General features: G+C 67.3%; 53 protein-coding genes (2 of these 53 cut by a window edge). 17 read left to right on the top strand and 36 right to left on the bottom strand.

What is annotated here, in order from left to right:
• From clpA to ACW9TV_RS06830, 5 genes are all read right to left on the bottom strand, one after another.
• Positions 1-1,727 carry the 5' portion of an ATP-dependent Clp protease ATP-binding subunit ClpA gene (clpA, locus tag ACW9TV_RS06810; RefSeq protein WP_494302753.1) on the bottom strand. The gene continues 616 nt to the left of window position 1, outside the view, so 1,727 of the gene's 2,343 nt are visible here — the first part of the coding sequence; it begins with the start codon at positions 1,725-1,727; its stop codon lies off the left edge, out of view.
• 192 nt (positions 1,728-1,919) lie between these two features.
• Positions 1,920-2,663 carry an Npun_F0296 family exosortase-dependent surface protein gene (locus ACW9TV_RS06815; protein ID WP_494302754.1) on the bottom strand — a complete coding sequence of 248 codons (744 nt, stop codon included), beginning with the start codon at positions 2,661-2,663 and terminating at the stop codon, positions 1,920-1,922.
• Positions 2,664-2,868: 205 nt separating this feature from the next.
• Positions 2,869-3,495, bottom strand: a complete 627-nt coding sequence (locus tag ACW9TV_RS06820) for a MarC family protein (RefSeq protein WP_494302755.1) — start codon at positions 3,493-3,495, stop codon at positions 2,869-2,871.
• A complete protein-coding gene (gene folD, locus ACW9TV_RS06825) occupies positions 3,492-4,358 on the bottom strand; it encodes a bifunctional methylenetetrahydrofolate dehydrogenase/methenyltetrahydrofolate cyclohydrolase FolD (protein ID WP_494302756.1) in 867 nt (288 codons plus the stop codon). Before folD ends, ACW9TV_RS06820 begins: the two co-directional genes overlap by 4 nt.
• Positions 4,355-4,654 (bottom strand): YggT family protein, encoded by a 300-nt coding sequence (locus ACW9TV_RS06830; RefSeq protein ID WP_494302757.1) that lies wholly within the window; start codon positions 4,652-4,654, stop codon positions 4,355-4,357. Before ACW9TV_RS06830 ends, folD begins: the two co-directional genes overlap by 4 nt.
• A gap of 82 nt (positions 4,655-4,736) precedes the next feature.
• On the opposite strand from ACW9TV_RS06830, the gene recF reads away from it, so the two are divergent.
• From recF to ACW9TV_RS06845, 3 genes are read left to right on the top strand one after another with little or no spacing between them, the layout of a single operon-like run.
• The gene (gene recF / locus ACW9TV_RS06835; RefSeq protein WP_494302758.1) at positions 4,737-5,828 is read left to right on the top strand and encodes a DNA replication/repair protein RecF; all 1,092 of its coding nucleotides are present in this window, start codon (positions 4,737-4,739) and stop codon (positions 5,826-5,828) included.
• A gap of 47 nt (positions 5,829-5,875) precedes the next feature.
• Complete coding sequence (gyrB, locus tag ACW9TV_RS06840; RefSeq protein WP_494302759.1) at positions 5,876-8,299, top strand: DNA topoisomerase (ATP-hydrolyzing) subunit B; 2,424 nt, start codon at positions 5,876-5,878, stop codon at positions 8,297-8,299.
• 46 nt (positions 8,300-8,345) lie between these two features.
• Positions 8,346-8,831, top strand: coding sequence for a hypothetical protein (locus tag ACW9TV_RS06845; protein ID WP_494302760.1), 486 nt, complete (start codon positions 8,346-8,348; stop codon positions 8,829-8,831).
• 14 nt (positions 8,832-8,845) lie between these two features.
• Here ACW9TV_RS06845 and ACW9TV_RS06850 read toward each other — a convergent pair whose 3' ends face one another.
• The 11 genes from ACW9TV_RS06850 to ACW9TV_RS06900 all read right to left on the bottom strand — a co-directional run bounded on the left by ACW9TV_RS06850 (position 8,846) and on the right by ACW9TV_RS06900 (position 19,196).
• A complete protein-coding gene (locus ACW9TV_RS06850; protein ID WP_494302761.1) occupies positions 8,846-9,235 on the bottom strand; it encodes a hypothetical protein in 390 nt (129 codons plus the stop codon).
• Positions 9,232-10,557: a type II secretion system protein GspL gene (gene gspL, locus ACW9TV_RS06855; protein ID WP_494302762.1), complete on the bottom strand. Its 1,326-nt coding sequence runs from the start codon at positions 10,555-10,557 to the stop codon at positions 9,232-9,234. Before gspL ends, ACW9TV_RS06850 begins: the two co-directional genes overlap by 4 nt.
• The gene (gene gspK, locus ACW9TV_RS06860; protein ID WP_494302763.1) at positions 10,554-11,507 is read right to left on the bottom strand and encodes a type II secretion system minor pseudopilin GspK; all 954 of its coding nucleotides are present in this window, start codon (positions 11,505-11,507) and stop codon (positions 10,554-10,556) included. Before gspK ends, gspL begins: the two co-directional genes overlap by 4 nt.
• Positions 11,504-12,058, bottom strand: coding sequence for a type II secretion system protein GspJ (locus tag ACW9TV_RS06865; protein ID WP_494302764.1), 555 nt, complete (start codon positions 12,056-12,058; stop codon positions 11,504-11,506). Before ACW9TV_RS06865 ends, gspK begins: the two co-directional genes overlap by 4 nt.
• Positions 12,055-12,498, bottom strand: a complete 444-nt coding sequence (locus tag ACW9TV_RS06870) for a type II secretion system protein (protein WP_494302765.1) — start codon at positions 12,496-12,498, stop codon at positions 12,055-12,057. Before ACW9TV_RS06870 ends, ACW9TV_RS06865 begins: the two co-directional genes overlap by 4 nt.
• Positions 12,470-12,895: a type II secretion system major pseudopilin GspG gene (gene gspG, locus ACW9TV_RS06875; RefSeq protein WP_494302766.1), complete on the bottom strand. Its 426-nt coding sequence runs from the start codon at positions 12,893-12,895 to the stop codon at positions 12,470-12,472. The genes ACW9TV_RS06870 and gspG overlap by 29 nt, the downstream gene beginning before the upstream one ends.
• A 1-nt stretch (position 12,896) precedes the next feature.
• Positions 12,897-14,069 carry a type II secretion system F family protein gene (locus ACW9TV_RS06880; protein ID WP_494302767.1) on the bottom strand — a complete coding sequence of 391 codons (1,173 nt, stop codon included), beginning with the start codon at positions 14,067-14,069 and terminating at the stop codon, positions 12,897-12,899.
• Complete coding sequence (locus ACW9TV_RS06885) at positions 14,066-15,580, bottom strand: GspE/PulE family protein (RefSeq protein ID WP_494305052.1); 1,515 nt, start codon at positions 15,578-15,580, stop codon at positions 14,066-14,068. Before ACW9TV_RS06885 ends, ACW9TV_RS06880 begins: the two co-directional genes overlap by 4 nt.
• A gap of 38 nt (positions 15,581-15,618) precedes the next feature.
• Entirely contained in the window at positions 15,619-17,688 is a 2,070-nt protein-coding gene (gene gspD / locus ACW9TV_RS06890; RefSeq protein WP_494302768.1) for a type II secretion system secretin GspD, read from the bottom strand.
• Complete coding sequence (locus tag ACW9TV_RS06895; protein WP_494302769.1) at positions 17,688-18,284, bottom strand: type II secretion system protein N; 597 nt, start codon at positions 18,282-18,284, stop codon at positions 17,688-17,690. The genes gspD and ACW9TV_RS06895 overlap by 1 nt, the downstream gene beginning before the upstream one ends.
• A 168-nt stretch (positions 18,285-18,452) precedes the next feature.
• A complete protein-coding gene (locus tag ACW9TV_RS06900) occupies positions 18,453-19,196 on the bottom strand; it encodes a prepilin peptidase (RefSeq protein WP_494302770.1) in 744 nt (247 codons plus the stop codon).
• A gap of 116 nt (positions 19,197-19,312) precedes the next feature.
• On the opposite strand from ACW9TV_RS06900, the gene ACW9TV_RS06905 reads away from it, so the two are divergent.
• The 4 genes from ACW9TV_RS06905 to ACW9TV_RS06920 are packed head-to-tail and all read left to right on the top strand — an operon-like array spanning position 19,313 to position 23,824.
• Positions 19,313-19,978: a hypothetical protein gene (locus ACW9TV_RS06905; RefSeq protein ID WP_494302771.1), complete on the top strand. Its 666-nt coding sequence runs from the start codon at positions 19,313-19,315 to the stop codon at positions 19,976-19,978.
• Positions 19,978-20,988: a hypothetical protein gene (locus tag ACW9TV_RS06910; RefSeq protein WP_494302772.1), complete on the top strand. Its 1,011-nt coding sequence runs from the start codon at positions 19,978-19,980 to the stop codon at positions 20,986-20,988. Before ACW9TV_RS06905 ends, ACW9TV_RS06910 begins: the two co-directional genes overlap by 1 nt.
• Positions 20,985-22,568, top strand: a complete 1,584-nt coding sequence (locus ACW9TV_RS06915; RefSeq protein ID WP_494302773.1) for a Dyp-type peroxidase — start codon at positions 20,985-20,987, stop codon at positions 22,566-22,568. The genes ACW9TV_RS06910 and ACW9TV_RS06915 overlap by 4 nt, the downstream gene beginning before the upstream one ends.
• Entirely contained in the window at positions 22,565-23,824 is a 1,260-nt protein-coding gene (locus ACW9TV_RS06920; protein ID WP_494302774.1) for a cytochrome P450 family protein, read from the top strand. Before ACW9TV_RS06915 ends, ACW9TV_RS06920 begins: the two co-directional genes overlap by 4 nt.
• A 9-nt stretch (positions 23,825-23,833) precedes the next feature.
• Here the strand turns inward: ACW9TV_RS06920 and gltX are convergent, their stop codons facing one another.
• From gltX to ACW9TV_RS06945, 5 genes are read right to left on the bottom strand one after another with little or no spacing between them, the layout of a single operon-like run.
• Positions 23,834-25,153, bottom strand: a complete 1,320-nt coding sequence (gltX, locus tag ACW9TV_RS06925; protein ID WP_494302775.1) for a glutamate--tRNA ligase — start codon at positions 25,151-25,153, stop codon at positions 23,834-23,836.
• Between the two features lie 43 nt (positions 25,154-25,196).
• Complete coding sequence (locus ACW9TV_RS06930; protein ID WP_494302776.1) at positions 25,197-25,592, bottom strand: hypothetical protein; 396 nt, start codon at positions 25,590-25,592, stop codon at positions 25,197-25,199.
• Complete coding sequence (gene gloB, locus ACW9TV_RS06935; RefSeq protein ID WP_494302777.1) at positions 25,582-26,301, bottom strand: hydroxyacylglutathione hydrolase; 720 nt, start codon at positions 26,299-26,301, stop codon at positions 25,582-25,584. The genes ACW9TV_RS06930 and gloB overlap by 11 nt, the downstream gene beginning before the upstream one ends.
• 48 nt (positions 26,302-26,349) lie before the next feature.
• Positions 26,350-26,766 (bottom strand): VOC family protein, encoded by a 417-nt coding sequence (locus tag ACW9TV_RS06940; RefSeq protein WP_494302778.1) that lies wholly within the window; start codon positions 26,764-26,766, stop codon positions 26,350-26,352.
• Between the two features lie 18 nt (positions 26,767-26,784).
• Complete coding sequence (locus ACW9TV_RS06945; protein WP_494302779.1) at positions 26,785-27,237, bottom strand: acyl-CoA thioesterase; 453 nt, start codon at positions 27,235-27,237, stop codon at positions 26,785-26,787.
• 111 nt (positions 27,238-27,348) lie between these two features.
• On the opposite strand from ACW9TV_RS06945, the gene ACW9TV_RS06950 reads away from it, so the two are divergent.
• Entirely contained in the window at positions 27,349-28,056 is a 708-nt protein-coding gene (locus ACW9TV_RS06950; protein WP_494302780.1) for an SIMPL domain-containing protein, read from the top strand.
• Between the two features lie 26 nt (positions 28,057-28,082).
• Here the strand turns inward: ACW9TV_RS06950 and ACW9TV_RS06955 are convergent, their stop codons facing one another.
• Positions 28,083-28,295: a hypothetical protein gene (locus ACW9TV_RS06955; RefSeq protein ID WP_494302781.1), complete on the bottom strand. Its 213-nt coding sequence runs from the start codon at positions 28,293-28,295 to the stop codon at positions 28,083-28,085.
• A gap of 83 nt (positions 28,296-28,378) precedes the next feature.
• On the opposite strand from ACW9TV_RS06955, the gene ACW9TV_RS06960 reads away from it, so the two are divergent.
• The 6 genes from ACW9TV_RS06960 (at position 28,379) to ACW9TV_RS06985 (ending at position 36,049) form a co-directional block, all read left to right on the top strand.
• Positions 28,379-29,251, top strand: coding sequence for a class I SAM-dependent methyltransferase (locus ACW9TV_RS06960; protein ID WP_494302782.1), 873 nt, complete (start codon positions 28,379-28,381; stop codon positions 29,249-29,251).
• 82 nt (positions 29,252-29,333) lie between these two features.
• Complete coding sequence (locus tag ACW9TV_RS06965) at positions 29,334-29,744, top strand: hypothetical protein (RefSeq protein ID WP_494302783.1); 411 nt, start codon at positions 29,334-29,336, stop codon at positions 29,742-29,744.
• A gap of 305 nt (positions 29,745-30,049) precedes the next feature.
• Positions 30,050-32,944: a TonB-dependent receptor gene (locus tag ACW9TV_RS06970; protein ID WP_494302784.1), complete on the top strand. Its 2,895-nt coding sequence runs from the start codon at positions 30,050-30,052 to the stop codon at positions 32,942-32,944.
• Between the two features lie 184 nt (positions 32,945-33,128).
• Positions 33,129-34,607, top strand: a complete 1,479-nt coding sequence (locus ACW9TV_RS06975; RefSeq protein ID WP_494302785.1) for a DEAD/DEAH box helicase — start codon at positions 33,129-33,131, stop codon at positions 34,605-34,607.
• A gap of 81 nt (positions 34,608-34,688) precedes the next feature.
• Positions 34,689-35,495 (top strand): enoyl-CoA hydratase-related protein, encoded by an 807-nt coding sequence (locus ACW9TV_RS06980; RefSeq protein ID WP_494302786.1) that lies wholly within the window; start codon positions 34,689-34,691, stop codon positions 35,493-35,495.
• 89 nt (positions 35,496-35,584) lie between these two features.
• Entirely contained in the window at positions 35,585-36,049 is a 465-nt protein-coding gene (locus ACW9TV_RS06985) for a flavin reductase family protein (RefSeq protein WP_494302787.1), read from the top strand.
• A 5-nt stretch (positions 36,050-36,054) separates the two neighbouring features.
• Here ACW9TV_RS06985 and ACW9TV_RS06990 read toward each other — a convergent pair whose 3' ends face one another.
• The 11 genes from ACW9TV_RS06990 to ACW9TV_RS07040 form a co-directional block, all read right to left on the bottom strand.
• Positions 36,055-36,948, bottom strand: coding sequence for a DMT family transporter (locus tag ACW9TV_RS06990; protein WP_494302788.1), 894 nt, complete (start codon positions 36,946-36,948; stop codon positions 36,055-36,057).
• Between the two features lie 10 nt (positions 36,949-36,958).
• The gene (locus ACW9TV_RS06995) at positions 36,959-37,972 is read right to left on the bottom strand and encodes a threonine aldolase family protein (RefSeq protein WP_494302789.1); all 1,014 of its coding nucleotides are present in this window, start codon (positions 37,970-37,972) and stop codon (positions 36,959-36,961) included.
• A 48-nt stretch (positions 37,973-38,020) separates the two neighbouring features.
• The gene (locus tag ACW9TV_RS07000; protein ID WP_494302790.1) at positions 38,021-39,508 is read right to left on the bottom strand and encodes a replicative DNA helicase; all 1,488 of its coding nucleotides are present in this window, start codon (positions 39,506-39,508) and stop codon (positions 38,021-38,023) included.
• Positions 39,509-39,608: 100 nt separating this feature from the next.
• Positions 39,609-40,403 (bottom strand): 4,5-DOPA-extradiol-dioxygenase, encoded by a 795-nt coding sequence (ygiD, locus tag ACW9TV_RS07005; RefSeq protein ID WP_494302791.1) that lies wholly within the window; start codon positions 40,401-40,403, stop codon positions 39,609-39,611.
• 123 nt (positions 40,404-40,526) lie between these two features.
• Positions 40,527-41,873, bottom strand: a complete 1,347-nt coding sequence (locus ACW9TV_RS07010; protein WP_494302792.1) for a helix-hairpin-helix domain-containing protein — start codon at positions 41,871-41,873, stop codon at positions 40,527-40,529.
• A gap of 65 nt (positions 41,874-41,938) precedes the next feature.
• Complete coding sequence (locus ACW9TV_RS07015) at positions 41,939-43,021, bottom strand: PA0069 family radical SAM protein (protein ID WP_494302793.1); 1,083 nt, start codon at positions 43,019-43,021, stop codon at positions 41,939-41,941.
• A 65-nt stretch (positions 43,022-43,086) separates the two neighbouring features.
• Positions 43,087-44,127, bottom strand: a complete 1,041-nt coding sequence (locus tag ACW9TV_RS07020; RefSeq protein ID WP_494302794.1) for a magnesium transporter CorA family protein — start codon at positions 44,125-44,127, stop codon at positions 43,087-43,089.
• Between the two features lie 45 nt (positions 44,128-44,172).
• Positions 44,173-44,565, bottom strand: coding sequence for a hypothetical protein (locus ACW9TV_RS07025; protein WP_494302795.1), 393 nt, complete (start codon positions 44,563-44,565; stop codon positions 44,173-44,175).
• 32 nt (positions 44,566-44,597) lie between these two features.
• Positions 44,598-45,125, bottom strand: a complete 528-nt coding sequence (gene moaB, locus ACW9TV_RS07030) for a molybdenum cofactor biosynthesis protein B (protein WP_494302796.1) — start codon at positions 45,123-45,125, stop codon at positions 44,598-44,600.
• Positions 45,125-46,873 carry a lytic transglycosylase domain-containing protein gene (locus ACW9TV_RS07035; RefSeq protein WP_494302797.1) on the bottom strand — a complete coding sequence of 583 codons (1,749 nt, stop codon included), beginning with the start codon at positions 46,871-46,873 and terminating at the stop codon, positions 45,125-45,127. The genes moaB and ACW9TV_RS07035 overlap by 1 nt, the downstream gene beginning before the upstream one ends.
• The gene (locus tag ACW9TV_RS07040; protein ID WP_494302798.1) at positions 46,870-47,634 is read right to left on the bottom strand and encodes a uracil-DNA glycosylase; all 765 of its coding nucleotides are present in this window, start codon (positions 47,632-47,634) and stop codon (positions 46,870-46,872) included. Before ACW9TV_RS07040 ends, ACW9TV_RS07035 begins: the two co-directional genes overlap by 4 nt.
• A gap of 137 nt (positions 47,635-47,771) precedes the next feature.
• Here ACW9TV_RS07040 and ACW9TV_RS07045 point away from each other — a divergent pair, with 137 nt between their 5' ends.
• Both ACW9TV_RS07045 and ACW9TV_RS07050 read left to right on the top strand, forming a co-directional pair.
• Positions 47,772-49,424, top strand: a complete 1,653-nt coding sequence (locus ACW9TV_RS07045; RefSeq protein WP_494302799.1) for an electron transfer flavoprotein-ubiquinone oxidoreductase — start codon at positions 47,772-47,774, stop codon at positions 49,422-49,424.
• Positions 49,425-49,518: 94 nt separating this feature from the next.
• Entirely contained in the window at positions 49,519-50,859 is a 1,341-nt protein-coding gene (locus ACW9TV_RS07050; RefSeq protein ID WP_494302800.1) for a Gfo/Idh/MocA family protein, read from the top strand.
• Between the two features lie 39 nt (positions 50,860-50,898).
• Here the strand turns inward: ACW9TV_RS07050 and ACW9TV_RS07055 are convergent, their stop codons facing one another.
• Positions 50,899-53,175, bottom strand: a complete 2,277-nt coding sequence (locus tag ACW9TV_RS07055; protein ID WP_494305053.1) for an FtsK/SpoIIIE family DNA translocase — start codon at positions 53,173-53,175, stop codon at positions 50,899-50,901.
• 519 nt (positions 53,176-53,694) lie between these two features.
• On the opposite strand from ACW9TV_RS07055, the gene ACW9TV_RS07060 reads away from it, so the two are divergent.
• Positions 53,695-54,939, top strand: a complete 1,245-nt coding sequence (locus ACW9TV_RS07060; RefSeq protein ID WP_494302801.1) for a UbiH/UbiF/VisC/COQ6 family ubiquinone biosynthesis hydroxylase — start codon at positions 53,695-53,697, stop codon at positions 54,937-54,939.
• 15 nt (positions 54,940-54,954) lie between these two features.
• On the opposite strand, the gene ACW9TV_RS07065 is transcribed toward ACW9TV_RS07060, so the two are convergent.
• The gene (locus tag ACW9TV_RS07065) at positions 54,955-55,602 is read right to left on the bottom strand and encodes an LON peptidase substrate-binding domain-containing protein (protein WP_494302802.1); all 648 of its coding nucleotides are present in this window, start codon (positions 55,600-55,602) and stop codon (positions 54,955-54,957) included.
• Positions 55,602-56,438, bottom strand: the 3' portion of a protein-coding gene (locus ACW9TV_RS07070; protein ID WP_494302803.1) for a tetratricopeptide repeat protein. 54 nt of this gene lie beyond the right edge of the window; the window shows 837 of its 891 coding nt (coding positions 55-891); its start codon lies beyond the right edge, outside the window; the stop codon is at positions 55,602-55,604. Before ACW9TV_RS07070 ends, ACW9TV_RS07065 begins: the two co-directional genes overlap by 1 nt.

Genomic DNA, 56,438 nt, shown 5'->3' on the forward strand with positions numbered 1-56,438 from the left:
TCGTCGAGCAGGAGGACGCTGTGCGGGTTCTGATCGACGGCATCCGTCAGCAGTCCGCCCTGATCGAAGCCGACATAGCCCGGCGGGGCGCCGATCAGCCGGCTGACCGAGTGGCGTTCCATATATTCCGACATGTCGAATCGGGTCAGCGGGATTCCCAGAATGGCCGCCAGCTGGCGGGCCACCTCTGTCTTGCCCACGCCCGTCGGGCCGGAGAAGAGATAGTTGCCGATGGGCTTGTTCGGTTCGCGCAGGCCCGCGCGGCTGAGCTTGATGGCGGACGCCAGCAGCTCGATCGCCTTGTCCTGGCCGAACACCACGCGCTTCAGATCCGCCTCCAGATCCGCCAGCACCTTCTTGTCGTCGGTGGAGACGGATTTCGGCGGGATGCGCGCCATGGTGGCGACGACGGCCTCGATCTCCTTCACGCCGATCACCCGCTTGCGCTTCGCTTCCGGCACCAGCATCTGCGCCGAACCGCTCTCGTCGATCACGTCGATCGCCTTGTCGGGCAGCTTGCGGTCATTGATGTAGCGGGCGGACAGCTCCACCGCCGACTTGATGGCGTCTGGCGTGTAGCGCACCCGGTGGTGCTTTTCGAAGGCAGGCTTCAGGCCGGTGAGGATCTTGATCGTGTCCTCCACCGTGGGTTCGTTCACGTCGATCTTCTGGAACCGGCGCAGCAGCGCGCGATCCTTTTCGAAATGGTTGCGGAACTCCTTGTAGGTGGTGGAGCCGATGCAGCGGATACTGCCGCCGGAAAGCGCGGGCTTCAGCAGGTTGGAGGCGTCCATGGCGCCGCCGCTTGTGGCCCCGGCGCCGATCACCGTGTGGATCTCGTCGATGAAGAGCACGGCGTGCGGCAGCTTCTCGAGCTCTGCCACCACATTCTTCAGCCGTTCCTCGAAATCGCCGCGATAGCGGGTGCCGGCCAGCAGCGCGCCCATGTCCAGCGCGTAGATGGTGGCGGGCTTCAGCACGTCGGGCACTTCGCCCTGGATGATCTTCAGCGCCAGACCTTCGGCAATGGCGGTTTTACCGACACCGGGATCGCCCACATAGAGCGGGTTGTTCTTCGAGCGGCGGCACAGGATCTGGATCGTGCGGTCCACCTCCGCCTCGCGGCCGATCAGCACGTCGATCTTGCCGGCGCGCGCCTTCTCGTTGAGGTTCACGGTGAACTGCTTGAGCGCCGATTCCGGGGCCTTCTGCCGCCCCTCGCGCTTGTCGTCGCGCGCTTCGGACTGTTCGTCCGCACCCTTGGGCGTCTTTGGTTCGGACATGCCCGGCGTCTTGGCGATGCCGTGGCTGATGTAGGAGACCGCATCCAGCCGCGTCATGTCCTGCTGCTGCAGGAAATAGACGGCGTGGCTTTCCCGTTCCGAGAACAGGGCGACGAGGACGTTCGCGCCCGTCACTTCCTCCCGGCCGGAGGATTGCACGTGCAGGATGGCGCGCTGCACAACCCGCTGGAAGCCGGCCGTGGGCGAGGGATCAACCGAACTGTCGGCCTTCAGGCTGCCCAGTTCGGTGTCGAGATAGCGGGTGACCTGGGCGGAAAGCTCGTCAAGGTCGACGCCGCAGGCCTTCATCACGACGGAGGCATGGGTGTCGCCGATGAGCGCCAGCAGCAGATGTTCGAGCGTTGCATATTCGTGGCGCCGGCGGTTGGCTTCGGCAAGCGCGTTGTGGAGCGTGGATTCAAGGTCTCTGGAAAATGAGGGCATCAGACCTTCCTGACCTGCCATGGGCGAAAGACTCATGGCTTACGGCCTGAATGTCACCATGCTTCAGTGAAAGTGCAAGAGGCGGTCTGTCGCGGGGGCGAATTCCGCGACCATCCGGGCCGAAAAGACCGGGGCGCCGGAAGCGGTGCTTCCGGCGCCCCTTTTGCCTTCCCGCAAGGGAAAGTTTCGCGATCAGGCGAGGGCGTGGACCGCCAAGCCCTTGCGGCGGCGGGCTGCCATGCCCACCAGGCCGAAGCCGGAGATCAGCATCGCCCAGGTCGCCGGTTCCGGCACCCCGCCGATGGAGGTATAGAAGCCCACGGTGTGGTTGTCGGATTCATATCCGCCGCCGCCGACCTGATAGATCCGGATGCGGTCATAGGTGTCGCCGCCCGTGAAATAGACGTTCAGGAAGGCATAGGGCTCTCCGCCATTCTGCCCCAGGAAGGGCGGATTGGGATTGCCGCAATAGGCGGTCGGGCAGGCGCCGATGGCCCCCGTGACGGAGCCCGGTGTGATGGCGGCGAGCAGCGTCGCGCCGTTGTAGAACTCCAGCCGGTTGCCGCCATCCAGCGCCGAGAGCCAGTAGCCGAAATAGGTCAGGCCTTCAGGCAGCGTGGTGGTGAAGTTGATGTCGATCGGCGCCAGGTTCGAGAAGGTGACGACATGCTTGCCGCTGCCCTGCGCCGAGCCATACTGGTTGGCGTTGTCGATCCGGCCGCCGCTGTAGGTGGCGACGATCGCGCCGCCGGTGCCGAAATCGGTCACGAAGTTCGCGGCGCTGCCGACGGATTGTCCTTCGAACGTCTCGACACCGGAGGTGGTGAAACCGGCGGTCGTGTTCTGCGCGCCGGCATTTTCATAGTTCACGAACCAGCCGGCCGATGCCGGCGCGGCCAGAAGGGCGGCAACCGCGGCCCCGATCACAATGCGCATTTGTCTTCCTCCAACCCTGATACGGCGGTGTTCCCGTCGCGTGGTTGAATTTCATGCAGGAATCATGCCAACAGCGTAGTTTCGTGCGCCTTCAAGGGATTGTGCCGTCGGCCCGCCTTGCGGCGGCGGCGGGGATGTCAGATTTCCTGACAGAAATCCGCAGCTTAAGCTTTCCAGCCGTTAACCAACTTGCGGTCGCGGGCCATCAGGTGAAGGCGCTTTTCAGCCCATCGATCACGATCTGCGCGGCGAGCGCGGCGAGGATCACCCCCAGAAGGCGGGTGATCATCGCCTCCACCTTGCTGCCCACGCGGCGCATGATCGGGCCGGCCGCCAGCAGCGCCACAAGCGTCAGCGCCAGGACGATTCCCAGCGCAAGCCAGACGGCCAGGGTTTCCATCGGCCCGCTGGCCTTGGACGTCAGCAGCATGACCGCCGCGATCGAACCCGGACCGGCGATCATCGGCATCGCCATCGGGAATACCGAGACATCCTCGGATTCCTCATCGTTCACGGCCTTTGCCCGTTCTTCGCGTCGTTTCACCCGCGTTTCGAACACCATGTCCAGCGCGATCAGGAACAGCATGATGCCGCCCGCCACCCGGAACGCGTCCAGGCTGATTCCCAGCGCGCGCAGGAACGGCTCCCCGAAGGCTGCGAAGCCGACCAGGATGACCGACGCGATCGCCACCGAGCGGATCGCCATCCCCCGGCGCGCCTGCGGGGTGGATCGCGTCGTCAGGCTGGCGAAGATCGGCGCGGCGCCCGGCGGGTCGATCACCACCAGCAGCGTCACCAGCGCGGAAATGAAGAGGTCGAAGGGGAAGCTCATGTCCGGCTGGCGGCCTTCAGCGTATTTTCGAGAAGGCAGGCGATGGTCATCGGTCCCACGCCGCCGGGGACGGGGGTGATGTGCGCGGCGATGTCCGCCGCCTCGTGGAAGGCGACATCGCCCACCAGCCGCGTGCCGGTTCCGCTTTCCTTCGCCACCCGGTTGATGCCGACATCGATCACGGTGCAGCCCGGCTTCAGCCAGTTGCCGCGCACCATTTCCGGCCGCCCCACGGCTGCAACGACGATGTCCGCGCGCCGCGTGAGTTCGGGCAGGTCGCGGCTGCGGCTGTGCGCCACCGTCACCGTGGCGGAGGCCGAGATCAGCAGCGAGGCCATGGGCCGGCCGACGATGTTGGAGCGCCCGATCACGATCGCTTCGGCACCCGCGATGTCGCCCAGCGTTGCTTCCAGGAGCCTGAGGCAGCCCAGCGGGGTGCAGGGTACGAACCCGTCCAGCCCTGTCGCCAGACGTCCGGCGTTCACCGGGTGGAAGCCATCCACATCCTTTTCGGGCGAGATGGCGGAAATCACCAGCTGGGCGTCGATATGGCCGGGCAGCGGCAGCTGCACCAGGATGCCGTCAACGCCGGGATCGCGGTTCAGGCTGTCGACCAGCGCCAGCAGATCGGCCTGGGAGAGCGTGGCATCCCGTCGGTGTTCGATGGAGGTGATGCCCGCGTCCCGGCAGGCGGCGATCTTGTTTTTCACATAGACCTGGCTCGCCGGATCCTCGCCCACCAGCACCACGGCGAGCGCCGGGGCCCGTGCGCCTGCGGCCTGTCGGGCGATCACCTGCTGTCCGATATCGGCGCGCAGGCGCAGCGCATGGGCCTTGCCGTCGATGATCTGGCCCGTGATCATACCAGAAGATCCAGCGCCAGCCCCTGCAGCAGCCGCTGCGTCAGCATGATGCCCAGCACCAGCACGAGCGGCGACAGGTCGATGCCGCCCATGTCGGGCAGAAGGTTGCGGATCGGGCGGAGCAGCGGGTTCAGCAGCCGGTCCAGCCCGGTGAGCACCGAATGGACGAAGCGGTTGTTGAGGTTCACGACGTTGAACGCCACCAGCCAGCTGAGGATCGCCTGGATGATGATGATCCAGATGAAGAGCTGCAGAAGGTAGACGATGAATCCGATGAGTTCGGCTGCGGTGTTCATGCGGGCGACACATCCTATGCCGTTGGTTCGGGACTATGCCGCCTCTAGCCGCTCTGCGCCGCGACGGCTAGACGCTGCTGCCGTGCCGCTGCCAGCCTGTCTTCTTTCGATCGAGCTTCATGGCTTCCGCAACCACCGCCAGACACGTCTGCAGCCGGGTGCGGCCCCCTTCGTGCTGCTGACGGGGCCGAACGGCGCGGGCAAGACCAATGTGCTGGAAGCTGTTTCGCTGCTGGCGGTGGGGCGGGGGCTGCGCGGCAATCCCCTGTCGCAGATGGCCGCCGCCGGCGGGGCGGGCGGCTTCAGCATCACGGCGGAGCTGCTGCCGGATCCCGGCCTGCCGGCGATCACCCTTCTGACCGCGACGCGCGCCGATGCGCCGGACCGGCGGCTGCTTCGGATCAACGGCGCCGCGGCCCCGCTTTCGACCCTGTCGGACTGGTCCTCGCAGTTGTGGCTGACGCCCGCGATGGACAGGCTGTTCGCCGACACGGCCTCTGCACGGCGGCGCTTCCTGGACCGGCTGGTGCTGGCGCTGAGCCCCGGCCATGCGGGGCACGCCACCCGCTATGACGCGGCGATGCGCGCGCGCACCCGCCTGCTGACGGCCGATCAGCCAGCCGACCCGGCCTGGCTGACGGCGCTGGAATTGCAGATGGCCGAACATGGCGCGGCGCTGGCCGACGCGCGCGCGGCGGCCGTGGCGGCGCTGGACCGTCAGCTGGCCGGCGCGCCGGACGGGCCGTTTCCCAAGCCCGCGCTTGCCCTTTCCGACGCCGACCAGGGCGATCTGCCCGGGCGGCTGCGCGCGGCGCGCGGGGCGGACCGGGCGGCGGGACGCGCGACGCAGGGGCCGCATCGGCAGGATCTGCTGGTGACGCATGCGGACAAGGCCATGCCCGCCGCGCTTGCGTCAACCGGAGAGCAGAAGGCGCTGCTGATTTCCATCCTTCTGGGCCATGCGGCACTGGTGGCCGACCGCACCGGCCGGCTGCCGCTGCTGCTGCTGGACGAGGCGGCGGCGCATCTGGATCCGGACCGGCGGCGGGCGCTGTTCGCCCGACTGGCCGAGCTGGGCGGGCAGGCCTGGATGACCGGCACTGACGCGCAGCTGTTCGATGAGCTGGAAGCCGTCCGCTATGGTGTTGCGCAGGGCGCGATTCTGCCTGGCTGACGCCGCTTTTGCTGGCATCGCCCCCCCGGATTTCCTATAGACTTTGCATGAGCGAAGAGACTGAGACGAGCACCGTTCCGACGGGTGACTATGGCGCTGAATCCATTCAGGTTCTGAAGGGCCTTGAGGCGGTTCGAAAGCGGCCCGGCATGTATATCGGCGACACCGATGACGGGTCCGGCCTGCATCATATGGTGTTCGAGGTTTCCGACAACGCGATCGACGAGGCGCTGGCAGGCTATTGCGACCGCATCCTGATCCAGCTGAACGCAGACGGCAGCGTCACCGTCGAGGACAATGGCCGGGGTATTCCGACCGGCATCCACCCGGTTGAGGGCGTTTCCGCAGCCGAGCTGGTGATGACCCAGCTGCACGCGGGCGGCAAGTTCAACAATGTGGAAGGCAACAGCTACAAGGTTTCCGGCGGCCTGCACGGCGTCGGCGTTTCGGTGGTGAACGCCCTTTCCGACTGGACCGAGCTGCGCATCTGGCGCGACGGCCATGAGCATTTCATGCGCTTTCGGCACGGGGTTCCCGAAGCGCCGCTGGCGATTGTCGGCCCGCAGCCCAAGCTGGAAGATGGGCGCGACAAGCGCGGTACGGCGGTGACCTTCCTGCCTTCGATCGAGACTTTCCGCACCGGGATCGAGTTCGACTTCGACAAGCTGGAGCATCGCTATCGCGAGCTGGCCTTCCTGAATTCCGGCGTTCGGCTGATGCTGGTGGACGCGCGACATGCCGACCGGCGGGAAGTCGAGCTGTTCTATGAGGGCGGCCTGACGGAAATGGTGCGCTGGCTGGACCGCACCAAGACGCCGCTGATGCCGGAGCCCGTCGCAATCCGCGGCCAGCGCGACGACATCGGCATCGAAGTCGCGCTCCAGTGGAACGACAGCTATTACGAACAGGTGCTGGCCTTCACCAACAATATCCCGCAGCGGGATGGCGGCACCCATATGGCGGCCTTCCGGTCCGCGCTGACGCGGACGCTGAACGCCTATGCGGAAAAATCGGGCCTTCTGAAGAAGGAAAAGGTGGGCCTGAACGGCGACGACATGCGCGAGGGCCTGACGGCCGTGGTGAGCGTGAAGCTGCCCGATCCGAAGTTCAGCAGCCAGACCAAGGACAAGCTGGTTTCTTCCGAAGTGCGCCAGCCGCTGGAATCGCTGCTGGCTGACAAGCTGGCCGAATGGCTGGAGGAAAATCCGGCGTCCGCGCGCGCTATCGTGCAGAAGATCATCGAGGCCGCGATCGCCCGCGAAGCCGCCCGCAGGGCGCGCGAGGCGAGCCGCAAATCGGCGCTGACAGTGGCATCTCTGCCCGGCAAGCTGGCGGACTGCCAGGAGAAGGATCCGGCCAAGTCCGAACTGTTCTTCGTGGAAGGGGATTCGGCCGGCGGCTCCGCCAAGCAGGGCCGGGACCGCAGCTTCCAGGCCATCCTGCCGCTGCGCGGGAAGATCCTGAACGTGGAGCGCGCCCGGTTCGACCGCATGCTGGGATCCAAGGAAATCGGCACGATCATCCAGGCGCTGGGCACCGGCATCGGCCGCGACGAGTTCAACCTGGAAAAGCTGCGCTACCACAAGATCGTCATCATGACGGACGCCGACGTGGACGGCGCGCACATCCGCACCCTGCTGCTGACCTTCTTCTACCGCCAGATGCGTCCGATCATCGAGGCCGGGCATCTCTTCATCGCCCAGCCGCCGCTCTACAAGGTCACGCGTGGGCGGTCCGAAGTCTATCTGAAGGACGAGGCCGCGCTGGAGGAGCATCTGGTTTCCAACGGCGTGTCCGGCCTCGTGATGGAAATCGGCGGCGAAACAGTTTCCGGCGCGGACGTCTCTGCGCTGGTGGAGCATGCCCGGCGCATGAAGCGGCTGATGGCCTATGTGCCGCGTCGTTACCCCTCTGCGCTGGTGGAGGCGCTGGCGCTGTCTGGCGCGCTGAACCCGGATGCGACCGATCCGGCCGCAACCGCGGCGCACCTCGCCGACTGGCTGAACGAAGGTTCGGGCGGCTGGAGCGCGGAGCCGGCGGCCGAGGGCGGGTTCGTGATCCGGCACCTGGACCGGGGCGTGACCGATGCCTATGTGATCGACCGGGCCTTCATCGCCAGCGCGGAGGCGCGCAAGCTGCATGCGCTCGCCAGTGGTCAGGCCGCCCGCTGGGCGCGTCCGGCAAGGATCGGGACAGCCATGATTCGCCGCCCGTCCGACCTGCTGGACGCCGTGATGGAAGCCGGCCGCAAGGGGCTGGCCGTGCAGCGTTACAAGGGACTTGGCGAAATGAACGCCGAACAGCTGTGGGAAACCACGCTGGATCCGGCCGCGCGCACGCTGCTGAAGGTGGAGATCGGCGACGCATTCGAGGCGGACGAAACCTTCACCAAGCTGATGGGCGACATCGTGGAGCCCAGGCGCGAGTTCATCCAGCAGAATGCGCTGTCTGTCGCGAATCTCGATATCTGAGGTGGACTGTGCCGGCGCAGCCGCTGTCGGTTGGAGACGAGAGATGATGCGAATGCTGATCGGCACCGGCCTTTTGCTGGCAGCCGTGCCCGCGCTGGCCCAGGCGCAGCAGCAGCAGACCGACACGCAACGGCTTGGCGACAAGGTGGAGAATGTGGTGCGCCAGCCGGTGCGGGACGTGGGCCTGATGCGGGAAAATCCGCCCGAGGTGCTAAAGGACGCGCAGCGCGCGCCCTATTCGCTGGCGGGCATCAAGCGCTGCCACGAAATTCGCCGCGCGATCGGGGAACTGGATGTGGTGCTGGGCCCGGACGTGGATGCGGTGGACGAAAAGGGCGATGCCCTGCCCGAGCGGCTGGCCGAGGCCGGTGCGAAATCCGTCGTCAATTCGCTGATCCCGTTCCGGGGTATCGTGCGCGAGGCAACCGGCGCGGCGGAAGCGGATCGCAGGTTCCGCATGATGGTGGCGGCGGGCATGGCCCGTCGCGGCTTCCTGAAGGGAATCGCGAAGGAACGGAAATGCCCCGTCTGACGGGGTGCCCGGATTCAGCCGCAGGCCCGCATGCCGCCCACCGGCACGGACATGGATTCGCCTGCTGATCCGCCCGCCGCGTTCACCTGTTCGATCCGCATGGCCCCTGAACTGATCAGCTGGCCGTTGCGGATCTGGCCGCCGCTGGCGAATTCCAGCCGCAGCGCTACGCGATAGCCGTGGCCGCCGAACTCGCCTGGCGCGAACTGGGCGATATCGAACATCTGCTTTCCCTTGCGCAGCCGCAGCGTCTGCGCACTTTCATCGACCATGGCGATGCGGAACGGCGTTTCCGTCTTCGTCCACAGGAAGATCCGGCAGCGGCCGGGGGCAGCGGGCTGCGGCGGCAGTTCCGTGAGGCCCAGCATACCGGCCGCAGCTGTGGCGGCGGCAAGAAGGATCATGGCTTCACCTCCAGCGTGGCGGACAGGGTTTCATCCGCATTGCGCCCGATCCGCGCGGCGGAAAAGCGCGCGCCTTTCAGTTCAAGGTCCGCGATGAGCGGCAGCAGCACTGTCGAGCGGGCGGCGGGCACCAGGATCCGCCCGCCGGCCGCAGCGGCCGGATCGGCAAGCCCCGCCGTCACCAGCGCTGCCGCCACCTGATCCGCTGTCATCGGTGCGCCGCGCGCTTTCGCAGCGGCGACAAGGGCGGCATCCTGCCGGGCGGCAACCAGCCGGAGCATGGCCAGCGACAGCGGGCTGTCGTTGGCCGGGCGGCCCGCCACCCGTCCGCCGAGCGTGACCGATGTGCCTTCGGCCCGGGTTTCGAACGCGCCGCCCGCAAGGCGCGGACCGACGAGGTTGATGGCGTCGGCCGGGCCGCCCAGCCCGATCTTCAGCGCGCCATCGGGCTGCAGGGTCACGCTGTCGAAGCGGGCGCCCGGGATGGATTCGATCCTCTGTGCCGCAAAGCTGAGCCGTGCGCCCAGCGCGCCCCCTTCGGCTGAAGCGCGTGCGGCGCCGAGCGCGGCCGAGGCGGCCACGGCATCGGCCGGGCGCTGCCCCAGGGTCTGCGCCGCAAGTTCGATGACGGCCTGATCATAGCCGGCGATCGCCGCCGCGCTGCGGGCGCGGTCAATCAGGGGCGGCGCAAGCGCGAGCAGCAGCACCAGCAGCGCGAGAAGCCCGCCCCACAGGCGGAAGCGCCGCTCACGCCACCAGCGGACGCGCGGGGCGAATTCGCCCTGCAGAAGATCCAGCGGCAGCACGTCGGGCACGGCTTCGGGGGCGAATTCGCTGAGCTGCACGAATCGCCCAAGCAGGCTCGTGCCGCTCAGCGCCGAGGCGAGCGACGGTTCGACAAGGCCGGCAATTTCCCCCGTTCGGATCAGCACCCTGTCGCCGAAGCGGGCCATGCCCGGGCCGCTTTCGGGCATGTCCAGCAGCAGGGCCGCCGGCACCACATGGGCCGGCTGGGCGCCGGCCGCCTTCAGGTGCGCGAGATGATCCGCCATGCGCTGCCGATCGATCAGCGCAACCCAGCTTTGTCCGTCCGCGTCGGCCGGACCGACGGCGACATGGAGATCCTCGATCGGCTGGGCGGACAGGTCGGTTGCCCGCATCCGCGCTTCGGAGAGCCGTTCGCGCGCGTCCGATTCGGCAAGCGGCAGGCGGTGCAGCGCGATGTCGTCGCCCGGCAGCAGCGCGACCAGCGGGCTTTCGCCTTCGACATCCGCGCCGCCCAGCCGCAGCACCCCGTCTTCTGTTTCCAGCACAAGCGTCATGATGCCTCTTCCATGGCACGCCAGCGGCTGGAGACAACCGTCGCCGGCTGTTCCAGCGTATCGACCAGAAGTTCGCGCGCAATCCGGATTCGGGGCGTTTCGACTTCGATCGCGAGTGTCATCCAGCGCGTGCTGGTGCCGAGTTGCTCGATCGTGTCTTCCCCGGCTTCCGTCCGGTTGCCGGAGGAGCCCATGAAATCGGCGGTCGAGGCCCAGCCGGCGGCCGGGCGGGCGGCGATGGCGCGGCGCGCTTCATCGGCGCCAAGCCCCATGGCCGCCAGCAGGGGCGCCTTTTCCGGGGTGAGGCTGTTGATGTTGAGGGCCGAGGTTTCCCGTGAGGGCAGGGCGCACAGAAGCGGGCCTGCGAGTGCCCAGTGCTGCGCCGTCACGCCCGGGATCGCGGCCCATTCACTGGCGTCGGCCCAGAGCTGACCGGTTTGCGCCAGCCGGTTTGCCGTCGCCTGCGCGATCGTGTTTGCCTCCATCAGGGGGATTCCGGCCGCCGTGAGCAGGCGGGCGAAATCCTGCGGCCGGGCAGCAGCCGGGATTTCGCCGGTGCTGACGGATGCCGGAGGGCGCGCCAGGCTGTTCAGGTTGAAGCAGTTGCCGCCCTCCCCGAATCGCGCCGTCACCTTGCCGCCGGGCAGGTCGAAGGTCAGCGGCGCCTGCAGGACCGCGAGGTTGTTGCGCGACTGGGCCTTCAACCGGGAGATGATCGACACGGCGACATTCACGCCGGTGCTGGCCAGAAGCTGCGCCTCGGCCTGCGCCTGTGCCGCGCCGACCCGCTCGCCCGCGGCCTTCAGCCGGGACAGGCCGACCGTCGCGAAGCCGGACAGCAGCACCACCATCGCCAGCACGGCCAGCAGCGCGGCGCCCCTTTCCGAAGAAGGGCCGGCCGGGAAAGCGGGCGCGCGCGCGGCGGAGGGGGCGGGCCGGCAGCGCTTCATGCCGCCACCAGGAACTTGAGTGTGACGGGCGGCGCGCCTTCGCGCTGCAGGGTCAGTTCCACGGCGCGCGGAAGATCATCGGCCGAAGGCGGGTTCCAGTCGTCGCGCCAGCCGCCGCGATCCGCCACCCGGATGCGCACGGACTGCACGCCCGACAGCATCGCGACCGGCTCTCCGGGGGATGCCAGGTCGATCGCGGGGAAGGGCTGGCGAAGCCATTGGCCGTCCACCAGGCCCCAGGCGATCTTCTCGATGCGGGGCATCACATCGCCGCCGCGCGTGCGGACCAGCACGAATCCGTCTGCCGTCAGGGTGAAGGCGGGCATCGGCTTACCGTCTGCCGCGAGGCTGGGGCGCTGGGCGGCCTGCCCAAGATCGGCCGCCAGCACGCTGCGCATCCTGTCCAGGTCGCCCATTGCGGACAGGGCGGAACTGGTGGCGGCGAAACTGCGGGTCGCGCCGGCCGTCATCGCGGTCGCGATGGTTGCGATGAGGCTGAAGATCAGCAGCGAGACGAGCATCTCGACCAGGGTGAAGCCGTTGCGCTTCATCGGGGCGATCCGATGATGGGCGGATTGCCGCGCGGCCGGATCAGGCTGCGCGTGGCAATCGGCGGGGCGCCTTCCCCGGCACTGACGGCGATGTCCAGCCGGACGAGTTCGGGCATCAGCGTCGGATCTGGGGGCGGAGCGGGCGTGACCTGCCAGTGCCAGGGCCGGCCGCCGACGTCCACGATCCCGCGTTCGGCCGCGACCGGCGCGGCCGGCGCGACCAGGAGGTCGATCGCGAGATTGTCTGCCGCAAGGCGCGCGGCGGCGGACGCCGCAAGGGAGGCCGTGCCCTGAAGCTGGAAGGTCTGGAAGCGGGCCAGTGTGAGGCCGACGAGGCTGAGCAGCAGCATCGCCACCAGCATCTCGATCAGGGTGAACCCGGCTTCCGGATTCCGCTGCCGGAAGGGCCGGTCAGCCTTTGTCGGAACGCAAGTCGGCATTCTCGCCTTCGCCGCCCTCTGCGCCGTCGGCGCCGAGCGAATAGACCACATAGGGCTGGCCGTTCGCGCCGGGCACGGCATAGCCATAGGGCTTGCCCCACGGATCGTTCGGCAGGTTCTTCAGCTTCGCGCCTGTCATGCCGGGGGCGGTCAGGACGGCCAGGCCTTCTTCCGGCGTGGGGTAGCGGCCCATGTCGATGCGCCAGAATTCCAGCCCCTGTTCGATGAGCGCGATGTCGGCCTCGGCCTTCTGCACCTGCGCCCGGCCCTGCATCGGCAGCACGTTGATCACCACCACCGTCGTCAGCAGGCCGATGATCGCCAGCACCACCAGCAGTTCCACAAGGGTGAACCCCTGTTCGGACGGGCGGGCGCGGCGAGGTCTGGGGGCAGGCATGTCAGGGGGCTCCGATGGATGCACCGGCAAGGGTGTTGAGTTCGAGGATTGGCAGCAGCACGGCCAGGATGATCACCCCGACCATGCCCCCCAGTATCACGATGATCGCCGGTTCCGCCAGCGCCAGAAGGGTCCGGCTGCGGTCGGACAGCTGCCGATCGAGGCTGGTGGCGGCCGAATCGAGCAGCGGGGCGAGCCGGCCGGAGCTTTCGCCGGACTGCACGAGCGAAACCAGCAGCCCCGGCGGGTTGGGCAGCAGCGGCAGCGTCGCCGACAGCGAGGAGCCCGCGCGCACCTGCGCCACCATCTTCGCGGTCGCTTCCCGCCAGGCCATGTTGCCGAGCGTGGGGGACGTGATCTGCAGCGCTTCGGCCAGCGGCAGACCGGCGGACAGCATCGTCGCCAGCAGCCGCGACCAGCGCACCGCTTCCAGCGCGGAGAGCCAGCCGCCGAGGCCCGGCAGGCCCAGCAGCCAGCTGTCCATCCGGGCCCGGTTCCCGGCCTGCCGGCGCCATTGCCACAGGCCGAGGCCCGCCAGCAGCGGGATCAGCAGCAGCAGCCACCACCAGCGCTGCACCGCATTCGACAAGCCGAGGATCAGCCGTGTGAGCAGGGGCAGCGCCTGGCCGGACCCCGTGAGCTGGTCGGCGATCGCGGGCACGACGAACAGCAGCATGGCGATGATCACGCCCACCGCCACCAGCATCAGCAGCGCCGGATAGGCGAGCGAGGAAATGAGCCGCGACCGGAGCGCCACCTGCGCCTCCAGCGTATCGGCCAACCGGCCCATCAGCAGCGCCAGCCGGCCGGAGGCTTCGCCCGCCGCGATGGTCGCCTTCACTTCGGGCGGAAAGGCCGATGCCGGCAGCGCGGCGGCCAGCGAACTGCCGGCCTGCAACGCCCGGTTGGTGCGCTGGAGGACGAGCCTGTCGCTTTCTTTTCCCGGCTGGCGCGCCAATGTTGCGACGGCATCGGAAATGGGCATCACGGCGGCCAGCGTCGCCAGCTGGCGGATCATTGTGGCGCGCGCCTGCGCGCCCAGCCTTGGTTCAGCGCGCGCCTGCGCGCCCAGCCGGGGGGCTGACGGATCGGCCTTTTTCGGGCCGATGTGGATGGGGCGTTTCCAGAAGGGCAGGTCGCCCGCGCCCTTTGCGGGGCGGAGAGGCGCGTTCATGGCGCGCCGGTCGGTGAAATGGCGGCCGGGTCGATTCCGCCGGCCACGCCCGCATGGCTCAGGTCACGCGCGGGCTCCCCCTGGAACAGCGGCAGCACTTCCGTTGGCGTGGTGCGCCGCATGCGGACCGCTTCGCGCGCGGATTCCTTCAGGCTGCGGTGCAGGCCCGCGGCTTCCAGCCGACCTTCGCCCGCACCTTCGTTGATCAGGTTCCGCACCGGGCCGTCGGCCGTGATCAGTTCGAAGAGGCCGCGCCGTTTCAGATAGCCGGTCTGGCGGCAGCTGGGGCAGCCGTTCGCCTTGGCGACGGGAATGCCGGCCGGAAGCCCCAGCCGCGAAGCGAGCGGAGCGGGCAGAGGTTCCTCGCCCACGCAGACCGGGCACACCTGCCGGGCCAGCCGCTGCGCCACGACGGCCCGAAGCGTGGCGGCGATCAGGAAGGTTTCCACCCCGAAGTCGCGCAGGCGCGTGATGGCCCCGGCGGCGGAATTGGCATGCACGGTGGACAGAACCAAGTGGCCCGTCAAGGCCGCCTGCACGGCAATCTCGGCGGTTTCCCTGTCGCGGATTTCGCCCACCATCACCACGTCCGGATCCTGCCGGAGGATGGCGCGCAGCCCCTGCGCGAAGGTGAGGCCGACGCGGGTATCCACCTGGGTCTGGCCGACGCCGGGCACGGCATATTCCACCGGGTCCTCGACCGTCAGGATATTGCGCCGGCCGTCGTTCAGAAGCTTCAGCGCAGCATAGAGGGTGGTGGTTTTCCCCGCGCCGGTCGGCCCGGTCACCAGGATGATTCCGTTGGGCGCGCCGAGCGCCTCCGTCAGCGCGCCGAGGGTCGTCGGATCCATCCCCAGATCCTTCAGTTCCAGCCCGACGGAGGATTGATCCAGGATCCGCATGACCACACGTTCCCCGCCGCGCGCGGGCAGGGTGGATACCCGGACATCCAGCCCGCGGGTGCCGAGCGTGAGCGAAATCCGACCGTCCTGCGGCAGACGCTTTTCGGCGATGTCCAGCCGGGCCATCACCTTCACCCGGCTGACCAGCATGGGCGCGACCTGGGCGGGCAGGCGGAGCACTTCCTCCATCACGCCGTCGCGGCGCAGGCGGACGGACATGCCTTCTTCCTGCGGTTCCAGATGGATGTCGGATGCGCCCTGCTGGACGGCCTGCGCCACCAGTGCGTTGATCAGCCGGATCACGGGGGCGGCGTCGTCATTGTCCAGAAGGTCGGCGGTGTCCCGCGCAAGGGTGGCGAGGTTGGAGGCGGCCGCCGCGTCGGCTGCGGCGGAAAGCCCGTCTGTCGCGTAGGTTTCCGACAGAAGGCGATCGAACGCCTCTTCGCCCAGGGTTTCCAGATGCACGGCGCGGCCGGCCACGCGCCGCGCTTCCAGGATTGCGGCGGCCTTCGTGCCGCGCCGGATCGCCAGCCGGTCGCCGCCGGGCACCATCAGCACGCCATTCGCGCGGGCGAAGGCATAGGGCAGCAGGGTCTGCGCGGGCCCCATCGACGGGCCGGACCCGGCCGGGGGCGGCGATGCCACCGTTACCGGCCCTTGGGCGGGGCCGCGGGCGCCTGCTGGGCAGGCGGCGGGAAGGGGGCGGGCTTGTAGGGCGGCGCCACGCGCAGATAATCCCAGGCCATCGCATCCAGCTGGCTGTAACCCACCATGGCTTCCTGCGATTCCCGCATGCTGTCCCAGCGGCTGGCGGTCAGTGCATCGCCATCCTCGCGCGAGCGGATGATGGTGGGGCGGATGAAGATCATCAGGTTGGTCTTCACCCTGCTCTTCGAGGTGGAGCGGAAGAAGACGCCGAGGCCCGGAATGTCGCCCAGAACCGGAATCTTCTGCAGCGATTTGCGTTCATTGTCGTCGAGCAGGCCGCCCAGCGCCAGGATCTGCCCGTCGCCAACGGTGACGGCGGTTTCCAGTTCCCGCTTGTTCAGGATGAAATCCGTTTCCGCGACGGTGGCCGCGATGGACGAGACGATCTGGTTGATGGTGAGGGTGATGGTGCCGCCCGCATTGATCTGCGGTTTCACCGCAAGCTGGATCCCGACATCCTGCCGCGAGACGGTGCGGAAGCTGTTGTCGAGATTGTTGCCCAGCGCCTCTCCGGTGGTGATGGGGATTTCCTGGCCGACAAGGATCCGTGCGGGCTGGTTGTCCAGCGTGAGGATGGAGGGGGTGGAGAGGACATTGGAGTTCACGTCGCTCTTCACGGCGTTGATCACGAAGCCGAAGATGGTGCTGCCGCCCAGGCTTGCGACGCCGGAGGTGAGGCCGGTGGTGCCCAGAAGCGAGGTGACGGCGGCGTCCCTGAACTTGTCTGCGGCGTCGCCGGAGATCGTGCCCTTTTCAGCGGCCACCGCGCCCGCGATCGCCAGCAGATTGGGCGCGGCGTTGGAGAAATTGGAGGACACGAGCGGAACTGTGCCGTCCTTGCCCGAGAGCAGGAACTGAACCCCCAGCTGGCGGGCAGCGTTGTCCGAAATCTCCACGATGATCGCTTCGACCTGCACCTGCGCGCGGCGGGTATCGAGCTGGCGGATCACTTCGCCCAGTTCGCGCTGGATTTCCGGCGGTGCGGCGATGATCAGGGCGTTCGCCCCTTCGTAGCGGGCGATGATGGCGCGGCGGCGGCTGTTGCCGGCCGCCACCCCCACATTGCCCGTGGTCGCGGCGACAGGGGCCGGCGCCTGCTGTTGCTGTTGCGCCTGCTGCTGGCGGTTGCCGAAGGGCGTGCCGGCAAGGCCCTGGATCCCGGTGCTGGTCTGCACGGGTGTGGGTGTCTGACCCATCAGCTGTTGCAGCACGGGCATCACAGCGCTGGCATCGGCATGCTGCAGGAAGATCACCCGCGATTCCGATCCGCCGGCGGCCTTCTGATCCAGATCGCGGGCGATCTTCGCCACCCGCGCCACCTGGGCCTGTTCCCCCCGGATGGCGATGGCGTTGGAGGCGTCGATGGGCACGACCGACACGGCAGAAGCGCTGGCGCCCTCGGTTCCACCCGGCTGCCGCACCAGTTGCTGCAGCGAGGTGGCGAGATCGCGCGCACCCGCATTCCGGAGCTGCACGACCTGCGTCGTCGAGCGATCCCGGTCGATCTCCCGCAGGATCTGCCGGGCGCGGCTGATATTGTCTGCGAAATCCGCCACGATCACCGCGTTTCCGGCGCGGTTGGCCGACGCCGTGCCGTTGCGGCTGAGCACGGGACGCAGCGAATCGACCGCCTGCTGGGCATCGATGTTCGTCAGCGGGATGACGGCGGTGGAAAAGCGGGCACCACCCACGCCCGCGCCCGCTTCCGCCGGCTGGACGCGATACTGGCCCGTGCCCGACGGCACGGCGACATAGCCATTGGCCCTGAGCGTCGCCAGGAACAGCTCGAAATACTGGCTGCGGCCCAGCGGCTTTTCCGACACGACCGAAACCTTGCCCTGAACGCGCGGGTCGATCACGAAGGTCGCCCCTGTGACGCGGGCGACATCGTCGATGAAGGCGCGGATGTCGGCATCGCGCAGGTTCACCGTGGTCTGCGCCGGCAACGGCATGGCAGCGGCGAGCGCCAGCGCCGCAATCGCGGACCGCCAGAGGGCCGGACGACGCATCATTGCTGCGGCTCCTGCGCAGGTGCGCGGGCTGCCGACACCGGTGGCTTCTCCTCCTCCTCGTCAGGCATGACGGAAGGCGGCGCGTTTTCGGGCGTCAGCCCCGGCCCGGCGGCTGGGGGTGGCAAGTTCGAGGGCGCCTGCCCCGGATCGAAGCGCTGCACCGGCGCTTCGCCGCCGGAATCGATCCACAACGCTTCCCGCGTGCCGGCCCTGTCGAGCACGACATGATCCCCCGCGATGGCCGCCAGCGTGACGCCATCGGCCACGACATCGCCGACCGAATAGACTTTCTGCATCCCGTCTCCGGCGGCGATGATGGCGCTGCCGCGCCCCGTTGCGGAATCGGCGCGCACACCATGCAGGGTGAAGGGCAGGGCCGTCACCGGCAGGCCTTCGCTGGCGCCCGCGCGGGCGGGGAAGAACGGATCGAACCGGGCCAGCAGCGACCGGTCCGCCATCTGCGGGGCCTTGAACGGCGGGATCGCCGGCAGGGGCTGGCGGATCACGCCCAGCGCGCGCCAGCCCAGGAGCAGCGCTGCCAGCAGCAGCGCACCCAGGAGGACATGGCCGGGATGGACTCGGGAAAGGGTCATTCCGTCGGGCCGATTCCCGGCCCGCCGATCATGCCAAACAGGCCGTATTTCTGACAGATAGCGCGAGTCAAACTGGCCTCAAGGCTGGATTTCAGGGGTGCCGACCTCAATGGCGTAAGGCTGTTACCGATTCGTTTCAAGCACTTGTCCCCCTCGTCTGCGGGCGCTTCAGCCACCGCCTGCCGCATTCGCGGCCAGCCACATCGGGAAGCCCGCCAGCGCGAGGCAGGCCCCGAACGGCACCCGCATCACCGCCCCGTCCTCAGCCGTTCGCCGCCAGCGGGAAACTGCCGCGAAAGCCAGCCCCGCAACGGATGCCGCCAGCAGCAACGGCCCGAGGAGGCCGAGGCTTAGCCAGGCCCCAAGCGCCGCCATCAGCTTCACATCACCCAGCCCCAGTCCTTCGCGGCCGCGCAGCCAGCGATACAGAAGCGCCAGCAGCAGCAGGCCGCCACCGCCGGTCGCGGCCCCCAGCAGACGTTCGGGCAGGGTGCCCATGCCGCCGGCAAGCCCCAGCGCCAGCAGCGGCAGCGTCAGCCTGTCGGGCAGCCAGTAATGCTGCAGATCCAGCGCCAGCAGCGCCAGCAGGACCCAACCCAGCACGGCGCCCCAAAGCCCCTGCGGGCCCGGCACGGCCAGCATTGCCAGCAGGCCGATCGCAGCCGCCATGATTTCGAACAGGGGGTGGCGCGGATCGATCGCGGCGCCACAGGCCTGGCAGCGCCCCTTCAGCGCCAGCCAGCCGAGAAGCGGAACCAGATCCGCCCAGGCGACCCCCGCGCCGCAACTGTCGCAGCGGGACCGGCCGGACAGCGGCTGCCCTTCCGGCCAGCGGATCACCAGTGTCGCCAGGAAGGATCCGGCAACCAGCCCCAGCAGGGCGCCCAGACTCGGCCACAGAAGCGCCACCATGGAAGAGGGCGTCCGGCAGCGGCGGGCAAATGTAAAGACGCAACGGGACTGGCCGGGTTGCAACATCCTTAATTTCCGTCAATAACTTCAACGGGGTCAGAGCGGGGGAATGAAGCGTGTCGAACGTCGCCGGCAAGGCCTATGCGATGAATGTCGTCACCCCGATCCGTCCGCGGCGCTTCGGGATCAGCCGCACCTGGGTGAATCATTTCCTCTTCTATGCCGCTCGCGCGCTGCCCGATCGGCTGATGGGCCTGCTGGGGCTTTCCATCATCCATTTCGCGCGCTGGATCATCGTGCGGCGGGACCAATGGCCAGACCTTGGCCAGCCGCCGGAGGAATTGATCAACGATTACACGATCTTCGTTTCCAACTTCAACGGAACCTGGGATCAGTATATCGACGCCTTCGCCGACGGCCTGCCATCGGGGCTGGACCTGTTCTGGTATTCGGCCACCAAATATCCGAAGTCGATCCCGATCAGCCCCTTCAAGGCCTATATCCGCGCCAACCAGATCGACACCGATCATTATTACAATGCCACCCCCGGCGCCGCCCAGCGCGACATCAAGGCGGCGCTCAGGGTGCGGCGCGCGGTGTTGCGGCTGGAACAGGCCCATGCCGCCGGGCCGGAGGCGTTCAGGGCGGCCTGGGTGAAGGAACTGAGGGCGGTCCAGAATGACCTCGGCTCGCCCGGTTTCGCGCCCGTCGCCTCCAACGACACCGCGCGCGCCGATCTCAACCGCCAGCCGCTGGTGCTGGCGCGCTGGGGAGTGAAATAATGCCCAACATCGACGGCGGTCACTATTTCCTGACGCTGCTGGCGCCTGTGAAAACCGGGGAGCCGGTGACGGATGGCGGCGTGGTGACGACACATGCCAATCTGCTGCGCGAGGAACTGGCGAACCTGCCCACCGCGATGCAGAGCCCGGTTTCGATCGACACCGGCCTTGTCAGCCCCTTCGCCCGCTGCCGGCGCACGCATTTCCTGCGCATGTTCGTGCTGGATCAGCCGATGTACAACGGGCGCGATCCCATAGACCCGCTGTGGAACGTGATCCGGAAGCGCGATCCGCTGGTGCATCAGACGTTCGACGTGCTGTCCCGTCCGTGGCTGGTGCTGGCGACCGACTTCGATCTGCGCCCGGACGAGCCCGACAAGGGCCTGAGGAGCTGGGCCGAAGGGTTGTGGACCCGAACCGAGGCGGAGATGCGCGCCATCTTCACCCACTGTCACGGCTTCGAGCAGGTGAATTCCGCTGCCGGATTCGCGGACTATGTGGCCCGCTGCCAGGTGGAAACCACCATGAGTTTCAATGATTACTGGCCGGGGCGCCCGCCGCTGAAGGGGCAGACCCTGAACAGCCTGCTGTGGCGCGTGGCGTTGCCGGCCGCGCTGCTTGCGGGGCTGGCGCTGCTGTTGGGCGGTGGCTGGTGGGCGCTGGTGGCGGCGTTCGGCGGCCTTGGCCTTGGCGTGGGTTATGTGGTGTGGCTGCTGTGGACGAAGGGCAAGGCGCCCTTTCCCCCCGCGCCCGACAGTGACCTGCCCAGCGTGCTGAAGGCGTTGCATGTGCAGCAACGCTTCGCCTTCTTCGCGGAAGCCGTGCAGGGCATGGACGCCGACGCGCTGCATTCGAGCTTCGGCCAGTGGCTGCAAACTGTTCGTCCGGGGGATCTGGACAGCCCGACGCAGGCGCCGGGGGTGATCCGGTCGGATGGGGTGCAGCTGGAAATGCCGGACATGGTAGCAGACAAGCAGGTGGATTCGCAGGGCAAGGCGATGGTTCTGTGAGCGCGCCCCTTCCTGTCGAGCTGGAGCTGGGCGACCTGCAGGGCGGAATCCTTTCCGCCTATGGCAAGCTGGGCTTTCCGAAGGCCCGCTACATCCTGTTTCATGCCGAAACACCCCGGTCCGGCCGGCTGTTCGTGGAGACGTTGCGACCGAGGATCACGACTGCGCGGCGCTGGCCCAGCAGCAAGGGCATCGCAACCGGCGCCAATCCGCAGGCACGGCCCGACTGCACGCTGAACATCGCCTTCACCTTCTGGGGGCTGCTGGCGCTGGACGTGCCGACCCGCACGCTGCGCGGCATGCCGGACGAGTTCATCGACGGCATGGCCGTGCGCGCGCCGATCCTGGGCGACGACATCAAGGACAATGGCTTCGACCACTGGGACGAGGTGTGGAAGCCCGGCCAGCCCAAGGCGCATATGCTGGTGATGCTGAACGCCCGGGCGGACGACGAGGGGCATGCGCTGCCGGCCCTTGAGGCCATGACGGATTTCGTGCTGCAGGCGGCCGCTGCCAGCGGCGTGACGCTGCTGGAGGGCCACAAGGGCGCGGATCCGCGCTGGCAGGATCTGTCCGCCCTTTATGCCCCGGGCCCGGACGGCAGGCCGCAGCCGCAGCCGACCGAACATTTCGGCTTCGTGGATGCGATCGGCGACCCGGTGTTCGAGGGGCAGTATCCCGGCGGCGAAGAACGGCTGCGCTGCGTGGGGCAGGGCGCGGTGGACGGAAAGGGCAACTGGCGACCGCTGGCGCCGGGCGAGTTCATCCTGGGCTGGCCGGATGAAGCGCAGGAGGTGGCCGGCGCGGCCATGCCGCTGGATTTCAGCCGCAATGGCAGTTTCTTCGCCTATCGCAAGCTGCACCAGCATCTGGATGCGTGGGACGGCTGGGTCGCCGCCCGGGCGAAGGATCTGGCCGCCACCTGGGACATCGCCGACCTGAACGTCGCCGCCGCGCTGCTGAAGGCGAAGATGGCCGGGCGCTGGCCGGATGGCGTGCCGCTGCTGCTGGCGCCGACGCCCGAGGCCCATGCCGCGTTCAACCAGCGGCTGGCCCCCGGCAGCAAGGAATGGCTGGCGGCAATCACCCATTTCACCTTCCTCGACGATCTCGATGGCGCGAAATGCCCCGTCACCTCGCACATCCGCCGCGCCAACACGCGCGACATGCTGGACCCGCTGTGGGATCGCGGCCCGACAGACCGGATGGGGTCCGCCTTGAACAACCGCCGCCGCATCCTGCGGCGGGGCCTGCCCTATGGCGCGCGCGAGGATGCCGGGAACGAACATGGAATCGTGCTGCTGGCCCATTGCGCCAGCCTGTTCCGCCAGTTCGAGTTCGTTCAGCAGCAGTGGATGAACTATGGCCTGGATTTCAACGCAGGGAACGACAGCTGCCCGATCGTGGGCAATCATCCGCCGGGCGCGCGCTTCGTGATCGCCGCCCCGGACGAGAGCAAACCGCCCTTTGTCGCGTCAGGACTGCCGCAGTTCGTTTCCACGCGCGGCGGGGATTATTTCTTCGCGCCTTCGATGACGGCCTTGCGCATGATCGGCACGGGTGTGGTGGACCCGACATGAGCTGGTTTTCCCGTTTTCAGGCCGCGATCGACGGGGTCGCCGGGATCGGGGCCGGTGTGATCGCAGCAAGGGGCGGGCTGAAGGCGCGGATAGCATCCGTTCTGACAAGCCCCGCCGGACAGCGCGACGCCATGGCCGTGCTGCGCTTCGCGAAGCCCCGGTTGCCCCTGAAGCAGAACCTGATCCGCTGTTACGAAGCGGATGGATCGCTTCTGCTGACCCGCGCCGCCGATTTCCATGCCGTGATCGAGCGGCAGGCGGATTTCGAAGTGGTCTATGGCCCGCGCATGCGGATGCTGACGGGCGGGCGCGACTTCTTCCTGGGGATGCAGGACGGGGCCGATTATCGCCGGGATACCGATGCCATGCGGTCCATCGTGAAGGCGGACGATCTGAAGCCGGTGCTGGCAATGGCCCGGGCGGAGGCGGCGGCTGCGCTGACGCAGGGTGAGGTGGATCTGCCGCCGGCGCTTTCGGCGCGGATACCGGCGCTGATGGTGCAGCAGTATTTCGGCGTCCGGATGGAGACGGATCAGCTGATCGCGGATGCGACCGCGATGTTCCACTTCCTGTTCTCGGATCTTCAGGCTGATCCCAAGGTGACGGCCGCCGCGATGGCCGCGAAAGATCGTGTGAACGCCGCGATCGACGCGAGCAAGTCGGATGCCGGGCCGGAAACCCTGCTGGGCCGCGCCGTTGCGGCCGGGGCGGCGGGCAATTCCGCCTTTGATGCCGATGGGCTTCGCGCCAACATCATCGGAATCGTGATCGGCGCGATCCCCACGCTTTCCAAGGCGAGCTGCCTTGCCGTGGAGGAACTGCTGCGCCGCCCCGCCGAGCTGGCGAAGGCCCGCGCGCTGGCGGCTGCCGGCGACGAGGCCGGGGTGGCGGACCATCTGTGGGAAGCCCTGCGCTTTTCGCCCGTGAACCCGATCCTCTATCGCCGCGCGCCGCACGCAACGCGCATCGGCGGCACCGAAGTGGCGGCAGGGACCATGGTGCTGGCGGCGAACCTGTCGGCCATGTTCGACGATGCAGTGGTGCCCAAGGCGAACCGCTTCGTCGCCGGCCGGCCCTGGGGTGTCTATGCCCTGTGGGGCGAGGGCCTGCACCTGTGCTGGGGCGACCGCATCAACAAGGCGATCCTGCCCGCCATGCTGACGCCGCTGCTGGCGAAGCCGGCGTTGAAGCAGCTGTCTCCGCCGGATGGCGAAGGCACGCCCTTTCCGCGCCATTACCGGCTTGGCTGGCGCTAGGGCTGCGACTCAGGCGGTCAGACGCTTCAGCGCTTCGTCGCGCCCGATCAGCGGCAGCAGCGCCGCCATGTCGGGGCCGTGCGGCTGGCCCGTCAGCGCGAGGCGCAGCGGCATGAAGAGGGCCTTGCCCTTGCGGCCGGTTGCGGCCTTCAGCGCTTCCGTCAGGTCGTTCCAGACGGAGGGGCCGAAGCTGAGGGATTCGAGCGCGGTTGCGGCTTCCCGCAGGAAGGCGCGGTCTTCTTCGGGCTGGGCGGGGGCTTCCAGCGGGCCGTGGATGACGGTGCGCCATTTTTCGGCTTCCGCCACGCTGGCGATGTTGCCGCGCACCGCGTTCCATTCCGCCTCGGCAAGGCTGGTGCGCCCGGCCACCGCTGAAAAGGGCGTGTGGTGCAGGATGGAGGCGTTCAGTCGTTCCAGCTCCGCCTCGTCGAAGCGGGCGGTGGCGCGGCCGAGGTGGCGGATGTCGAAGGCTTCGAGCAGGGGCTGGTCGCTTGTCACCGGCTCGACGGGCTGGCTGGTGCCCAGACGCGCCAGCAGCGCCTTCACGGCGATGGGCTCGATGCCCCGATCCCGGAATTCGGCGACGCCGATGGAGCCGAGGCGCTTCGAAAGCGCGCCGTCCGCGCCCGTCAGCAGGGCGGCATGGCCGAACAGCGGCGCGGGCCTGCCCATGGCGGCGAACATCTGCAGCTGGATGCCGGTGTTCGTCACATGATCCTCGCCGCGCACCACATGGGTGATGCCCATGTCCACATCGTCGATGACGGAGGGCAGCATGTAGAGCCAGCTGCCGTCGGCCCGGCGGATGACGGGGTCGGACAGCGAGGCCGGATCGATCCTGGACGGGCCGCGGATCAGGTCGTCCCACTCGTGCGGCAGGGCGGCATCCAGCCGGAACCGCCAGTGCGGCTTGCGGCCCTCCGCCTCGAACCGCTGATGATCGGCCTCCGTCAGCGCCAGCGCGGCGCGGTCATACACGGGCGGCAGCCCGCGCCCCAGCAGCACCTTGCGCTTCAGGTCCAGCTCCTCGGGCGTTTCATAGGCACGGTAGGCATGGCCGGCGGCGGCGAGTGCCCCCAGCACCTCTTCGTAGCGGGCCATTCGGGCGGATTGCTTCTCTTCCGCGTCCGGGGTCATTCCCAGCCATTGCAGGTCTTCGCGGATGGATTGGGCGAATTCCTCGGTCGAGCGCGCGGTATCGGTATCGTCCAGGCGCAGGATGAAGCGGCCGTCGGCCTGACGAGCCAGCAGCCAGTTCAGAAGCGCGGTGCGGACATTGCCGACATGCAGCCGGCCCGTGGGGGACGGGGCGAAACGGGTGACGATCATGCGCGCTCCCCTAGTCCGCCGCGCGGGAACTGGCAAATGCGCGCTATCTGAAGCGCGTGCCCTTCGGAACCTCCACCGGCGTGAACTGGCCCAGCGCGCAGGCGCCGAAACTCATCCGGCTCATCGGATCCACCAATTCGAACTGGTCCAGCGCGCAATACTGGCTGCCCTGGGTGCGGAACACCAGGATCCTGTCGTCCCTGAGCGAAGGGCAGCGGGTTCGCAGATCATTGCGGTACCAGCGGGAACCGGCGCGGAACATCAGCACCGAATCCCCGACCGGCGTGGTGGAGACCTGCGGCTTTCGGGAAATGCAGTTGCGCGCCTCGCCCGTCGCCTTCAGCGTGGCGGGGTCCGTTGGCGGCGCCTTGTCTGTGGCGGTGGCCGCGCCCGCCAGCATCAGCAGGGCGGCGGCAAGCAACATCCGGTCAGAACGCATCCTTGGCTCTCCTCCTCGCCCCCAGTTCCCCGGCATCGCGCGCGCGCAGGAACGGATTGGTTTCGAGTTCCTCGTGCAGGCGGAACGGCACCGTCGGCTGGCCCTGCGCACGGGCGGCCTGCACAGCGGCCAGGCGCGCGGCCAGCGCCCGGTTGTCCGGCTCGACCGTGATCGCGAAGCGGGCGTTCGACAGCGTATATTCGTGCGCGCAGAAGACCAGCGTGTCGGCAGGCAGCGCCTTCAGCCGGGAAAGCGCGGCGAACATGTCGTCCGCCGTGCCCTCGAACAGGCGCCCGCAGCCCATGGCGAAAAGCGTGTCGCCCGGGAACAGCAACCCCCGATCCGCGAAGTGATAGGCGATGTGGCCAGCCGTGTGCGCGCCCACGAAGATCACGTCCGCCAGAAGGTCGCCCAGGGCCACCTGATCCCCGTCGTCCACGGCGAAGTCCAGGCCGGGTATCTTCGCCGCTTCACGGGCCGGGCCGATCACGGTGCAGCCGGTGGCGGCCTTGATGGCCAGATTGCCGCCGACATGATCGGGGTGCCAGTGGGTGTTCAGGATATGGGTGATGGCGAGGCCCGCCGCTCCGGCCGCAGCCAGTACAGAGTCTGCGGTGGCCGGATCGATCACCGCCGCCTTGCCGTCGGCATAGGGAAGCAGCCAGACATAATTGTCTGACAGGGCGGGGATCCGGATCGGGGCGGTCATGCCATCATTCTACGCGCAAGGCGGATGAACCGCCAGTTACCGCCGCCGTCACCAGCTGCCGATGTTCGGGGCCGACACCCAGGGTTCGGCGGGCGGCAGGCGTTCGCCCATCTGCAGCAGTTCGATGGAGATTCCGTCCGGCGTGCGCACGAAGGCCATGTGCCCGTCACGCGGGGGGCGGTTGATCGTGACGCCATTGTCGGCAAGATGCTGGCAGGTGGCGTAGATATCCTCCACCGCGTAGGCGAGATGGCCGAAGTTGCGGCCGCCGGAATAGCCGGATTCGTCCCAGTTGTGGGTCAGTTCCACCTGCGCCGATTCGTCGCCGGATGCGGCCAGGAAGATCAGGGTGAATCGCCCCGCCTCATTGTCCATCCGGCGGATTTCCTTCAGCCCCAGCAGGTTGAAGAAGCGGATCGTTTCGTCCGGGTTGGACACGCGGATCATGGTGTGCAGATATTTCACGGCGGGAATCCTTGGCTTTCAGGGGGCTTTCAGCGAATGCCCTTCATATAGTTCCAGCAGCTTCACGATCCAGTCCGGCACGGGCGCCGGGCGGCCCCGTGCCTGCGCCACATGCACCTGGATCGTTTCCCCGGCGGCGCGCAGATCCTCGCCCTTTTCGCCGTTGGCGAGCCCGTGGATTTCCAGCGCCACCGAGATGGAGGAGCGGCCGATGCGGCTGGTGCGCACGCAGATCAGGATCTCTTCGTCCAGCAGGATCGGCGCCTTGTAGTCCACCGTGGCGCGCGCCAGGTGGAATTCGGCCCCGCCGCTGACGGGCGTTTGCTGGTAGATCCCCGCCTCGCGCCAGTATTCCGTCAGCGCGATGTCGAAATATTCGAGATAGCGGCTGTTGTAGACCACCGCCTGCGCGTCGATCTCTGGATAGTGGACCCGCTTTCGCCAGGCGAAGCGGAAGTCGGAACGGGGCATGGGCTCTCTCCTCGGTCGGCAGGGGTTGCGGCCGAAGGCCTTGCTGTCAAGCGCGGGAACGCGCAGCATGTGGGCACGGCAGGACAGGGCTGGGCGGAACGGAGGCGGACGATGGACTGGGGCAATTCTACCACGGTATCGGGTGCGCTGATCGGCGCCGGGCTGGCGCTGGCGGGGCTGTTCACGGCGACCGGCCTTTCGAACATCCGGCGTGGCGAATCGGTAGTGACTGTGCGCGGAGTCGCGGAACGGGACGTGCAGGCCGATCTGGCCACCTGGGTGATCGCCACCCAGGCCAATGGCAGCGATCTTGGAGTCGTTCAGGCCAAGGCCGACGCCGATGCGGATGCGGTGCGCGGATTCCTGGCCGCCCACGGGTTCAGCGCGGCGGAAATCCAGCCGCGCGGTTCGTCTGTCAGCCAGTATATGGACAATTCGCTGGGGCGGCTGAACATCACCATCCGCCAGCGCATTCTGGCGCGCACCACCGACATCGCCCGGATGGAGAAGGCCTTCGCCAGCCAGGCGGAGATCATCCGCAAGGGCGTCGCGCTGGACAGCGATGGCGGCGGGGGCGTGACCTACAGCTTCACGAAGCTGAACGAGGTGAAGCCCGCCATGATTGCCGAAGCCACGAAGAGCGCGCGGGAAGCCGCCGGCCAGTTCGCGCGCGACAGCGACACGAAGGTGGGCGGAATCCGGCAGGCGACACAGGGGTTGTTTTCCATCACCGGCCGCGAGGGTGACGCCGGGATCGGCACCGACACACCTTATCAGAAGGTCCGCGTGGTGACGACGATCGACTTCTACCTGGACTGACCCTGCGCCCCGATGCGGATCGGGCCTTATGGGGCGAGGATCTGCAGGGGCCATCCGTCGCGCCAGAGGATCGCCATGCGGCCCAGAAGGCCGATGAGGGCGATGGCGGCTGCGATCATGACATAATCCCAGGGCAGGAAGGACAGCCGCCCGATCCCGCGGCGTGCATGCATCCAGCCTGACAGCAGCAGGATGCCCAGCGCCAGCCCCGCCAGCAGGAGAGAGAGTGTCCAGCCCATTGTCTTGCAGTTAACTGGCAATCGCATATGAAACCCGCAAGGCGCGCCGCGCGCGACGTGCGGCTTTTTTCGGGAGACTGTCGATGCTTCGCATTCCTGTCGCAGCCACTGTTGTGGCCCTGTCCCTTTCGATCGGCGCGGCTGCCGAGCCGTCCGCAAAGCCGGCCACCCGCGCTGCCAGCCAGCGCGAGGCGAAATCCGAAGCCCAGACCGCTGCCGCGATCGACAAGGCGCTGGCCGGCGCCCATCGCAGTGACGCGAACCGCGCGCGCGACCAATATCGCCATCCGAAGGAAACGCTGCTGTTCTTCGGCCTGAGGCCGGACATGACCGTTGTGGAAGTTTCCCCCGGCGCCGGCTGGTACAGCGAGGTGATCGCCCCGGTTCTGGCGGGCAAGGGCCGCTATATCGCGGCCCACAACAATCCGCAGGGTTCGCCCAACGCCCAGCGCCAGCGCGCGGCCTTCGTGGAGAAGCTGAAGAGCAACCCGGACCTGTATGGCGCGGCGGCCGTGACGAGCTTCGGCAAGGGCTTCGAAACGAACCTGGCTGCCCCCGGCTCGGCCGACATGGTGCTGACGTTCCGCAACGTCCACAACTGGCAGATGGCCGGCTTCGCCCCCGAAGCCTTCAGGGCCTTCTATACGGCACTGAAGCCGGGCGGGATCCTGGGCGTTGTCGATCACCGTCTGCCAGAGGATCGGGAAGAGACCGAGGCGACCCGCCGGTCCGGCTACATGAAGCAGAGCGAGGTGATCCGGCTGGCGGAAGCCGCCGGTTTCCGGCTGGTGGGCAGCAGCGAGGTGAACGCGAACCCGAAGGATACGGCGGACTATCCCAAGGGCGTGTGGACATTGCCGCCGAACTTCACGCTGGGCGACACCGACCGGGCGAAATATGCAGCGATCGGCGAAAGCGACCGGATGACGCTGAAGTTCGTGAAACCCGAAAACTGACGCTGCACTCGGCGGGGGGTTCACAGCCGGTTCAAGCCGGCGCACACATGCCCCCGCCCATGCCGTTTGCCGCTGAAGCCCGATGACCCTTGCGCGCCCCGTGCCGTGGCTGCTGTGCGGACTCGCCGCGATGATCGCGGCGAAGCCGCTGCCGGCCCAGGTGGGCGTGGTGCCGGTGCGCCCGATGCCACCGGCCGAGCGGGACGGATGGATCGCGGGCCGGCCCAGCACCAAGGCCTGCATCGATACCTCGCGCATTGCCGGCGCGATCGTGGTTGACGCCCGCACCGTGGATGTCACGATGCGCGGCGACAAGCGCTGGCGGCTGACCCTTGCGCAGCAGTGCCCGCAGCTGAGCTATTATGGTGGCTTTTACTATCAGCCGCGCGTGCCGGGGAAGTTCTGCGCCGGCAATGACCGCATCATCAGCCGGGCCGGCGGCGCCTGCCGGGTGAGCAGTATCAGCGAACTGCGGCCCGCGCGCCGCCGCTGACCCCTGGGTCATTGCTTCCGGGCCAGGGATTCGGGCCGGAGATGCCGGGCCACAGATGGTGTGGCCATCGGGTGACAGGGGGCAGTCCTCAAATTGGTGAGGGGGCAAAACCCCTTTGCATGGCTGGACAAGCCCCTGTGCGACTGTTTCAATGTGATGGTCGGCCTGGGGAGGACCGACGGGAGAAATGCCGCACGGCCGGGAGAATCCGCGTTAATCCGCGGTGGCTGATAGTGGCAGGTCCGTTTGCCTCACCAGGCCTTGTCAGGCGCAGATCGCGTCCGAGGCATTTGGGGAGGTATCTGATGAAGGCAAGAAAAGTGGCCATCCGCGCTGCACTGGTTTCGGCCGTGTCGCTGCAGGGGCTGATGGGCATGGCCCATGCCCAGACGGCGTCGACGGGTGTCGAAGACATCATCGTGACGGCCCAGCGGCAGGCGCAGAGCCTGCAGGATGTGCCGATCGCCGTTTCGGCCTTCTCGTCGGAGGCGCTGACCGAGCGGCAGATCAACAACTCCACCCAGCTTCAGCTCTCGCTGCCGAACGTCACCTTCTCCAAGGGCAATTTCACCGGCGCCAGCTTCACCATCCGCGGCGTGGGTGACCTGTGCGTGGGCGTGTCGTGCGACAGCGCGACAGCCATCCACATGAACGACCTGCCGCTGTTCGCCACCCGAATCTTCGAAACGGAATTCTTCGATCTCGAACGGGTGGAAGTGCTGCGTGGCCCGCAGGGGACACTGTTCGGTCGCAACGCGACATCGGGCGTGGTGAACCTGGTTTCCGCCAAGCCTGACGCCAGCGCCCTGAAGGCTTCGGGCGAGGCAAGCTACGGCAACTTCAACGAAATCCGCCTGCAGGGCATGATCAACGTGCCGCTGGGCGAGAATTTCGCCGCCCGTCTCGCCGGTTTCTACATGAAGCGCGACGGTTACACCGAAAACCTCTTCAACGGCGACCGCTACGACGACCGGGACATGTTCGCGCTGCGCGGATCGCTGCGGTGGGAACCGACCGAAGCGACCACCATCGACCTGATGGGCTACTGGTTCAAGGAAGACGACAACCGGATGCGCATCCAGAAGCAGATGTGCCAGCGCGACCCGACGGGCGTGCTGGGCTGTCTGCCCGGCCGGCGTGAATATGGGTACACCAATGCCAACTCCACCTTCGTCGGCACGCTTTCGTCTCAGGAACTGCTGCGCATCCAGGGGGGCGCGGCCCTTGGTCCGCTGCTGTCAACCGCAGGTCTCGGCAGCCTTTATGGGCCTGATGCCTACAAGGGGCTGGTGAACCCTTCGGATCCCCGCAAGATCTACACGGACTACACCCCCACCTACATGGCGGAGGAAATCCAGGTCCAGGCCAAGATCGAGCATGATTTCGGGCCCGTGAAGGGCAAGATTTCCGGCCAGTATCAGGAAAACTCGGTCGACAGCTCGCAGGATTACAACAACTCCGTCCAGAACCGGGCCATCTACCAGCCGGGCATCAACAACCTGTTCGGGCTGGCGACCATTCTGCCGCAGTTCCAGCCGATGCTTGCGGCGATCTTCCCCAACGGGCCCACGGGCGATCTGTGCGTGTCTCTGCCGGAAGAGACCGGCATGGGGGTGTTCGGCGGAAACAAGTACTGCTCGGCAACGCCGCAGGATTTTGACCGCTCGAACCAGTATCTGAAGGCCTGGACGGTGGAAGGCATCCTTTCCACCGACTTCGACAGCAAGTTCAACTTCCTCGTCGGCGCTATCTACAATGACGTGAAGATGAAGGAGAACAGCTATTATGTGAACGCCTTCGGCATCGATTACGTCACCGGTGTCCTGGGTGCGGCGACGGCCCTTGGCACGCCGGCGCTGGGCAATGTGTTCCTGGGCACGCCCTTCTTCCGCAACAACACGCAGGATTTCCACCTGAAGAGCTACGGCATCTTCGGCGAAGCCTATTACGAGGCGACGGACTCGCTGAAGTTCACGGTCGGTCTGCGCTACAACAATGACTCGAAGAGCCTGCGGGCCCGCTCGACGCTGGCCAGCTTCCCGGTGCCCTTCACGGTCGGCAATGCCTTCGATTCGCCGTTCGTCGGCAGCTTCGATGCGGATCCGGGCCGCCCCGGCAACCAGCTGTGGCAGGAACGGGACGTCGCCTTCGACGAGATCACCGGCCGCTTCGTCGTCGACTACAAGGTCTCCGAGGACAGTCTGATCTATGCCTCCTATTCGCGGGGCTACAAGTCGGGCGGCATCAACCCGCCGCTGCAGCCGATCTTCGCCGTGCCCGAAACCTTCGCGCCGGAGTCGATCGACGCCTTCGAAATCGGTTCGAAGAACCGCTTCGCGGATGGCACCATCCAGCTGAACGCAACCGCCTTCTACTACAAGTACAAGGGTCTGCAGCTCGCCCGGATCGTGGCGCGCACCTCGGTCAACGACAATGTCGACGCCAACATCTGGGGCCTTGAAGTCGAAGGCATCGTGAACCCGATCCCGCCGCTCACGGTGAACCTCAGCCTGTCCTACCTCAACACCGAAGTCGCATCGGACAAGTATCTGGCGGATCCGTTCGATCCATCGGGCGGCCGTTCGGATGCGGTGATCGTGAAGGACATCACCAACGGCGCGAACTGCACGGTGATCCCGACAGGCGCCGGCGGCGCGGCGCTCAGCAACGGCTATGTCGCAGCCGTCAACTCGGCGCTGGGGCTGAAGGCGCCCACCGCCTTCCCGTCCGACAGCGGCATCAACGGCGCGACGGGCGCCTTCGGCATCTGCTCGGTGCTGTCGGCGACGGCGGCGGCGAACGGTGTGTCTGTCGTCAGCCCGGGCATTGCCAACAACATCAAGGGCAACGAACTGCCGCAGGCGCCGGAATTCAAGATTTCCGGCGGCGTGCAGTGGACCCAGGACCTGTCGAGCGGAATGACGATCGTGCCGCGCTGGGATTTCGCCATGACGGGCGACAGCTATGGCAGCGTCTTCAACTCCGCCCGCACCCGCGTTCCTTCCTACTTCGTGATGAACGCCCAGGTTCAGCTGAACGGGGTGGACGACCGCTGGTATGTCCGCGCCTATATCCAGAACATCGGCAACAACAGCGCCATCACGGGCCTTTACTCGACGGACCAGTCCTCGGGGAATTTCACCAACATCTTTACCCTGGAACCCCGCCGCTACGGCCTGACCGCGGGTTTCCGCTTCTGACGGTTATCGGGGAGGACGGGCGGTTTCACCGCCCGCCAGCGAGGGAGGGGAGCGGCCAGTCCGCTCCCCTCTTTCTGTTCGGCGCCTGAGCCCCGTTCGGCGCAGCCCTTTTCTTGTGCGTCGCAGCGCGCTATTGCGCGTACGCCGGGCGCATGTCGCGATAGCCGGCCCCCAAGGAACCGATTTGCCCTTTTCCGACCTGCACCTTTCGGATGCCCTACTGAACGCCGTCGCCGACAGCGGCTATACCGAGCCGACCGCGATTCAGGCGGCCGCCATTCCCGCGGTTCTGATGGGCAAGGATCTGATCGCCGTCGCGCAGACCGGCACCGGCAAGACGGCCAGCTTTGTTCTGCCGATGATCGACATCCTGGCGGAAGGACGCAGCCGGGCGCGCATGCCGCGCAGCCTGATCCTTGAGCCCACGCGCGAACTGGCCGCGCAGGTGGCCGAGAATTTCGAGAAATACGGCAAGTATCACAAGCTTTCGATGGCGTTGCTGATCGGCGGTGTTGCCTTCGGTGATCAGGACAAGGCCCTGGAAAAGGGTGTGGATGTGCTGATCGCCACCCCTGGCCGCCTGCTCGACCAGCATTCCCGCGGGAAGATCCTGCTGTCTGGCGTGGACGTGCTGGTGATCGACGAGGCCGACCGCATGCTGGACATGGGCTTCATCCCCGATGTCGAGAAGATCTGCACCCTGATCAAGGCGGAGCGGCAGACGCTGCTGTTTTCCGCAACCATGCCGGCGCCCGTCAAGAAGCTGGCCGACCGCTTCATGACCAGCCCGAAGATGGTGGAAGTGGCCCGCCCCGCCACCACCAACAAGGATATCGCCCAGTCGCTGATGCCGGCCGAAAGCCGGCAGAAGCGGGACGTTCTGCGCGAACTGATCCGCGCCGAAGACGTGAAGACGGGCATCATTTTCTGCAACCGCAAGACGACCGTGCGCGACCTTGCCGCCAGCCTGAAGCGGCACAAGTTCAAGGTGGGTCAGATCCATGGCGACATGGAACAGGCGGACCGCATCAAGGAACTGGACCGCTTCAAGGACGGGGAGATCAACATTCTCGTCGCGTCCGACGTGGCGGCGCGCGGGCTGGACATCAAGGGCGTCAGCCATGTGTTCAACTTCGACGTACCCTGGCACCCGGATGATTATGTCCACCGCATCGGCCGCACCGGGCGGGCCGGGCAGAAGGGGATCGCCATCACCCTCTTCACGCCCGACGATGCCGAGGCGATCGCCAACATCGAGAAACTGACCGGCCAGAGCATCCCGCGCCGCGCGCCGATGGCAGCCGGTGCGCCGGAAGGGGAAGGCGGCCGCTCCGAGCGACCCCGGCGGGCAGCGGAACCGACGGAGCCATCCGCAAGGCCCATTCGCAAGGCAGCGCACGCCGGGGACGAATCGCAGGACGAACGGCGGGGCAGGGAAACGCCCGGTGAAACGCCGGCCCGCCAGCAGGCCCCGCGCGAGCGGAGCCGCGCCGAACCGGACCGCGAGCGCCGGCAGCGTGGCGATCAGCCCCGCGACGGCCGGCAACGGGATCGTCAGCGGCCGGATCGGGAACCGCGCGAGAGGGACGACGGGCCGCCGATCGGCCCCGGTTTCGGCGAGGAGGGCGTGCCTGCCTTCCTGCTGGTTTCCGCCCGCGGCTGAGCATCAGCTAGCCATTTGCCGAGCGGCGGCGGGGCCATCCCGCGCGCTACATCCTCTGCAACCCGAGTGGAGGAAGACGGCATGGCCTACGAACATATCACCTGGAACGAAGCGGACGGCGTCGCAACGCTGACGATCAACCGGCCCGAGCGGTTGAACAGCCTGAACACCGATGTGATCCGCGAGATGATCGACGCGGTGGATCAGATCCGCGATGGGGTCTCCTCTGCGCGCTGCCTGGTGCTGACGGGGGCCGGGCGCGGCTTTTCCAGCGGTGCCGATCTGGCCCCCGGAACGGCGGGTGGCAGTGGCGGCGGTTCCGGCGGACCGATCGATGCCGGCAAGGTGCTGGAAACCCATTTCAATGTGCTGCTGGAACGGCTGTTCGCGCTGCCGGTGCCCGTGGTGACTGCGGTGAACGGCCCGGCGGCGGGTGCCGGATGTTCCTATGCGCTGGCCGGTGACATCATCGTGGCTGCGAAATCCGCCTATTTCCTGCAGGCCTTCGTGAATATCGGGCTGGTGCCGGATGTCGGCTCCACCTGGCTGTTGCCGCGCATGATCGGGCGCGCCCGCGCCACCCGCATGATGATGCTGGGCGAACGGATTCCGGCCGACCTCGCCTATGAATGGGGCCTGGTTTCCGAAGTGGTGGAGGACGACGATCTTCAGGCCCGCGCGGCGGAAATCGCGAAGAAGCTCGCCACCGGCCCCACCAAGGCGCTCACGCTGATCCGCACCGGCATCCGCGACTGCATGGACAAGAGCCTGACCGAAGGCCTGATGGTGGAACGGCGCAACCAGATGCTGGCCGGTCGCAGCGCCGATTTCGCCGAAGGCGTGATGGCCTTTCTGCAGAAGCGCCCCGCGCAGTTCACGGGGAAGTAAGCCCACAGACTCAGGCGTGGGCCGCCAGTGCCGGCCCTGGCACCTGTAACACTTGCCTTTCTTGCCCCGGGCTGCTTCATGCCCGGGGCATGACAGATCATCGAGCCCTGCGTGACGCCTTTGGATGTTTCGCCACCGGCGTCACCATCGTGACCAGCTTCGATGCCCATCGCCGCCCGGTCGGCTTCACTGCCAACAGCTTCACATCCGTCTCGCTGGATCCGCCGCTGCTGCTTGTCTGCCCCGGACGCAACACGGCCAGCCTTCCGGCCATCCGGCACACCGGCCTGTTCGGCGTCAGTGTTCTTTCATCGGCCCAGCGTGATGTGGCGGAGCGCTTCGCGACCAGGGGCGTTGATCGATTTTCCCATGGCGAATGGGTGGAATCGGAATCCGGCGTGCTGCTGCTGGAGGGCGCCTGCGCCAATTTCGCCTGTGCGCTCGCCAACGATATCGAGGCCGGGGATCATCAGGTGCTGATCGGCCGGATCGAAAGCTTCCGTTCGGCCGGGGATCGCAACCCGCTGATGTATCTGCGCGGCGGTTACGCCTGAGCCGGCTATGCCCGGGCGGGACGTGCCGGTTGCCTTAGCGCGACCACCATGCCCGCCAGCGCCAGGACGGCGCCGGTGGCGGCCATCGGGGTCCAGCGGAAGCCTTCCAGCAGGGTGGAGATCGCCATCGCCAGGATCGGGATCAGCACGCTTGTCCAGGCTGCTTCCGCAGGGCCCATCTGCCGGACCAGATCGAAATAGAGCGCGAACGCGATCGCGCTGGCGAAGATGCCCAGATAGAGGAAGCCCAGCCAGTAGCCGGGCGCCGGATCGAACTGCGGTGGCCCGCTGATCGCCAGTGCCAGAACCGCGTTCACGCCGGCCCCCATCAGCATCGCCCAGCCCAGCCCCGCCAGCGCCGGGAATGTCAGTGCGCGGGGGCTTGCCTGCATCACATTGGCGATGCTGGCCGAAAGAATGCCCGCCACCACCAGAGAAAGGCCGAGCAGCGTATCGGCCCGGTCGCCGGGCAGGCTGAGCTGTTGGGCGAACAGCAGCCCGACGCCCAGGATGCCCAGCGCGGAGCCGAGCGCGAAGTGCCCGCTGATCCGACGCCCGAGGAAGAGGCGGGCCAGGATCGCATTGGGCACCATCAGCAGCGCGAAGGCCACCGCCGGAATACCCGAGGGGATATAGAGTTCCGACCGGTAGACGAAGTTGAAGTTCATCACGAACTGGAACAGCCCGAAGATGAACAGGAAGGGCAGGGCCGTTCGCGGCACCGTCAGCGGCAGGCCGCGGATCGCGCACCAGCCCAGCAGGGCCAGCCCGCCCGTGAGGAAGCGGTAGCAGACCGACCAGCTTGGGTTCACCGTGCCGAGCTGGAACTTGATGACGATCCAGGTCGTCCCCCAGATCAGGGTGACGGCGGCGAACTGAAGGATGATGCGCGGGCTCACTGTGTTTTGTTCAAAGGGCCGCGATCGCGTCGGCCAGGGCCTGGATGGCGGTTTCATCCTGATCCCAGCGCACCACGAAGCGGGCGGCGTCAGGGCCGGAAAGCTCCCAGTCGTAGAAGCCGAAGCCCCTGGCCCTCAGCCGCTCGCGCTCGTCTGCGGTCAGCCGCAGGAACAGCTCGTTGGCGTCTGCGGGCCAAAGCAGCCGGTCCGGAACGGCTGCGGCGATGGTGGCGGCCCCCCGGTTGGCGGCGCGCGCATTTTCCAGCCAGACATCGCCTTCGATCATCGCCAGCAACTGGGCGGCGGCGAAGCGTCCCTTGGAGGGCATCAGCCCGGCGCGCTTGCGGCGGACGGGAACGGTTTCGGCGCGCGCGGGCCGGAAGAACAGCAGCGCTTCGGCCGACATGCCGCCGTTCTTGATGCAGCCGAACGAGAGGATATCCACGCCGGCCTTCCAGCTGAGGTCGGCCGGTGCGCAGCCCAGATGCGCCACCGCATTGGCAAAGCGTGCGCCATCCATGTGCACGGCAAGCCCCCGCGCCTTCGCCCAGCCGGACAGCGCCGCCACTTCATCGGGCGCATAGACGGTGCCGGCCTCCGTCGCCTGCGTCAGGCTGAGCGCGGCCGGCTGCACCTGGTGCACATCGCCGCGCCGCCGCGCGGCGGCTTCATCCAGCGCCTCGGTCGTCAGCTTGCCATGGGGCGAAGGCACCAGCATCAGGCTGCCGCCGCCGGTGTAGAATCCCACCGCGCCAGCCTCGTCCACCTCGATATGGGCTTCGTTGTGGCACCATACCCCGCCGAACGGGGGGACGCAGGCCGAAAGCCCCAGCGCGTTGGCCGCCGTGCCGCTGGGCACGGCGAAGGCGCGCACCGGTGTTCCGAACAGTTCGGAAAAGGCGCCGTCCAGCCGGGCGGACCAGTCATCCGCGTCGTAGCCGCGCGGATGCGGCCCGGCCGCGCGCGCAACAGCTTCCAGAACGGCGGGATGAACGCCGGCGGCATTGTCCGAATGGAAATCCATGCCCCGCCCTCTAGCAGCCGGACTGCGCCCGGCCATGCGGCATTTTAATCAGTCGTAGCTTTCCGGCATCCAGTCGCCGTCTGCCGGGTCCGCGAAGCGGGTGAATTCGCGCTGGAACACCAGCGGGACGGTGCCGGTGGCGCCATGCCGCTGCTTGGCGACGATCACTTCGGCGCGGCCGCGCAGCCGGTCGGCCTTTTCCAGCCACTGCTGGAACTTCTCGCTGCCGTCCTCGGGCTTCTTCGATTCGTGGTAATATTCTTCCCGGAAGACGAACAGCACGATGTCGGCATCCTGCTCGATGGTGCCGGATTCGCGCAGATCCGAAAGCTGGGGGCGCTTGTCTTCCCGGTTTTCCACCTGCCGCGACAGCTGCGACAGGGCGATGACGGGAATGTCGAGTTCCTTCGCCAGCGTCTTCAGGCCGCGGGTGACTTCGGAAATCTCGTTCACCCGGTTTTCGGAGGCGTTCTTTGCCGTGCCCTGCAGCAGCTGCAGATAGTCGACGACGATCAGCCCGATCTTCTTCTGCCGCTTCAGCCGCCGGGCGCGGGCGCGCATGGCGGCGATGGAAAGCGCGGGCGTGTCGTCGATGTAGAGCGGCAGATCGTAAAGTTCCTCGGCCGCGCGGGCCAGTTCGTTGAACTCGGCCTGGTTGATCTTGCCCATGCGCAGGTTTTCGGAGCTGATCCGGCTCTGCTCGGCCAGAATCCGGTTCGCCAGCTGATCCGACGACATTTCCAGGCTGAAAAAGGCGACCGGCGCACCCGAGGTGGGGCTGATGCCGTCGCGCTGATCCAGCTTGTAGCGCAGTGCGGTGGAAAAGGCGATGTTGGTGGCAAGCGCCGTCTTGCCCATGGCGGGGCGGCCGGCCAGGATCACCAGATCGGAATTGTGCAGGCCGCCGATCTTGTTGTTCAGGCCGTTGAGGCCGGTGGTGAGGCCGGACAGGTGCCCGCCGGACTTCATCGCCTTGGCGGCCATGCCGACGGCCTTTTTCGCCGCGCCGGCGAAATCGACCGTCGCGCCCGCGACCTCCCCCGATTCCGCGACCTTGTAGAGCGCTTCCTCGGCCGCCTCGATCTGTTTCATCGGCGCGACTTCGGCGCTGGTGTCGGTTGCGGCCTGCACCAGATCGGTGCCCACCATCACCAGCGCGCGCAGCAGGGCCAGATCATAGGTCTGCTGGGCACAGTCCCGCGCGGCGATCACGACCGTGGGATCTTCCGTCAACCGCAGGAGATAGGCCGGGCCGCCCAGTTCGGCCAGCGCCGGATCGCTTTCGAACAGCGGGCGCAGCGTAACCGGATTCGCCACCATGTTCAGATCGGCCAGGCGACGGATCTGGGCGAAGATGCGGCCGTGCAGCGGCTCGTAGAAATGTTCCTCGCGCAGTTGCAGCGTGATTTCTTCCAGCAGCCGGTTTTCCACCATCAGCGCGCCCAGAAGGGCCTTCTCCGCTTCGATGTTGAAGGGGATGCGCTGGGCTGATTCGGCGCCGGGCTGGATGAGGGAGAGGTTCGGAAGCGTTGCCATTGGCCGGGCTACATGCGCCTTTGCCCGCCGCGCGGGAAGGGGGCGATCCCGCGATTTCCGCCCGACCGTGTGGATATCAGAGCGAACAACCCGCCGGCTGTCAGTCCTTCAGCCCCAGCGCGTAGCTTGTCATCGAAAGCGAGCCCATCGTCCGGCCCTCGAACAGCGGCGCGGCGATCTCCCCGCTTTCGGCTGCAAGCCCGGCGATCGACAGCAGCGGAAGGAAGTGATCGGGTGTCGGCACGGCGGTGGCGAAATCCGGATGCCGGCCTGCTTCGAGGATGTCGCCGGGGCGTTCCTGCATCAGTGCGGCGACATCGGTGTCGAACCGGTCCGCCCAGGCTGCGCCGGTGTCGCCCGCCTGCCAGTCGATCAGGCGCAGGTTGTGCACCACATTGCCGCTGGCCAGGATCATCACGCCGCTGTCGCGCAGCGGGGCCAGCCGGGCGGCAAGCGCCAGATGGTGGCTGCCGGGCTTCGTCGCATCGATGGACAGTTGCACCACCGGCACATCGGCATCGGGGAACAGGTGGGCGAGCACGCTCCAGGTGCCGTGATCGAGCCCCCACTGTCCTTCGTCCAGCGTGACGGGCACCGGCTTCGCGATTTCGGCCACCTCGCGCGCCAGATCCGGCGCGCCCGGGGCATCATATTGAAAGGCGAACAGTTCCGGCGGGAAGCCGCGGAAATCATGGATGGTCCGCGGCTTTGCCATAGCGGTCACGGCGGTTGCGCCGATGTACCAGTGGGCGGATACGACGAGCAGGGCGCGTGGGCTGGGCAGACGCGCGCCCAGCGCGCGCCAACCGCTGGTCCAGCGGTTCAGCTCAAGCGTGTTCATCGGGCTTCCATGGCCGATGAACAGGGCGGGCATGCGGGCGGTTTCAGTATACATCTCTGCATTCTGGGCCCGATGGCAACAATCCGGAACAGAAATGATGCAAAGGCATCGTTTCAGAAAATGAAGGGCCCCGCCCGGATGATTCCGGACGGGGCCCTTTCCATCAGCTCAGGCGTGTTATTGCGCCGCAGTCTTCGTCTTTTCGGCGTCGTCCCCCGCGGCAGCGCCGGTCTTGATTTTCACTTCGACCTTGCGCTCGGAGGCAAGAGACGATTCGTCGGCCACGATGTCGCTCGGCTTGTCCAGGTCGATGCGGTCGGCCGGGATGCCGGCCGCCACCAGCGCATCGCGCACCTTGGTAGCACGATCCTTGGCGAGCTGCTGGTTGAAGGCCGGATCGCCACGCGGATCGACATAGCCGGAAACCGACAGGCGGGCGTCTTCATGTTCGTCCAGATAGGCGTCCAGCTTGGCGGATTCGGTGGTCAGCTCGTTGGTCACGTCGCTCTTGGCTGTTTCGAAATAGACGATCAGCATCGGCAGGCCATCGCGCAGTTCGCTGATCAGGCCCGAACCCGTGGGAATGACCGGCGCGGGCGCTGCGGGCGCCGGCGTCACGACCACGCCGCGCACATCCACATTGGTCGTGCGGGGCAGCGGGCACCACAGGCCCAGCAGGCAGAGCAGCGCCAGCAGGCCGGCGCCGATCAGGCCCAGCCACACGGGCAGCAGCGACGCGCCGCCGGTTGCCGTCGCCGTTGCCGTGGGCAGGGCCGAAAGCAGCCCCTGGGCGCCCACGATCGGGCCGGTGACGTCGTGGCTCTTGCGGTAGCTGGCGGTGGCGCGGGTGCCGATCACGGCGGCCGGCAGCCCGAAGAAGGCGGCCAGCTTGGTGAAATCGCCGGCCAGGATGGATTTTGCCTCGGCGATGAAGCCGGCCAGCCTGGATTCCGCGATGTTCTCGCCGGCTTCCGCCAGCTTTGCCGCCAGCGATCCCGCGTCGGCCTGTGCCAGCGCCTCGACCGATCCGACATCGGCGGCTTGCAGCCGGGCGGCGGTCGCCTCCCCGATGCCGCCAAGGCCGGTGACCGGCAGGCGCCCCGCGACCAGTTTCTGACCGACGGACAGGAACTCGGCGATCCAGCCGTTTTCCAGCAGCTTCGCCTGGAAGGGCCAGGTGGTCGGCGAGGCGATCGCAAAGGCGCTGCCCCCGGCGGCCAGGATCTTCGAAATGTCGGCCGGCGTCATCGCGGCGACCTGTGCAAAGCTGTGGATGCCGTTCTTGTGGAACAGGTCCGCGATCTGCGGCCCGACCCCTTCGATTGCCTCCAGCTGATCGGCCAGATGCGAGGTTTCGGTTTTCACCGTGACCGTCTTGCCCTCGAAATCGGCGAGGCCCAGCGCGTGCGCCGTCGAGGTCGCCGTCGATCCCAGCAGGCGGGCCAGAAGTCCGCCGAGCGCGACGCCCAGAAGCAGCCAGAACAGGATGGTCCACAGGCCGACACTGAATGCAGTAGATAGCATGGCAATTCCCCCACGATTAACCAAGACCGTGAGGTTAATCCTGTCAGTTATGTTGGCAAGCCCGTTTATCTGTCGTTCAGAAAAAGCTCGCCCTGCCTGGGATCACCCCGTGGTGGTGCGAACAGGTCGTTCCGCAGGATCGGCGCCTGTCGTTCCAGCCCGTGCCGCCGCCGCGCCGCCGAAAGCCTGAACGCCAGCAGACGGCCCCATTCCCCCTGCGGGCGCATGCGGTTTTCGAAGCGGGGGTCGTTGAGCTGGCCGCCGCGCATCGCCCGGATGGCGTTCAGCACATGATCCTTCCGGTCCGGCCGGTGCTCTGCCAGCCAGGCTTCGAACAGCGGCGCCACCTCGTGCGGGAGGCGGACAGGCTGGCAGAAGGCCCCGGTCGCGCCTGCTGCCGCCGCGGCCTCCAGGATCGATTCCAGCTCGTGGTCGTTGAGCGCGGGGATGATGGGCGACGCTGAAACGAAGACCGGAACCCCCGCTTGCGCAAGCGGGGCCATCGCCTTCAGCCGCAGGCGCGGCGCGCTGGCGCGCGGTTCCATCACCCGCGCCAGCGCCGGATCCAGCGTGGTGACGGACAGCATCACCATCGTCAGCCCCAGTCCGGCGAGCGCGGACAGAAGCGTCAGATCCTCCAGCACCCGGGCGGATTTGGTGGTGATCGAAACCGGATGTCGCGTTTCCAGGCACAGTTCCAGCACAGCGCGCGTGATGCGGAAGCGCGCCTCGATCGGCTGATAGGGATCGGTGTTGGTGCCCATCGCCAGCACCTCCGGCCGATAGCCGCGTCTGGTGAATTCGGCCCGCAGCAGCGCCGGGCCCGTCGGCTTGGCGAACAGCTTCGTCTCGAAATCGAGGCCGGGGGAAAGGTCGTGCCAGGCGTGGGTCGGCCGCGCGAAGCAGTAGATGCAGCCATGTTCGCAGCCGCGATAGGCGTTGAAGCTGCGATCGAAGGGGATGTCGGGGCTTTCGTTGCGGGACAGCGCCGTGCGCGGCCGTTCCAGCTGCACCGTCGTCCTGAGCGGCGGCAGCCCGTCCTCCTGCGCGGCCTGATCCAGCCAGTCCCCCTCCACCTCCCGCTGGGGCAGGCCGAAACGCGTGCTGAGCTGGTTGGCGGGCGCGGCCCGGCCCTTCGGAGTCGGCATGCGAGGATTGGAACAAACAGAGAACGAAAAGACAAGCCCCGCGATCGCGCGGCTTGTCCGGCCTGCTAAAGCCAGCCCTTCTTCTTGAACCACAGATAGGGCAGCACGGCTGACAGCAGCATCAGCCCCAGCGCCATCGGGTAGCCCGCCAGCCATTCCAGTTCGGGCATGTGCACGAAGTTCATGCCGTAGACGGAGGCGACCAGTGTGGGCGGCAGGAAGATCACCGCCGCAACCGAGAAGATCTTCACGATGGCGTTCTGCTCGATGGAGATGCGACCGAGCGCGGCATCCAGAAGGAAGCCGGTGTGGTTCGTCAGGTAGCTGCAGTTTTCGGACAGGCTCTGGAAGTCGCGCGTGATGGATTTCAGCTGTTCCCGACCGAGCTTGTCCGGGCGCGACAGCTGGGCCCTGCCGTTCTCCCCGGCTTCGGCGGTGCCCACCTGCAGGAAGCTGGCCGCCCGGTTCAGGGTGACCAGCGAATCATGCGCCTTGTTCAGGACGAACTGGGTGCCGCCGATCCGGCGCAGGATGGTCTGCAGGTCGGTGGTGGACAGGCGCAGGGTCTTGGGCCGATCCCGCCCGAAGATCTGCGCCGAAAGGCTGTCGATCTCTCCCCCCATCCGTTCCAGGATGTCGGCGGTGCGGTCCACGATGTTTTCCATCAGCCGGGTCAGCAGCTGGAAGGGGTTGGGCCCGGGCGCCTGCCGGGCGCAGAACTGGTCCAGCGAGCGGAAAGCGGATGGGTCGGAATAGCGCACCGTCACCAGCTGGGTCGGCGTGAGGATGAGGCTGACGGGGACGCTGGCAGGTTCCTGGCTGTCCACGCCCACCACCAGCATCACGTTCATGATCTGGGCATTGCCCTCCCGATAGACCCGGCTGGAGGCCTCGATCGCGGTCATGTCGGCCTTGTCGGGCAGGCTGATGCCCAGCGCCTGTTCCACCGCCTGCCGTTCGTGCGGCAGCGGGAAGGAAAGATCCACCCAGACCGAATCGCGGATCGCCTGCGGGGCGGGCAGGGGCTGTGTCGCGTCGCCACCGGCCGCGATGCGTTCGGGGCTGAGGCCCACTGTGGGCACATCGGGGTGGTGGATACGAAGCATCGTGCGAAGCCTAGAGGCGCCTCGGGCGCCGGGCAATGCAGCGCATCAGAAGCCGGGCGGCCTGGTCAGCCCGATGGTGCTCATCACCAGCGACTGCGCGAGCAGCACGAGCAGCCAGTGCAGCGCATCCGCCGCGGCCATGTGGCCGGGCATCCCGCGAAAGCGCAGGTTCACCATCAGGGCGGGTACCATGAAGCCCAGCCAGATCAACACGGGGGTCGCGACAGCCATCACCCAGGGCATTGCCAGCGGCGGCGCGATGATCAGCGCGCCTGCCAGGATGCAGGCGATCCAGAATTCCGCGATGGCCGAAAGAAACAGGAAGTCCACGCCGGGCCGATCCCCGGGGCGGGATACCAGAAAATGGATAAGGCCGACAAGAAGACCGACAGCAGCAGCCAGCGTGATTGGCGCCAGGTTGAGGTTGATATACTCCAAGACCCTGCTCCTCTTGCCGGGGGCTTACCGTCTTAATTCTCGTCAAGGCGTGGCATGAGTTCCACGAAATTACAAGGCGTGTGTCGATTATCCAGTTGCAGAGACAGGATTTCGTCCCATCCGTCCTTCACGGCGCCGGGGCTGCCGGGCAAGGCGAACACATAGGTGCCGCGCGCGACGCCCCCGATCGCGCGCGATTGCAGCGTGGAGGTGCCGATCTTCGCGAAACTCAGCCATCGGAACAGTTCGCCGAATCCGGGAATGATCCGGTCGCAGATCGCTTCCACCGCCTCCGGCGTCACGTCTCGCCCCGTCACGCCGGTGCCGCCGGTGGAAATGATCACGTCGACATGCGGATCCTCCACCCAGGACGCCATCTGCTCCACGATCCTGTCGGGATCGTCGGTCACGATCGCGCGATCGGCCAGCACATGCCCGGCCTTCGTGATCCTGTCGGCCAGCGTGTCGCCGCTGCGGTCGTCTTCAAAGGTGCGCGTGTCCGAAACTGTCAGCACCGCGATGCGGACGGGAATGAACGGGCGGCTTTCGTCGATCGGCATCAGCGCGTGGCCGCGGGAAAGCGTGGCCACTGGTTGGCCGCGACGGCCGCAATGATCTGCGCGGCGGGGGCGCGCCGGCCGGACTGCGCCGCTTCCTTTTCCTGATACAGCCAGTAGTTCCGCATCACCACTTCCACATAGTGGCGCGTTTCCCGGAAGGGGATGCTTTCGATGAACAGCAGCACGTCGCCATTGTCGCGAAGGGCCCCGTTGTTCCACTTCTGCACCGAACCCGGCCCGGCGTTGTAGGCGGCGATCACCTTGGGCAGCAGGCCCTGCGTGTGAGGACTATCGCGCAGCATTTCCAGATAGGACTGGCCGAATTCCACGTTGAACGACGGATCCGCCAGCTGTTCCGGCGTCGGGTCGAGCTCCAGCGCCTTGGCGAGATCGCGCGCGGTGCCGGGCATGATCTGCATCAGCCCCTTCGCCCCCACGCCGGACCGGGCCGAAGTGATGAACTTGGATTCCTGCAGGGCATGGGCAAACACCAGACCGCGATCCACGCGCCAGCCGCGCACCGGCCGCCAGTCCGGCGTGGGGAAGCGGGCCGACATCGGCGGCATCAGCCCCGGCGGCGGATTCTGCGCCAGCCAATATTGGGTGGCGGGCAGGTTCAGCCGCGCGGCGAGCCGGAGCACCGGTTCATAGGTGTCGTTGCCGGTCGCCGCGGCGAGGTGCCGAAGTTCCCGGTCAGCCAGGCCGAGCTGGCCGATCTCCACCAGCGCGACCGCGCGGGAAGCGCCGGGATGGCCTTTCAGCGTGGTCCAGTCGGCCTGGATGAAATCGGGCTCTCGCCAGTCGATGTTGGGTTCGAGGCCCAGGGCGTGGCTGGCGAGCAGGCCATAGAAGCCATCGCGGTCACGGGCGATGGCGGATTTCAGCCGTTCCGTCAGCAGCCACGGCCGCCCGCCCCGCACATGCGCGCGCGCCGCCCAGTAGGCGGCGGCGGAGCGCAGATCGGACGGGGCGACATAGACCTGTGATATGGCGTCGAAATGGGTGGCGGCATTGTCCCACTGGCCGGTGCGGAAGGCCGCGAGGCCTGCAACCCAGTGGCCCATCGCGGCCCATTCGCCTTGCCCGTCGGCGGCGCGGGCGCCCAGCTTCATCGCCAGCGCGTCGTCCAGCGCCAGATAGGCATCCCAGGCGGCGCGCTGCGCCCATTCGGAGCGAACCTCTGCGGACAGTTCCGGCCCGAACCGATCCAGCAGCAATTCCACTTCGGACGGATTGTCGGCCGAAATCGCGGCGCGCGCGGCAGTGGCGAAGCTCTGATCCGCTTCGTTCACGAGGCGCGCGCCACGCGGCCCCAGCGACGGCGTGAGCCGGACGGGAACCAGTTGCTTGGTGCGGGCGAGGGGGGGAAGATTCGTGGCGCCCGCCTTCCGCGCAAGGCCGGCGATCGCGTTCGCCTGCGGCGCTTCGGGGTTCTGTTCCAGGAAGGCGACAAGCCGCATCAGGCCCGCACCGGACCCTTGCGCGATCAGGATCTGCGCTTCGGCCGACGGGTGCAGCAGCCCGCGCGGCATCGCGGACAATTCTGCCGAGGCGGCGGTGATCTGCCCCTTCTCGATCGCGCGGAAGATTCGGGCATAGGCCTCTCTCTGGGCAGGCGACAGCTGGGCCGGAACCGAGCGTTCGGCAGCGCTGTAGGGCGATTTCAGCGGCGTCGCGGTGACGTCGATGGTTTCCTGCGCCGCCAGTGGGGCCGCGAACAGAAGGGTGGCGAGCAACAGACGCTTCACTGGGATATCCTGTGTTTCAGCGCCAGCAGGTCGGCCCAGGCCCGGGCCTTTTCCTCTGGCCGCCGCAGCAGATAGGCGGGATTGAAGGTGGCGAGCGCCGGAACCGGGGCGGCGGCCCCGGCGTCAACGGACAGCCAGCTTCCCCGGACACGGGTGATGGGCGCGGTTTCCCCCGCCAGCGCCTGCACCGGGTTGGCGCCCAGCAGCATCAGGTGGCGCGGTGCGGCGAGGCGGATATGGGCCCGCGTCAGCGCGATGTCCTGCGCGATATCCTCTGGCGTGGGCGGCCCGGGAATGGGCCGGCGCGGGCAGAGGAGGGCAATGTAGCAGGAGGTGCGATCGAGGCCGATGGCGGCCAGCATCCTGTCGAGAAACTGGCCCGCCGGGCCGGTGAAGGGCCTGCCCGTCTTCAGATCGTCGGCGGAGGGGGCTTCGCCCAGGATCATCAGCCCGGATTGCGGATTTCCATCGGCGAAGGGCGCGCGAGGATGGCGGGCCGCCATCTGCGCGGCGAGATCCGGCAGGGTCGTGATGGCGGTCCACCAGCCCTGTTCGACCGGGCGCGGCGGCGCCGGCTGAACCGCGGGCGCCGGTTGCGGCGGCGCGTCGGAGGCTTCGGGGGCTTCGGGGGCGCTGAACCAGGCAGTCGGCTCGTCGCTGACAATCGTGTCGACGCCGGCCAGCTTCCACCAGTCCAGAATCGAAGCGATGTCCCCCGGGGCAAGGCCCGCGGGCTGTGCCGGTGTCGCACCCAGTCCCATGGGGGGCGACAAATGACAGTGTTCATGCAACGGTCAAGGCCGGATCGGCGCGATGGATGGGATTTCGGGTTGAAAACCCATGACAGCGCGATGAATAGAGGTTGCGGTATCCCTGAACGACCAGCGGAAGAGATCGAATGAGCAATCGTGAAGCAATGCCTTATGATCTGGTGATCGTGGGCGCCGGGCCGGCGGGCCTGTCGGCAGCAATCCGGGCAAAGCAGGTCGCGGCACAAAAGGGCCTGGAGCTGTCGGTCTGCGTACTGGAAAAGGGCTCCGAAGTGGGGGCCCATATCCTGTCGGGTGCCGTGGTGGATCCCAGAGCGCTTGACGAACTGATCCCCGACTGGCGCGACCAGGGCTGCCCGATCGCGGAAACGCCGGTGACGGAAAACCATCACTGGGTGCTGACCAAGGCCACGAAATACGAGTTTCCGCACATCCTGATGCCCACGTTCATGAACAACAAGGGCACCTATACCGGCAGCCTGGGCAACCTGTGCCGCTGGCTGGCGGGGCAGGCCGAGGCGCTGGGTGTCGAGATCTTTCCCGGCTTCGCAGGTGCCGAAGTGCTGTTCCATGACGACGGATCTGTAAAGGGTGTCGCCACCGGCGACATGGGGGTGGAGCGCGACGGCAGCCATGGCCCCAATTATCAGCCGGGGCTGGAACTGCATGCCAAATACACCTTCTTCGCCGAAGGGGTGCGTGGCCACCTTTCCAAGCAGCTGATCAAGCGCTTCGATCTTGCAAAGGACAGCCAGCCGCAGGTTTACGGCATCGGCATCAAGGAGTTGTGGGACATCGATCCCGCGAAGCATGTGCCGGGCCGGGTGATCCACACCCAGGGCTGGCCGCTTTCGGATGCCTGGGGCGGCGGCTTCCTCTATCATCAGGCCAACAACCAGGTGGCGCTGGGGTTCGTGGTGGCGCTGTCCTATCGCAACCCGCATCTTTCCCCGTTCGACGAGATGCAGCGCTGGAAGACCCACCCGGCCATCCGGGCGATCCTGGAGGGCGGCCGCCGGGTTTCCTATGGTGCGCGGGCCATCAACGAAGGCGGCTGGCAGGCGGTGCCAAAGCTGACGATGCCCGGCGCGGCGCTGATCGGCTGTTCGGCCGGGTTCGTGAACGTGCCCCGGATCAAGGGCAGCCATACGGCCATGAAGACCGGCATGATGGCCGCCGAGGCCGCCGTCGAGGCGATTGCCAGCCAGCGCCAGGGCGACGAACTGACCGCCTACGCCGCAGCTTATGAAGCGAGCTGGGTGTATGAAGAGCTGCGCATGGTGCGCAACACGGAACCGCTGGTCAGCAAGTTCGGCGGCACGGTGGGCACGCTGCTGGCGGGCGCCACGATGTGGGCGGAATCGCTGGGCATCCGCATGCCGTTCACGCTGGGCCACGAGCCTGACAACACCAAGATCTGGCGCAAGGAAGCCTGCTGGCCGATCGAGTATCCGAAACCGGATGGCAAGATCAGCTTCGACAAGCTTTCCAGCGTGTTCCTTTCGAACACCAACCATGAGGAGAACCAGCCGGTTCACCTGCGGCTGACGGACCCGACCGTGCCGATCCGCATCAACCTGCCGCTGTATGATGAACCCGCCCAGCGCTACTGCCCGGCGGGCGTGTATGAAGTGGTGGGCAAGGACACGGACGAGCCGCGCTTCCAGATCAACGCGCAGAACTGCGTGCACTGCAAGACGTGCGACATCAAGGATCCGACGCAGAATATCACCTGGGTGGCGCCCGAAGGCGGCGGGGGGCCGAATTATCCGAACATGTGAGTGAAGACGGCCTGCTGAGTCGTGGCCCTCAGGTCACGGCCAGTCCGGCGGCGTTGGCTTTGCCCGCGCCTGATGCATGGTGCATGGTGCGCGCATGACAACCCTTTCCCGACGCACCCTGATGGCCGGCATGGCGGTTACCGCCAGCGCCGCCGCCACTGCCAGACCCGCTTCCGGTACCGCGCCCGGATCGATGATGGCTTATGCCGCTCCGAAGCTTGGCAAGGTGCGGATCGGCATCATCGGCGTGGGCGAGCGCGGCACGCCGATGACCGACCTGCTGCTGACGCTGGATGGCGTTGAGATCCGCGCCATCGCCGACACCGACGCCTATGTGCTGGACCGCGCGGTGGCGAAGGTGGCGGCAGCACAGGGGCGTGCGCCCGTACGCATCACCGGCAACGCGGATGCCTGGCGGCAGCTAGCCGGCCGCGACGATCTGGATGCCGTGTTCATCTTCACCCCCTGGGATCTGCACGCGCCGATGGCGCTGGCGGCGATGAAGGCGGGCAAGCATGCCTTCGTGGAAGTGCCGATGGGCGTGACCATCGACGAGCTTTGGGAGCTGGTTGAGACCAGTGAGGCGACAAAGCGGCACTGCATGATGCTGGAGAACTGCTGCTACGGTCGTGAAGAATTGATGTTGCTGAACATGGTGCGGCAGGGTCTGTTCGGCGAACTGACCCATGGCGCCGGGGCCTATATCCACGAACTGCGCGGGCAGATGCTGCGAACGGCGCGCGGCGAGGGCGTGTGGCGGCCGGGCTGGCAGACGCGGCAGCGGGGCAACCTGTATCCAACCCACGGGCTGGGGCCGGTGGCGCAATATATGAACATCAACCGGGGCGACCGCTTCGACTATCTGGTGGCGATGGACAGCCCGGCGCTGGGGATGGCGGCCTTCGCGCGCGAGCGGCTGCCGTCGGGAGACCCGCAGCGGAACTGGACCTTCGTGGCCGGCGACATGAGTTCGGCGCTGGTGAAGACCGTGCGCGGGCGGACAATATTGGTGCAGCACGACATCAACACCCCACGCCCCTATGACCGGCTGAACTATATCCAGGGCACGAAGGGGGCTTTCGGCGGTTATCCGGCGCGGATCGCCGTGGATGATGGCGGCAAGGGGCACCACAAGTGGCAGACGGACATGGCCCCCTGGGCTGCGAAATATGACCATCCCCTGTGGACGAAGCTGTCGGCGCTGGCGCTGGAGCGCGGTGGCCATGGGGGGATGGATTTCGTGATGCTGTGGCGGGTGATCGCCTGCCTGCGCGAAGGCTGGCCGGTGGATCAGCCCGTGTATGACGGTGCGGCCTGGTCCAGTCTGTTCGAGCTGACGCAGCAGTCGGTGAAGAACCGTTCCGCCGCGCAGGATATTCCCGATTTCACCCGTGGCGGCTGGCGGACCGCGGCGCGCTTCGACATCCGGCTTTGAGGCCGAGGGCAGGCCGGGGGCGTTGCGCCCCTGTCTCGCCTAGGGCAGGCGGTTGCCGGCCTCGTCCATCAGCACTTCCCGGCGGCCGACATGATCGGGCGAGGAGATGAGGCCCATTTCCTCCATCTGGTCGATCAGGCGGGCGGCCGAATTGTAGCCGATCCGTAGCTGACGCTGCAGGTAGGAGATGGTCGCCTTGCGGCTGGTCGCCACCACCTGGATCGCCTGTTGCAGCGGGTCGTCCGAGCCGCCCGCCGCGCCGCCGCGCGGGGAGCCTGGGGTGGTGCCCATGCCTTCGAAGCCGTCGGGGCCGTCGGGCTCCTCAGTGACGCTGGAGACATAATCGGGCGAGCCTTGCGCCTTCCAGTGCTTCGCGACGGCTTCCACTTCCTCGTCTGAGACGAAGGGGCCGTGGACGCGGACGCACTGCTTGCCGCCGGGCATGTAGAGCATGTCGCCCTTGCCCAGCAGCTGTTCGGCGCCCATTTCGCCCAGGATGGTGCGGCTGTCGATCTTGCTGGTGACCTGGAAGCTGATGCGGGTGGGCAGGTTTGCCTTGATGACGCCGGTGATGACATCGACCGAGGGGCGCTGCGTGGCCATGATCAGGTGGATGCCGGCCGCGCGCGCCTTCTGGGCGAGGCGCTGGATCAGGAACTCCACCTCTTTTCCGGCCGTCATCATCAGGTCCGCGAGTTCGTCGACCACGACGACGATCAGCGGCAGCGGCTCCAGCGGCAGCGAGACATCCTCGAAGACGGGCTTGCCTTCCTCGTCCCAGCCGGTCTGCACGCGCTTCACGAAGGGCTGGCCGGCCTTCTGCGCCTCCCGCACCTTTTCATTGTAGCCGGAGAGGGAGCGCACATTGATGTGCGCCATGTTCCGGTAACGCTCCTCCATCTGTTCCACCGCCCATTTGAGGGCGCGGATGGCCTTCTGCGGTTCTGTGACGACGGGGGCGAGCAGATGCGGGATGTCATCATAGACGCTGAGTTCCAGCATCTTGGGATCGATCATGATCATCCGGCACTGATCCGGCCGCAGCCGGTAGAGCAGGGACAGGATCATGGCGTTGAGGCCCACCGACTTGCCCGAGCCGGTGGTGCCGGCGATCAGCAGGTGGGGCATGGGGGCGAGATCGGCAACGACGGGGTTGCCGGAAATGTCCTTGCCCAGCACCATCGGCAGCGTGCCCGACGAGCCGTGGAAACTGTCTGCCGCGATGAGTTCGGACAGGGAGACGGTTTCCCGCTTCAGGTTCGGCAGTTCTATGCCGATCACGTTCCGGCCCGGGATCACCGCGACGCGGGCGGAAATCGCGCTCATCGAGCGGGCGATGTCGTCGGCGAGGCCGATGACGCGGCTGGCCTTGATGCCGGGCGCGGGTTCCAGTTCGTAGAGCGTGACGACCGGCCCCTGGGCGAGGCCGACGATGCGCCCCTTCACGCCATAATCATCCAGCACCGCTTCGAGCAGCCGGGCGTTCTGTTCCAGCGCGGCCTCGTCGACGGAGGCCTTCCCGCCCTTCGGCGCGGGCTTCAGCAGGGAAAGGGGCGGAAGATCGGCGCGGTCGCCCAGATCGAGGCTGCGCTGCGCATCGGGGGCCTTGCGGGGCGGCTGCGGCGGAGGGGCCGGGCCGGCGATGCGGCGCTGCGGGGCCTCCGGCTCGACATCCGGCGACGGGAGCGGGTTTGGACGGGCCTGCCGGGGCGGGGCAGGGCGCAGGGGGGCGTCTTCGTCCGCTTCATCCAGCCTATCCTCGGCGGGGGCGCGGCGGAGGCGAACGCCGCCGAACAGGGCTGCGAGTTCCGCGCGCCGGGGTTCGAGGGCGAGAACGAACAGGGTAAGGCTGCCGAGGCCGAAAAGCAGCGCGCTGCCCAGCGCCGCAAGGGCCGGGTCGAAGCCGGACGGCAGGGGGATGCGCGACACCAGATGCGCGGTGGCGAAGCCGGTGACGCCGCCAGCGCCAGCATTCAGGCTGCCAACAGGGGCGGGCCAGGCAAGGCCGAGGGCGGCTGCGCCCAGCAGGGTGGCGAGCAGCGTGAATCCGGCAGCGCGACGCAGGCGGCCGGGGTGTCGCCCAGAAAGGATTCGGGCGCCGGCAACGAGGAAGAGGGGCACGAGAAGCGCCGCAGCAAAGCCGAAACCCTGCAGCAGCAGATCGGAAATCCAGGCGCCGGGCAGACCCGCGAGATTCCGGGCCGGGCGGTCGGTGACGCTGTTAAGCGACGGATCGGCCGGATCATGGCTGAGGAGGGCGGCTGCGAGCAGAAGCCCGAGTGCGATCACGAGCAGACCGGCCGCGATGCGCAGCATCGTGCGTCCGAACGCGGACAGCCGCTGCGTGAGGCTGGGCCCGCCATCGGACCCCGGGCGACGCCACGGGGCCGCATCCATCAGCGATTGGTAGCTTGTCGCCAAAACCGAAACTCCCCGCGCGCCGGGAACGGGGCGCATGCGGGCGGGATTCTGCCCGCAGGGGAGTCGGCCGGTCAAGGGTCTGTTCCCGGTTTGTGCGGCGTTGTGGCGATGCCGCCACGCGAACGGCGGGCCCGCGCATAAAAGCGGCCCGGAACCATGGGGAGTTCCGGGCCGTGTAAGGGGAGGACTTTGGAAAGTCCCGAAGCGAGCACAGGAGCCCGAAGGCACCCGAAATTTGTTGTTCAAGAGTTGTGCCAAGTTCCGGACATATGGAAAGGGCGCACCTGGCCGCATGTTTTGCCCAAAAACACGGCAACAGGTGTCAGCATCTGACAATCTGCCCAAAAAAAGCGCAATCCTGGGGTGCGACATGCTGGGGGTTGGGGCGCCGCGCCGCCTGCGCTATCAGGCGGCATGCAAGACAAATCCCCTGCCGAGACCTTCGATTGCATCCTGGTTGGCGGCGGCCTTGTGGGCCAGACGCTGGCGATCGCGCTGGCGGCGCACGATCTTTCCGTCGCGGTCATCGAGCGGGCGGATCCGGATGCGCATATGGCGCCGGCATTCGATGGCCGGGCTTCGGCAATCGCATCCTCCACGGCGCGGATGCTGCGGGCGCTGGGATTCGGGGACCTGCTGGATGGGGAAGGCTGCCCGATCCGTGCGATCCGCGTGACAGACGGGCTTGATCCGCGCTTTTTGCATTTCGATTCCGCCGAGGCGGCGCCGGCCGAGCCGCTGGGCATCATGCTGGAAAACCGGGCGCTGCGCGGTGTGCTGCTGGCCCGGCTGCGCGCGACGCCGGGTATCCGGCTGTTCGCGCCCGCGGCCATCGCGCAGGTGACGCGAGGGGCGGACCGGGCGACCGTGGCGCTGGCGGACGGGCGGGTGCTGGGGGCCCCGGTGATCCTGGCTTGCGACGGGCGCGGATCGCAGTTGCGGCAGCAGGCGGGCATCCGCCTTGCGACCTGGCAATATGATGCGACCGCAATCGTGACGATGCTGGCGCATGAACGACCGCACAACAATGTGGCGTCCGAGCTTTTCTATTCCGACGGGCCGTTCGCGCAATTGCCGATGACGGACCTGCCGGATGGTCGCCACCGGTCCGCGCTGGTTTGGACGGTTCGCCGCGAGGATGCCGACGGGATCAAGGCGCTGTCCCCCCGCGCCATTGCGCACGAGGCGGAAAAGAAGATGGGCAGCTTCCTAGGGAAGCTGGAACTGATCGCGCCGGTGCAGTCCTTCCCGCTGAACCTGCAGCATGCGGAACGCTACTGGGCGGAGAGGCTGATCCTGGTGGGCGATGCCGCGCATGGTATCCACCCGATCGCGGGGCAGGGGCTGAACATGGGCCTGCGCGACGTGGCGGCCCTCACCGAGGTTCTGTCGGACAGCGCGCGGCTGGGGCTGGATCTGGGGCATCCCGATGTCGCCCGTCGCTATGAGCGCTGGCGACGCAGCGACAATGCGGCGACCGCGATCGCGACCGACGGGCTGGTGCGGCTGTTCGGGATTCGCGGAGGCCTCGCCACGCGGGTGCGGGCGACGGGGCTGGGAATGGTGAACCGCCTGCCGCCGCTGCGCCGGGCCTTCATGAAGATCGCGCGGGGCGAGGCGGGGGATCTGCCGCCGCTGCTGCGCGGCGAACTGGCGTAGGGGCCAAGGCGCCCTTTACTGAAGCGTCCGGTCGCCGGCCCCGCCGGAGGCGAACTGCATCAGCGTGCTGAGCGTTTCCGCGCGGGCGGGAATCGTGGCCGATTCCAGCAGAGCCTGGCGTTCGGCTTCGGTGAAGGGGCAGACGGCGCTGAGCGTGTTGACCAGGCTTTCGTCGTCCGCGGACTTCACCGCATCCCAGTCGGCAGAGAGACCCTGGGCCTCCAGATAGGCCTTCAGCGTGGATTCGAGGTGCGCGCGGGCTGCGGGCGCAAGCGGGTCAGCCGGGCTCCAGTCCGCCTCGAACGGGGCGTAATCGACGGCCGCCTGCCGATAGGGAGTGGTGACGGACAGTTCTTCCCTCAGGCGGAAGCGGGCGAGGCCGCTGAGGGCGATGAGAAAACGGCCGTCGCCGGTTTCGCTATACTGGGTGATCCGGCCAAGCGTGCCGATTGCATAAAGTTCTGGCTTTTCGGCGTCGTCGCGCGGCTGGATCATCGCGATCATGTGATCGTCCATCATCGCGTCGCGCACCATGGCGAGGTAGCGCGGCTCGAAGATGTTGAGCGGCATCACCGACCGCGGCAGCAGGATCGCGCCGCCCAGCGGGAACAGCCGGACCCGTTCGGGCAGTTCGGCGATGCTCGCGGGGGGGCGCAGGCTCATCAGGCGAAGAGAATCTGGCTGAGTTTGCGGCGGATGCCGACAGACCAGGGGTCCCCGAAGCCGACAGCCTCGATCAGTTTCAGAAGCTGGGCGCGCGCGGCGCTCTCATTCCATTCGCGGTCTGCCGCGATGGCGGCCAGAAGCTGATCGGCGGCGTCATCCCGCCTGCCCATCGCAAACAGGGCCGAGGCGAGATCGAGACGGGCCTGATGGTCAGACGGATCCGCCGCGATCCGGGCTTCGAACGCGACGAGTTCGCTGCCGGATGCAGCGGACTTCGCCAGTTCCAGCGCGGCGCGGGCCTGGGCGACAGCCTGGTCCTTGCTGTCTGCCGGGATGGTGGCGAGAACGGCGGCGGCGGCTTCAACCTCTCCGAGCGCGAGGAGGGCGCGGGCATGGCCGGCGCGGATATCGACACGATCGGGGGCTTCCTGCGCCAGGGCGGCAAAGGCCTGGGCAGCCTGCTCGGCCTCCCCGCCGGCCAGAAGGGCGTTTGCAGCCTCGACGAGGGCGTCAAGCGAAACCTCTTCTTCCGTCGGCGGAAGGGCGGTGAGCAGCTTTTCGATCCAGGCCTTGATTTCACGTTCGCTCTTCGCGCCCACGAATCCGTCGACCGGCTGGCCACCCACGAAGGCATAGACGGTCGGGACGGACTGGATGCGGAACTGATCCGCGATGAGGCGCTGGCGATCGATATCGACCGTGACCTGCTTGACGCGGCCATGCCCGGCTTCGGCGACGGCCTTTTCGATCACCGGGGCGAGTTGCTTGCAGGGACCGCACCAGTCCGCCGTGAAGCGGACGAGCACGACGGCGGCAAGTGAGGCTTCCAGCAC

Source organism: Sandaracinobacter sp. T42, assembly GCF_059115405.1.

Coding starts and splice junctions, on each gene's coding strand:
- ACW9TV_RS06815 (WP_494302754.1), bottom strand. CDS start 2,663: ATGCGCATTGTGATCGGGGCCGCGGTTGCCGCCCTTCTGGCCGCGCCG.
- ACW9TV_RS06820 (WP_494302755.1), bottom strand. CDS start 3,495: ATGAGCTTCCCCTTCGACCTCTTCATTTCCGCGCTGGTGACGCTGCTG.
- folD (WP_494302756.1), bottom strand. CDS start 4,358: ATGATCACGGGCCAGATCATCGACGGCAAGGCCCATGCGCTGCGCCTG.
- ACW9TV_RS06830 (WP_494302757.1), bottom strand. CDS start 4,654: ATGAACACCGCAGCCGAACTCATCGGATTCATCGTCTACCTTCTGCAG.
- gyrB (WP_494302759.1), top strand. CDS start 5,876: ATGAGCGAAGAGACTGAGACGAGCACCGTTCCGACGGGTGACTATGGC.
- ACW9TV_RS06845 (WP_494302760.1), top strand. CDS start 8,346: ATGCGAATGCTGATCGGCACCGGCCTTTTGCTGGCAGCCGTGCCCGCG.
- ACW9TV_RS06850 (WP_494302761.1), bottom strand. CDS start 9,235: ATGATCCTTCTTGCCGCCGCCACAGCTGCGGCCGGTATGCTGGGCCTC.
- gspL (WP_494302762.1), bottom strand. CDS start 10,557: ATGACGCTTGTGCTGGAAACAGAAGACGGGGTGCTGCGGCTGGGCGGC.
- gspK (WP_494302763.1), bottom strand. CDS start 11,507: ATGAAGCGCTGCCGGCCCGCCCCCTCCGCCGCGCGCGCGCCCGCTTTC.
- ACW9TV_RS06865 (WP_494302764.1), bottom strand. CDS start 12,058: ATGAAGCGCAACGGCTTCACCCTGGTCGAGATGCTCGTCTCGCTGCTG.
- ACW9TV_RS06870 (WP_494302765.1), bottom strand. CDS start 12,498: ATGCCGACTTGCGTTCCGACAAAGGCTGACCGGCCCTTCCGGCAGCGG.
- gspG (WP_494302766.1), bottom strand. CDS start 12,895: ATGCCTGCCCCCAGACCTCGCCGCGCCCGCCCGTCCGAACAGGGGTTC.
- ACW9TV_RS06880 (WP_494302767.1), bottom strand. CDS start 14,069: ATGAACGCGCCTCTCCGCCCCGCAAAGGGCGCGGGCGACCTGCCCTTC.
- ACW9TV_RS06885 (WP_494305052.1), bottom strand. CDS start 15,580: ATGGGGCCCGCGCAGACCCTGCTGCCCTATGCCTTCGCCCGCGCGAAT.
- gspD (WP_494302768.1), bottom strand. CDS start 17,688: ATGCGTCGTCCGGCCCTCTGGCGGTCCGCGATTGCGGCGCTGGCGCTC.
- ACW9TV_RS06895 (WP_494302769.1), bottom strand. CDS start 18,284: ATGACCCTTTCCCGAGTCCATCCCGGCCATGTCCTCCTGGGTGCGCTG.
- ACW9TV_RS06900 (WP_494302770.1), bottom strand. CDS start 19,196: ATGGTGGCGCTTCTGTGGCCGAGTCTGGGCGCCCTGCTGGGGCTGGTT.
- ACW9TV_RS06910 (WP_494302772.1), top strand. CDS start 19,978: ATGCCCAACATCGACGGCGGTCACTATTTCCTGACGCTGCTGGCGCCT.
- ACW9TV_RS06920 (WP_494302774.1), top strand. CDS start 22,565: ATGAGCTGGTTTTCCCGTTTTCAGGCCGCGATCGACGGGGTCGCCGGG.
- gltX (WP_494302775.1), bottom strand. CDS start 25,153: ATGATCGTCACCCGTTTCGCCCCGTCCCCCACGGGCCGGCTGCATGTC.
- ACW9TV_RS06930 (WP_494302776.1), bottom strand. CDS start 25,592: ATGCGTTCTGACCGGATGTTGCTTGCCGCCGCCCTGCTGATGCTGGCG.
- gloB (WP_494302777.1), bottom strand. CDS start 26,301: ATGACCGCCCCGATCCGGATCCCCGCCCTGTCAGACAATTATGTCTGG.
- ACW9TV_RS06945 (WP_494302779.1), bottom strand. CDS start 27,237: ATGCCCCGTTCCGACTTCCGCTTCGCCTGGCGAAAGCGGGTCCACTAT.
- ACW9TV_RS06950 (WP_494302780.1), top strand. CDS start 27,349: ATGGACTGGGGCAATTCTACCACGGTATCGGGTGCGCTGATCGGCGCC.
- ACW9TV_RS06955 (WP_494302781.1), bottom strand. CDS start 28,295: ATGGGCTGGACACTCTCTCTCCTGCTGGCGGGGCTGGCGCTGGGCATC.
- ACW9TV_RS06960 (WP_494302782.1), top strand. CDS start 28,379: ATGCTTCGCATTCCTGTCGCAGCCACTGTTGTGGCCCTGTCCCTTTCG.
- ACW9TV_RS06965 (WP_494302783.1), top strand. CDS start 29,334: ATGACCCTTGCGCGCCCCGTGCCGTGGCTGCTGTGCGGACTCGCCGCG.
- ACW9TV_RS06970 (WP_494302784.1), top strand. CDS start 30,050: ATGAAGGCAAGAAAAGTGGCCATCCGCGCTGCACTGGTTTCGGCCGTG.
- ACW9TV_RS06980 (WP_494302786.1), top strand. CDS start 34,689: ATGGCCTACGAACATATCACCTGGAACGAAGCGGACGGCGTCGCAACG.
- ACW9TV_RS06985 (WP_494302787.1), top strand. CDS start 35,585: ATGACAGATCATCGAGCCCTGCGTGACGCCTTTGGATGTTTCGCCACC.
- ACW9TV_RS06995 (WP_494302789.1), bottom strand. CDS start 37,972: ATGGATTTCCATTCGGACAATGCCGCCGGCGTTCATCCCGCCGTTCTG.
- ACW9TV_RS07000 (WP_494302790.1), bottom strand. CDS start 39,508: ATGGCAACGCTTCCGAACCTCTCCCTCATCCAGCCCGGCGCCGAATCA.
- ygiD (WP_494302791.1), bottom strand. CDS start 40,403: ATGTATACTGAAACCGCCCGCATGCCCGCCCTGTTCATCGGCCATGGA.
- ACW9TV_RS07010 (WP_494302792.1), bottom strand. CDS start 41,873: ATGCTATCTACTGCATTCAGTGTCGGCCTGTGGACCATCCTGTTCTGG.
- ACW9TV_RS07015 (WP_494302793.1), bottom strand. CDS start 43,021: ATGCCGACTCCGAAGGGCCGGGCCGCGCCCGCCAACCAGCTCAGCACG.
- ACW9TV_RS07020 (WP_494302794.1), bottom strand. CDS start 44,127: ATGCTTCGTATCCACCACCCCGATGTGCCCACAGTGGGCCTCAGCCCC.
- moaB (WP_494302796.1), bottom strand. CDS start 45,125: ATGCCGATCGACGAAAGCCGCCCGTTCATTCCCGTCCGCATCGCGGTG.
- ACW9TV_RS07040 (WP_494302798.1), bottom strand. CDS start 47,634: ATGGGACTGGGTGCGACACCGGCACAGCCCGCGGGCCTTGCCCCGGGG.
- ACW9TV_RS07045 (WP_494302799.1), top strand. CDS start 47,772: ATGAGCAATCGTGAAGCAATGCCTTATGATCTGGTGATCGTGGGCGCC.
- ACW9TV_RS07050 (WP_494302800.1), top strand. CDS start 49,519: ATGACAACCCTTTCCCGACGCACCCTGATGGCCGGCATGGCGGTTACC.
- ACW9TV_RS07055 (WP_494305053.1), bottom strand. CDS start 53,175: ATGCTGCGCATCGCGGCCGGTCTGCTCGTGATCGCACTCGGGCTTCTG.
- ACW9TV_RS07060 (WP_494302801.1), top strand. CDS start 53,695: ATGCAAGACAAATCCCCTGCCGAGACCTTCGATTGCATCCTGGTTGGC.
- ACW9TV_RS07065 (WP_494302802.1), bottom strand. CDS start 55,602: ATGAGCCTGCGCCCCCCCGCGAGCATCGCCGAACTGCCCGAACGGGTC.